This window comes from Solirhodobacter olei, assembly GCF_004010155.1.
Classification (GTDB): Bacteria; Pseudomonadota; Alphaproteobacteria; order Rhodobacterales; family Rhodobacteraceae; genus Solirhodobacter; species Solirhodobacter olei.
The window spans coordinates 112783-168428 of record NZ_RRYH01000007.1 but is presented as its reverse complement, the minus strand read 5'-3'; the positions used below and the strand labels follow the sequence as shown (position 1 = coordinate 168428).

General features: G+C 69.0%; 52 protein-coding genes and 1 tRNA gene (2 of these 53 only partly in view). 26 read left to right on the top strand and 27 right to left on the bottom strand.

Translation table 11 applies throughout. The annotated features are described in order from the left end of the window. A protein-coding gene (locus EIP85_RS06335) for a PAS-domain containing protein (RefSeq protein WP_241559909.1) crosses the window boundary here: on the bottom strand, positions 1 to 796 show its 5' portion. 677 nt of this gene lie to the left of the window's left edge; the window shows 796 of its 1473 coding nt (coding positions 1-796); the start codon lies at positions 794 to 796; its stop codon lies beyond the left edge, outside the window. Between the two features lie 326 nt (positions 797 to 1122). Next, positions 1123 to 2529: a sensor histidine kinase RegB gene (regB, locus tag EIP85_RS06330; protein WP_127901462.1), complete on the bottom strand. Its 1407-nt coding sequence runs from the start codon at positions 2527 to 2529 to the stop codon at positions 1123 to 1125. Positions 2530 to 2623: 94 nt separating this feature from the next. Here regB and EIP85_RS06325 point away from each other — a divergent pair, with 94 nt between their 5' ends. From EIP85_RS06325 to EIP85_RS06315, 3 genes are all read left to right on the top strand, one after another. After that, positions 2624 to 3253, top strand: a complete 630-nt coding sequence (locus EIP85_RS06325; RefSeq protein ID WP_127901319.1) for an SCO family protein — start codon at positions 2624 to 2626, stop codon at positions 3251 to 3253. 60 nt (positions 3254 to 3313) lie between these two features. Beyond that, complete coding sequence (locus tag EIP85_RS06320) at positions 3314 to 3880, top strand: ActR/PrrA/RegA family redox response regulator transcription factor (RefSeq protein ID WP_127901318.1); 567 nt, start codon at positions 3314 to 3316, stop codon at positions 3878 to 3880. Positions 3881 to 4018: 138 nt separating this feature from the next. Continuing rightward, positions 4019 to 4333: an H-NS histone family protein gene (locus tag EIP85_RS06315; protein ID WP_127901317.1), complete on the top strand. Its 315-nt coding sequence runs from the start codon at positions 4019 to 4021 to the stop codon at positions 4331 to 4333. 7 nt (positions 4334 to 4340) lie between these two features. Here EIP85_RS06315 and EIP85_RS06310 read toward each other — a convergent pair whose 3' ends face one another. Further along, positions 4341 to 4931: an HD domain-containing protein gene (locus EIP85_RS06310; RefSeq protein WP_127901316.1), complete on the bottom strand. Its 591-nt coding sequence runs from the start codon at positions 4929 to 4931 to the stop codon at positions 4341 to 4343. A gap of 168 nt (positions 4932 to 5099) precedes the next feature. On the opposite strand from EIP85_RS06310, the gene ahcY reads away from it, so the two are divergent. Next, positions 5100 to 6494 (top strand): adenosylhomocysteinase, encoded by a 1395-nt coding sequence (ahcY, locus tag EIP85_RS06305; RefSeq protein WP_127901315.1) that lies wholly within the window; start codon positions 5100 to 5102, stop codon positions 6492 to 6494. 156 nt (positions 6495 to 6650) lie between these two features. Further along, positions 6651 to 6992, top strand: a complete 342-nt coding sequence (locus EIP85_RS06300; RefSeq protein ID WP_127901314.1) for a DUF2853 family protein — start codon at positions 6651 to 6653, stop codon at positions 6990 to 6992. A 7-nt stretch (positions 6993 to 6999) separates the two neighbouring features. Here the strand turns inward: EIP85_RS06300 and EIP85_RS06295 are convergent, their stop codons facing one another. Genes EIP85_RS06295 through tsaD form a run of 4 tightly spaced genes read right to left on the bottom strand, consistent with a single transcriptional unit; the run spans position 7000 to position 9754 of the window. Next, positions 7000 to 7419, bottom strand: coding sequence for an EVE domain-containing protein (locus EIP85_RS06295; RefSeq protein ID WP_127901313.1), 420 nt, complete (start codon positions 7417 to 7419; stop codon positions 7000 to 7002). After that, complete coding sequence (locus tag EIP85_RS06290) at positions 7419 to 7691, bottom strand: YciI family protein (protein ID WP_127901312.1); 273 nt, start codon at positions 7689 to 7691, stop codon at positions 7419 to 7421. The genes EIP85_RS06295 and EIP85_RS06290 overlap by 1 nt, the downstream gene beginning before the upstream one ends. A gap of 3 nt (positions 7692 to 7694) precedes the next feature. Next, positions 7695 to 8660, bottom strand: a complete 966-nt coding sequence (locus EIP85_RS06285) for an NAD(P)H-dependent glycerol-3-phosphate dehydrogenase (protein WP_127901311.1) — start codon at positions 8658 to 8660, stop codon at positions 7695 to 7697. Then, positions 8657 to 9754, bottom strand: coding sequence for a tRNA (adenosine(37)-N6)-threonylcarbamoyltransferase complex transferase subunit TsaD (gene tsaD / locus EIP85_RS06280; protein ID WP_127901310.1), 1098 nt, complete (start codon positions 9752 to 9754; stop codon positions 8657 to 8659). The genes EIP85_RS06285 and tsaD overlap by 4 nt, the downstream gene beginning before the upstream one ends. 77 nt (positions 9755 to 9831) lie before the next feature. Here tsaD and EIP85_RS06275 point away from each other — a divergent pair, with 77 nt between their 5' ends. The 5 genes from EIP85_RS06275 (at position 9832) to EIP85_RS06255 (ending at position 15520) form a co-directional block, all read left to right on the top strand. Beyond that, positions 9832 to 10545, top strand: a complete 714-nt coding sequence (locus EIP85_RS06275; protein WP_127901309.1) for a uroporphyrinogen-III synthase — start codon at positions 9832 to 9834, stop codon at positions 10543 to 10545. A 74-nt stretch (positions 10546 to 10619) separates the two neighbouring features. Beyond that, entirely contained in the window at positions 10620 to 11984 is a 1365-nt protein-coding gene (locus tag EIP85_RS06270; protein ID WP_127901308.1) for a hypothetical protein, read from the top strand. A 9-nt stretch (positions 11985 to 11993) separates the two neighbouring features. Beyond that, on the top strand, positions 11994 to 13481 hold the full coding sequence (locus EIP85_RS06265) for a heme biosynthesis protein HemY (protein WP_127901307.1): 1488 nt from the start codon (positions 11994 to 11996) through the stop codon (positions 13479 to 13481). Positions 13482 to 13611: 130 nt separating this feature from the next. Next, positions 13612 to 13687 (top strand) — tRNA-Thr (locus tag EIP85_RS06260). A gap of 351 nt (positions 13688 to 14038) precedes the next feature. Beyond that, positions 14039 to 15520, top strand: coding sequence for a nucleobase:cation symporter-2 family protein (locus EIP85_RS06255; protein WP_127901306.1), 1482 nt, complete (start codon positions 14039 to 14041; stop codon positions 15518 to 15520). Positions 15521 to 15542: 22 nt separating this feature from the next. On the opposite strand, the gene bhcR is transcribed toward EIP85_RS06255, so the two are convergent. Continuing rightward, a complete protein-coding gene (gene bhcR, locus EIP85_RS06250; protein ID WP_127901305.1) occupies positions 15543 to 16355 on the bottom strand; it encodes an HTH-type transcriptional regulator BhcR in 813 nt (270 codons plus the stop codon). Positions 16356 to 16551: 196 nt separating this feature from the next. Here bhcR and bhcA point away from each other — a divergent pair, with 196 nt between their 5' ends. The 5 genes from bhcA to EIP85_RS06225 all read left to right on the top strand — a co-directional run bounded on the left by bhcA (position 16552) and on the right by EIP85_RS06225 (position 22839). Continuing rightward, on the top strand, positions 16552 to 17742 hold the full coding sequence (gene bhcA, locus EIP85_RS06245) for an L-aspartate--glyoxylate aminotransferase BhcA (protein ID WP_127901304.1): 1191 nt from the start codon (positions 16552 to 16554) through the stop codon (positions 17740 to 17742). A gap of 1 nt (position 17743) precedes the next feature. Beyond that, on the top strand, positions 17744 to 18733 hold the full coding sequence (gene bhcB / locus EIP85_RS06240; protein WP_422067204.1) for a beta-hydroxyaspartate dehydratase BhcB: 990 nt from the start codon (positions 17744 to 17746) through the stop codon (positions 18731 to 18733). Positions 18734 to 18742: 9 nt separating this feature from the next. Beyond that, entirely contained in the window at positions 18743 to 19897 is a 1155-nt protein-coding gene (gene bhcC, locus EIP85_RS06235) for a 3-hydroxy-D-aspartate aldolase BhcC (protein ID WP_127901303.1), read from the top strand. 107 nt (positions 19898 to 20004) lie between these two features. Next, complete coding sequence (bhcD, locus tag EIP85_RS06230) at positions 20005 to 20973, top strand: iminosuccinate reductase BhcD (protein WP_127901460.1); 969 nt, start codon at positions 20005 to 20007, stop codon at positions 20971 to 20973. An 81-nt stretch (positions 20974 to 21054) separates the two neighbouring features. Further along, complete coding sequence (locus EIP85_RS06225) at positions 21055 to 22839, top strand: ABC transporter ATP-binding protein (protein ID WP_127901302.1); 1785 nt, start codon at positions 21055 to 21057, stop codon at positions 22837 to 22839. A gap of 5 nt (positions 22840 to 22844) precedes the next feature. Here EIP85_RS06225 and EIP85_RS06220 read toward each other — a convergent pair whose 3' ends face one another. After that, positions 22845 to 24230, bottom strand: a complete 1386-nt coding sequence (locus EIP85_RS06220; RefSeq protein ID WP_127901301.1) for an O-antigen ligase family protein — start codon at positions 24228 to 24230, stop codon at positions 22845 to 22847. A gap of 125 nt (positions 24231 to 24355) precedes the next feature. Between EIP85_RS06220 and EIP85_RS06215 the strand changes: the two genes are divergently transcribed. Next, positions 24356 to 26461, top strand: a complete 2106-nt coding sequence (locus tag EIP85_RS06215) for a hypothetical protein (RefSeq protein ID WP_127901300.1) — start codon at positions 24356 to 24358, stop codon at positions 26459 to 26461. Between the two features lie 23 nt (positions 26462 to 26484). Here EIP85_RS06215 and EIP85_RS06210 read toward each other — a convergent pair whose 3' ends face one another. The 4 genes from EIP85_RS06210 to idi all read right to left on the bottom strand — a co-directional run bounded on the left by EIP85_RS06210 (position 26485) and on the right by idi (position 29023). Then, complete coding sequence (locus EIP85_RS06210; RefSeq protein ID WP_127901299.1) at positions 26485 to 26910, bottom strand: acyltransferase family protein; 426 nt, start codon at positions 26908 to 26910, stop codon at positions 26485 to 26487. A 29-nt stretch (positions 26911 to 26939) separates the two neighbouring features. Continuing rightward, a complete protein-coding gene (locus tag EIP85_RS06205) occupies positions 26940 to 27527 on the bottom strand; it encodes an acyltransferase family protein (protein ID WP_127901298.1) in 588 nt (195 codons plus the stop codon). Positions 27528 to 27595: 68 nt separating this feature from the next. Then, positions 27596 to 28480, bottom strand: a complete 885-nt coding sequence (locus tag EIP85_RS06200) for a glycosyltransferase family 2 protein (protein WP_127901297.1) — start codon at positions 28478 to 28480, stop codon at positions 27596 to 27598. A 15-nt stretch (positions 28481 to 28495) separates the two neighbouring features. Then, the gene (gene idi, locus EIP85_RS06195; protein WP_127901296.1) at positions 28496 to 29023 is read right to left on the bottom strand and encodes an isopentenyl-diphosphate Delta-isomerase; all 528 of its coding nucleotides are present in this window, start codon (positions 29021 to 29023) and stop codon (positions 28496 to 28498) included. Positions 29024 to 29134: 111 nt separating this feature from the next. On the opposite strand from idi, the gene hemE reads away from it, so the two are divergent. Beyond that, a complete protein-coding gene (gene hemE / locus EIP85_RS06190) occupies positions 29135 to 30181 on the top strand; it encodes a uroporphyrinogen decarboxylase (protein WP_127901295.1) in 1047 nt (348 codons plus the stop codon). 212 nt (positions 30182 to 30393) lie between these two features. Here hemE and recQ read toward each other — a convergent pair whose 3' ends face one another. Continuing rightward, positions 30394 to 32430 (bottom strand): DNA helicase RecQ, encoded by a 2037-nt coding sequence (gene recQ / locus EIP85_RS06185; protein WP_127901294.1) that lies wholly within the window; start codon positions 32428 to 32430, stop codon positions 30394 to 30396. Positions 32431 to 32439: 9 nt separating this feature from the next. After that, a complete protein-coding gene (locus EIP85_RS06180; RefSeq protein ID WP_127901293.1) occupies positions 32440 to 32724 on the bottom strand; it encodes a YggT family protein in 285 nt (94 codons plus the stop codon). 142 nt (positions 32725 to 32866) lie between these two features. On the opposite strand from EIP85_RS06180, the gene EIP85_RS06175 reads away from it, so the two are divergent. The 6 genes from EIP85_RS06175 (at position 32867) to EIP85_RS06150 (ending at position 38905) form a co-directional block, all read left to right on the top strand. Continuing rightward, positions 32867 to 33409: an acyl-CoA thioesterase gene (locus EIP85_RS06175; RefSeq protein ID WP_127901292.1), complete on the top strand. Its 543-nt coding sequence runs from the start codon at positions 32867 to 32869 to the stop codon at positions 33407 to 33409. Positions 33410 to 33535: 126 nt separating this feature from the next. Continuing rightward, a complete protein-coding gene (locus EIP85_RS06170; RefSeq protein WP_127901291.1) occupies positions 33536 to 34882 on the top strand; it encodes an MFS transporter in 1347 nt (448 codons plus the stop codon). Then, positions 34879 to 35772, top strand: a complete 894-nt coding sequence (gene mepA, locus EIP85_RS06165; protein WP_127901290.1) for a penicillin-insensitive murein endopeptidase — start codon at positions 34879 to 34881, stop codon at positions 35770 to 35772. The genes EIP85_RS06170 and mepA overlap by 4 nt, the downstream gene beginning before the upstream one ends. 513 nt (positions 35773 to 36285) lie before the next feature. Further along, entirely contained in the window at positions 36286 to 36708 is a 423-nt protein-coding gene (arfB, locus tag EIP85_RS06160; RefSeq protein ID WP_127901289.1) for an alternative ribosome rescue aminoacyl-tRNA hydrolase ArfB, read from the top strand. Next, a complete protein-coding gene (locus tag EIP85_RS06155) occupies positions 36705 to 37982 on the top strand; it encodes an aspartate aminotransferase family protein (protein ID WP_127901288.1) in 1278 nt (425 codons plus the stop codon). The genes arfB and EIP85_RS06155 overlap by 4 nt, the downstream gene beginning before the upstream one ends. Continuing rightward, positions 37979 to 38905, top strand: coding sequence for a phosphotransferase enzyme family protein (locus EIP85_RS06150; RefSeq protein ID WP_127901287.1), 927 nt, complete (start codon positions 37979 to 37981; stop codon positions 38903 to 38905). The genes EIP85_RS06155 and EIP85_RS06150 overlap by 4 nt, the downstream gene beginning before the upstream one ends. Positions 38906 to 39074: 169 nt before the next feature. Here the strand turns inward: EIP85_RS06150 and pncB are convergent, their stop codons facing one another. Continuing rightward, complete coding sequence (gene pncB / locus EIP85_RS06145) at positions 39075 to 40367, bottom strand: nicotinate phosphoribosyltransferase (RefSeq protein ID WP_127901286.1); 1293 nt, start codon at positions 40365 to 40367, stop codon at positions 39075 to 39077. Between the two features lies 1 nt (position 40368). Continuing rightward, positions 40369 to 40977 carry a bifunctional nicotinamidase/pyrazinamidase gene (gene pncA, locus EIP85_RS06140; protein WP_127901285.1) on the bottom strand — a complete coding sequence of 203 codons (609 nt, stop codon included), beginning with the start codon at positions 40975 to 40977 and terminating at the stop codon, positions 40369 to 40371. Between pncA and EIP85_RS06135 the strand changes: the two genes are divergently transcribed. Then, positions 40940 to 41920, top strand: coding sequence for a DedA family protein (locus EIP85_RS06135; protein ID WP_164871654.1), 981 nt, complete (start codon positions 40940 to 40942; stop codon positions 41918 to 41920). The two genes, pncA and EIP85_RS06135, sit on opposite strands and share 38 nt — an antisense overlap. Then, complete coding sequence (locus EIP85_RS06130) at positions 41917 to 43044, top strand: D-alanine--D-alanine ligase (RefSeq protein ID WP_127901283.1); 1128 nt, start codon at positions 41917 to 41919, stop codon at positions 43042 to 43044. The genes EIP85_RS06135 and EIP85_RS06130 overlap by 4 nt, the downstream gene beginning before the upstream one ends. A gap of 90 nt (positions 43045 to 43134) precedes the next feature. Here the strand turns inward: EIP85_RS06130 and EIP85_RS06125 are convergent, their stop codons facing one another. Beyond that, entirely contained in the window at positions 43135 to 44550 is a 1416-nt protein-coding gene (locus tag EIP85_RS06125) for a M20 family metallopeptidase (protein ID WP_127901282.1), read from the bottom strand. A gap of 97 nt (positions 44551 to 44647) precedes the next feature. After that, positions 44648 to 45340, bottom strand: a complete 693-nt coding sequence (locus EIP85_RS06120) for a winged helix-turn-helix transcriptional regulator (RefSeq protein WP_127901281.1) — start codon at positions 45338 to 45340, stop codon at positions 44648 to 44650. Between the two features lie 240 nt (positions 45341 to 45580). On the opposite strand from EIP85_RS06120, the gene EIP85_RS06115 reads away from it, so the two are divergent. After that, positions 45581 to 47020, top strand: coding sequence for an FAD-binding oxidoreductase (locus EIP85_RS06115; protein WP_127901280.1), 1440 nt, complete (start codon positions 45581 to 45583; stop codon positions 47018 to 47020). Positions 47021 to 47053: 33 nt separating this feature from the next. On the opposite strand, the gene feoB is transcribed toward EIP85_RS06115, so the two are convergent. The 8 genes from feoB to EIP85_RS06075 form a co-directional block, all read right to left on the bottom strand. Next, on the bottom strand, positions 47054 to 48928 hold the full coding sequence (gene feoB, locus EIP85_RS06110) for a ferrous iron transporter B (RefSeq protein ID WP_127901279.1): 1875 nt from the start codon (positions 48926 to 48928) through the stop codon (positions 47054 to 47056). A gap of 10 nt (positions 48929 to 48938) precedes the next feature. Next, complete coding sequence (locus tag EIP85_RS06105; RefSeq protein WP_127901278.1) at positions 48939 to 49223, bottom strand: FeoA family protein; 285 nt, start codon at positions 49221 to 49223, stop codon at positions 48939 to 48941. Between the two features lie 108 nt (positions 49224 to 49331). Further along, positions 49332 to 49979: a CDP-alcohol phosphatidyltransferase family protein gene (locus EIP85_RS06100; RefSeq protein ID WP_127901277.1), complete on the bottom strand. Its 648-nt coding sequence runs from the start codon at positions 49977 to 49979 to the stop codon at positions 49332 to 49334. Between the two features lie 4 nt (positions 49980 to 49983). Beyond that, positions 49984 to 51237, bottom strand: coding sequence for a lytic murein transglycosylase (locus EIP85_RS06095; RefSeq protein WP_127901276.1), 1254 nt, complete (start codon positions 51235 to 51237; stop codon positions 49984 to 49986). Positions 51238 to 51360: 123 nt separating this feature from the next. Next, complete coding sequence (gene rnr / locus EIP85_RS06090; protein ID WP_127901275.1) at positions 51361 to 53616, bottom strand: ribonuclease R; 2256 nt, start codon at positions 53614 to 53616, stop codon at positions 51361 to 51363. A gap of 42 nt (positions 53617 to 53658) precedes the next feature. Continuing rightward, positions 53659 to 54081, bottom strand: coding sequence for a GNAT family N-acetyltransferase (locus EIP85_RS06085; RefSeq protein WP_127901274.1), 423 nt, complete (start codon positions 54079 to 54081; stop codon positions 53659 to 53661). Beyond that, positions 54078 to 55220, bottom strand: coding sequence for a succinyl-diaminopimelate desuccinylase (gene dapE, locus EIP85_RS06080; protein ID WP_127901273.1), 1143 nt, complete (start codon positions 55218 to 55220; stop codon positions 54078 to 54080). The genes EIP85_RS06085 and dapE overlap by 4 nt, the downstream gene beginning before the upstream one ends. Before the next feature lie 96 nt (positions 55221 to 55316). Further along, positions 55317 to 55646, bottom strand: partial view of a dimethyl sulfoxide reductase anchor subunit family protein gene (locus EIP85_RS06075; RefSeq protein WP_127901272.1) — the 3' portion only. The gene runs 546 nt beyond the window's last position; the window shows 330 of its 876 coding nt (coding positions 547-876); its start codon lies beyond the right edge, outside the window; it ends in the stop codon at positions 55317 to 55319.

Below are 55646 nucleotides of genomic sequence, written 5' to 3'. Positions count from 1 at the left end.
CGGTCAGCTCGATCAGGGCCGGGTTGAAGAGCGCGAGCTGGCGCTTGCCGTCGAAGATGGCGAGGCCGATGGTGAGATGCGCGAAGGTCTTGGTGAGGGTCTGCACGAAGCTGCGCAAGGCCGCCTGGGCATGGGCGGCCTCGTCGGCGGGCAGGGCATAATGGATCCGGTCGCCGCCCTGCGGGAAGCTGAGGATATCGTACCAGCCGGGGTCCTCCTGCCCGGGCAGGGCCAGTTCGTGGCGGCGCCGGGCCGTGGCGCCGTCGCCCCCGGGGAAGACCGCGGGCAGCGGCCAGGCGGGCACATCGCCCCGGCCTTCGAGGCGGCCGGCGAGATCCATGTAGGGGCGGTTGGCCCAGGTGACGGTGCCGGTGGCATCCTCGCGCCAGACCGGCAGGGGCGCGCGGTCGAGCGTGCTGCGCAGCGTCTCCACCTCTTCCTCCATCGCCTGGCGGTCGAGGCCGTCGCTGGCCTCGGCGCCATCCGTGCAGGGCTGCTGGCTGATGACGATGCGGATCAGGCCGGCATGCCATTCGGCGCGGAGCGTCATCGGGGTTCGGCTGGCGGCGGGAAGGCAGAGGCGGCCAAGATCGGCGAGCCGGGCCAGCTTTTCCTCCACCCCCAGGAAGCGCGGCGCGGCGAAGGCGAGGAACCGGGTCCAGGCGTCGCCGTCCAACGGGCTGGCCGCCAGGAGGGCGCGCGCGCCGTCCGTGGCGTCGAGCAGCTCGGCGCGGTCGAAGAGGAAGACGCAGGGCGCCCCGGCCTCGGCCCCGTGTCGCCGGCGTGACCGGTTCATCGTGGGCTGCAAGTAGGCAAGAACAACCATAGCGGCAGTTACGGAGGCGGTAACAATCGTAAAAAAGTGGATAACTGGCATAGACCTTTTCCCATCCTGCCCATCTGCGTGGGTTCGAAGTTAAAACCAGAGGTTGAAAAGGTTAACAGTGTGTTAATGCGCTGCGCCGGAAGGGAATCGTGATCCGGATGGTGGTGCAACCGCCCGGCGGCGACCCCGGATTTGGGCCAATTCCCGGATCCGCCAGGGGGGTCACCGGGGCCGAACGCGCCCGCCGCCCGACCAGGGCACATGGGACACCCGGGGGGGGATTCGCCTACAGCGGCCTAGGCCGTGATCGGGCGGTTCCGGCCAAGGGCGGCCGGGGCCTCTGCCTCGATCCTGTCGCGGGGCCAGATCACCTCGACGATGGCGCCGCTGCGTTCGGGGCCGGAGGGGCTGCCCCCGGCCGGGGCGGCGGCGGGAGTGGGGGGCGCGGCGTTGGCGAAGCTCAGCTCGGCTCCCGAGCGCTCCAGCAGGGTCTTGGCGATGAAGAGACCGAGGCCCATGCCCTCGTATTCCGGCCGCTCCGGGTCGGGCTGCGCCTCGCCGCGGGCGCGGATGAACGGGTCGCCGATCCGGCCGAGCACGTTCGGCGGATAGCCCGGCCCATCGTCGATGACGCGGATGGACAGGCTGCGCGCGGTCCACTCCGCCTCTACCCAGACGGTGGAGCGGGCGAAATCCACTGCGTTCTGCACCAGGTTGCGCAGGCCGTGGACGATCTCCGGCCGGCGCTGGATCGTCGGCTGGCGGGCGGCGCCGTCGCGGATCGGGTGGGCGGAGAGCTCGATCGTCTTGCCGCGCGCCATGTGCGGTTCGGCGGCTTCGCGGATGACTTCGGCCACCGGGGCGAAGTGCATCTGCAGGTCGTCCTTCCCGGCCTGGCCCATGGAGCGGAGGATGTCGCGGCAGCGGTCGGCCTGCTGGCGGATCAGCTCTGCGTCGGAGGCGAGGTCGGGGTCGTCCTTCAGCTCCTCCATCAGCTCGGTGGAGACCAGCTTGATGGTGGCGAGCGGCGTGCCCAGCTCATGCGCGGCGGCGGCGACCACGCCACCGAGGTCGGTCAGCTTCTGCTCGCGGGCGAGCGCCATCTGCGCGGCCAGCAGCGCCTCGGACATGGAGCGGATCTCGGAGGCGACGCGGCGGGAATAGACCGCCATGAACAGGATGCCGGTGACGATGGCGACCCAGAAGCCGAAGCGCAGGGTCGGCGGCACGGCGAGCGGCGCGCCGGTGGGCAGGCGCAGCGGCAGGGCGTAAAGCTCCAGCACCGTGATCAGCGCGGCGGCGGCGGCGCCGAGCACCACGGTGGTGCGCAGCTGCAGCGCGGTGGCCGAGATCGTCACCGGCGCGAGGATCAGCAGCGCGAAGGGATTGTCCAGCCCGCCGGTCATGTAAAGAAGCGCCGCGAGCTGGGTGATGTCGAAGAGCAGCGTCAGAAGCGCCTCGCCTTCCGACAGGCGCTTGTTGGAGGGCAGGATGAAGCCCGCGGCGAGATTGGCCACCACCGAGGCGCCGATGACGAGCAGGCAGAGCCCGAACTCGATCTGCAGCCGGTAGACGAAGACCGCGACCGAAAGCGCGGCGAGCTGGCCGCAGATCGCCATCCAGCGCAGCAGCACCAGGGTGCGGATGCGGACCCAGTCGCTTCTTGTGTCGCGCAGGGCAAGGCCGGGAGGAGGGGAGGCGATCACGGGCGGGCCTTCGGGCGGGTCAGTCTGTCCTATTGTTAGACGCCGGCCCAGGTGGGATCAATGAGGCGCGCATGAGTAGGGAGAGGCGGGCATGACCCGGGTTTATGCGATTGTGGCGGCGGGGCTGACGGCGGCCCTGCTGCTGGGACTGGGTGTCATGGTCTGGACCGGCGCCGGGCGCGACCCGTTCGCGGCCTGCCGCAGCCGCCCCTTCAGCGACGCGGGGGCCACGATCGGCGGGCCCTTCACGCTGATCGACGGATCCGGCCGGACGGTAACCGACAAGGACGTGATCAGGGGGCCGGTGCTGGTTTATTTCGGCTATACCTCCTGCCCCGATGTCTGCCCTGTCGACAATGCGCGCAATGCCGAGGCAAGCGATCTGCTGGCAGAACGGGGCTATAATGTGACGCCGGTGTTCATTTCGGTGGACCCGAAACGCGACACGCCACAAGTCATGCGCGAATATACGCAGAGCTTTTCACCCAAGATGATCGGCCTTACGGGAACGCCGGATGAAGTGAAGGCGGCGGCACGGGCCTATCACGTCTATTTCAAGCTTGGCGATCAGAGCCAGCCGAATTACCCCGTCAGCCACTCGTCCAATACCTACCTGATGCTGCCGGGAACCGGTTTCGCGGAGTTCTACCGCAGTGACATTTCCGCCAAGGCAATGGCCGACAGCGTCGCCTGTTTCGTCGCCCATGCGCGCGGCGTTTGACCGCACCCCGCCTTCGCCATAGAACAACTGGCGGGACATCAAGAACGCCAGGAGTGGAACATGTCGGACGCGCAGGACGCCGAAGAGCGGGCCGAGCTAGGGGCGGATCGTTCGCTTCTTCTGGTCGATGACGACGAGCCGTTCGTCAAACGCCTTGCCCGGGCAATGGAAAAACGCGGCTTTGTTCCGGAGACGGCGGAAAGCGTTGCGGCCGGAAAGGCGATCGCCGGATCGCGCCCGCCGGCCTATGCCGTGGTCGACCTGCGGCTGGAGGATGGCAACGGGCTCGACGTTGTAGAGATGCTTCGCGACAAGCGGCCGGACTGCCGTATCGTGGTGCTGACCGGCTACGGCGCGATTGCCACCGCCGTCGCGGCGGTGAAGATCGGCGCAATCGATTACCTGTCGAAACCGGCCGATGCCAATGACATCACCAATGCCCTTCTGGCCAATGGCGAGGCGCTGCCGCCGCCGCCGGAAAACCCGATGTCGGCCGACCGGGTGCGCTGGGAGCATATCCAGCGGGTCTATGAGCTTTGCGACCGCAATGTCTCGGAAACGGCGCGGCGGCTGAACATGCACCGGCGCACGCTTCAGCGGATCCTGGCGAAGCGCTCGCCGAAATAACCGGCGGCGCAAAAAGTCCGAATCAAATAAAGTCGATTGCGGGTCTCCTCTTCCATTAACCAAAAATTAGGTTTAATGGAAATAAGTCGTAATTCGCGTTCCCATTGTGTGCGCATCTCAACGAACGGGGTAGACACCTTGCAAATCGATCTGAATTCCCTTTCTCTCAAAGAGTTGAAAGAACTGCAGGCCCAGGTTTCCCGCGCCATTGCCTCCTTCGAGGAACGGCGCAAGCGCGAGGCCGTGGCCGAACTGGAAGAGACGGCGAAACGTCTCGGCTTCAACCTGTCTGAATTGACCGTGGCCGCGGGCACCCGCAAACGCGGCAGCGCGCCGCCCAAATACGCCAATCCGGCGGATCCGACGCAGACCTGGACCGGCCGCGGCCGCAAGCCGAAATGGATGGAAGCCGCGCTGAAGGCCGGCAAGTCGCCCGACGATCTGCTGATCTGACCTGCGGCTATGCCGCGGCGAGAAGCGCCAGGTGGCGGGCGGTATAATCCGCCCGCACCTCCACCGGCGGGCGCAGCCGGATCTCCAGTGTCGAGACGAGGTTGTAATCCTGCCGGCCGAAGAAGCGGTCCGCTTCCGGCTTGGTGAAGCCGGCGATCTGGATCGCCTCCAGCCAGGCGGAAACCTTGTCCGCCGCCTTGATCTTCTTCTTGATTTGTACCGGAAGCTGCGCGGGAAGGCCGAAGCGCAGGTGGACGGCGGCGGTCAGCCGCGCGTCAAGCTCGCCGTAATCCTTGCCGACGGCGGCCTTCACCGGGCTGATCATGTCGCCCAGCACGTATTCCGGCGCGTCGTGCAGCAGCGCCGCCAGCCGCCACTTCGCCTCGATGCCCGGGTTCTGGCGGGCGAAGATCTCTTCCACCAGCAGCGAATGCTCGGCCACCGAATAGGGCCAGTCGCCCACCGTCTGCCCGTTCCAGCGGGCGACGAAGGCAAGGCCGTGGGCGATATCCTCGATCTCGATATCGACCGGGGTCGGGTCCAAGAGGTCAAGCCGGCGGCCCGACAGCATCCTTTGCCATGCGCGTGGTTGCTTCATCTCCGCCCCTGTCTGTTCTGCCCTGCCCCCTGTTCGCATCCCGGGGCGGGCGGGATCAAGCGAGCCGTGCCCTGGCCCGCCGGAATTGCGCCCAGGGGCCCGGCATTGTCGCCACCGGTCGCCAATGCTATCTCACCGCGAAACCGGATGTTGTGAAGGAGTACGGCGATGCCGAAGGATTACATCGTCAAGGACATGTCGCTGGCCGCTTTCGGGCGCAAGGAGCTCGACATTGCCGAGACGGAGATGCCCGGCCTGATGGCCCTGCGCGAGGAATTCGGCACGTCGAAACCGCTGAAGGGCGCGCGGATCGCGGGCTCGCTGCACATGACGATCCAGACCGCCGTGCTGATCGAGACGCTGAAGGCGCTGGGCGCGGATGTCCGCTGGGCGTCGTGCAACATCTTCTCGACCCAGGACCACGCGGCGGCGGCGATCGCCGAGGGCGGCACCCCGGTCTTCGCCGTCAAGGGCGAGAGCCTGGAGGAGTACTGGGCCTATACCGACCAGATCTTCCGCTTCGCGGGGGGGACGGCGAACATGATCCTCGACGACGGCGGGGACGCGACGCTCTACATCCTGCTCGGCGCGCGGGTCGAGGCGGGCGAAAAGGACCTGATCGCGGTTCCGACCAGCGACGAGGAGGTCTGCCTCTTCAACCAGATCAAGAAGCGGCTGGCCGAAAGCCCCGGCTGGTTCACCAAGCAGCGTGACGCGATCCAGGGCGTGTCGGAAGAGACGACGACCGGCGTTCACCGCCTTTACGATCTGCACAAGAAGGGCCTGCTGCCCTTCCCGGCGATCAACGTGAACGACTCGGTCACCAAGTCGAAGTTCGACAACAAGTACGGCTGCCGCGAGAGCCTGGTCGACGGCATCCGCCGCGCGACCGACGTGATGATGGCCGGCAAGGTCGCCGTGGTGTGCGGCTATGGCGATGTCGGCAAGGGTTCCGCCGCCTCGCTGCGCGGCGCCGGCGCCCGGGTGAAGGTGACCGAGGTCGACCCGATCTGCGCGCTGCAGGCGGCGATGGACGGGTTCGAGGTGGTGCTGCTGGAAGACGAGGTCGCCAAGGCCGACATCTTCATCACCACCACCGGCAACCGCGACGTGATCCGGCTCGAGCATATGCGCGAGATGAAGGACATGGCGATCGTCGGCAACATCGGCCATTTCGATAACGAGATCCAGGTGGCCGCACTGCGCAACCACAAATGGACCAACATCAAGGACCAGGTGGACATGATCGAGATGCCTTCGGGCAACCGGATCATCCTGCTGTCCGAAGGCCGCCTGCTGAACCTCGGCAATGCCACCGGGCACCCGAGCTTCGTGATGTCTGCAAGCTTCACCAACCAGGTGCTGGCGCAGATGGAGCTTTACACCAAGGGCGACGAATACAAGCCCGGCGTCTACATCCTGCCGAAACATCTCGACGAGAAGGTCGCGCGCCTGCACCTCGGCCGGATCGGGGTGAAGCTGACGCAGCTTTCCTCGGAACAGGCGAGCTATATCGGCGTGACCCCGGAAGGCCCGTTCAAGCCGGAGCATTACCGCTACTGAGCGCCCGTCGGGGCGAGGATTCGGGAGGGGCAGGCCGGGCGACGGGCCGGCCCTTTTCCATTCGCCCGGGCCGTCCCCTGCCGCCGACATTTCCCTTCCGGCGCGGCGGCTCCTCCCCTAGACTCGGGCCCGTGACGCGCCGGGACGAGGGACAGGATGGGAAAGCGAGACGACCTGATCGCGAAATACGCGGGTGAACTGCGCAGCAAATGCGGCATGGAGCCGGATATGGCGCTGCTCGAGAAGGTGACGATCGGCTGCGGCCCGGCGATCTTCGATCCCGAGGGCGAGATACTGGACGATGGCGACCCGGCGGCGCTGGCGCATCTGAAGTCGAACTTCCTGATCCGCAAGCTGAACCTGCCCGATCACCCGCGCCTGCAGGACGCGATTGAGGCCGCGCTGGACACCTACGGCCGGGGCGAGCCGCGCAAGTCCCGCGCCGTCCTCTGCTACCTGCTGGTCAAGCAGCTCGGCCGCGAGAAGATCTACGGCTGAGGGCCGCTTAGCCCTCTACGCCGCCGATCTCGCAGATCACCTTCCATTCCGCCTCGCTTACCGGCTGGACGGAAAGGCGGGAGTTGTTCACCAGCACCATATCGGCCAGCCGCGGATCCGCCTTGCACATGTCGAGGCTGACCGGGTTCGGCACCGGCCGGACCGCGCGGATGTCGACGCATTCCCAGCGCGGATCCTCCGTCGTGCTGTCGGGGTGGCAGAGGGCCGAGACCTCGACGATGCCGACGATCTCCTTGCCCTGGTTGGAGTGGTAGAAGAATCCCCTCTCGCCCAGCTGCATCGCCCGCATGTTGTTGCGCGCCTGGTAATTGCGCACGCCGTTCCATTCCTCGCCTTCCGCGCCCTTGGCCACCTGCTGGTCCCAGGACCAGGTGTCGGGTTCGGATTTGAACAACCAGTAGGCCATCAGCCGATCACCTTCTTCCATTCCTGCAGCGAGACATCGGCGAAAAGCCCGGCCTTCGCATAGGGATCGGCCGCCGCCCAGGCCTCTGCCGCCGCCATGTCCGGCACGTCGAGCATCACCAGGGACCCGCACATCCCGCCCTTGGCATCAAGGAAGGGGCCGGCGAATTCCACCACCCCGGTCCTTGCGATGTAGTCGAGATGGGCCTGGCGATTGTCGACCCGGGTCTGAAGGGCGCCGGGCTTGTCCCGGCAGATGAGCGCGACGCGCATGGATCACTCCTGTTTGAGAGGGCGGGACATCAGCGCCTCCACGGCCGCGCGGATGCCGATCCGCTGGTCGAGGAGGGCGGCGACCATGCCGGTGATCGGCATGTCGATGGAAAGGCTCTGCGCCAGTGCCGTGGCGGCGCGGGCGGTGGCGGCGCCTTCGACGGTGACGGAGGTGTCGAAGGCGGTGCCCTGACCCAGCGCGATGCCGAAGCGGAAGTTCCGCGACTGCTCGGACGTGCAGGTGAGGACCAGGTCGCCGAAACCGGACAGGCCGGCGAGCGTCTCTGTCCGCGCGCCGAGGCGGAGGGCAAGGCGCTGCATCTCGGCGAAGCCGCGGGTGATCAGCGCGGCGCGGGCGCTTTCGCCCAGCCGGGCGCCGATGACGACCCCTGCGGCGATGGCGATGACGTTCTTCAGCGCGCCACCCAGCTCTGCGCCGATCACGTCCGGGCTGCGATAGAGCCTGAGAATGGGGGTAGAGAGCTGCGCCTGCAGCCGGGCACCCGCGGCCTCGTCCGCGCAGGCCAGCGTCAGGGCGGTCGGCAGGCCCTTGGCGATGTCGGCGGCGAAGCTCGGCCCGGTCAGCACGGCGGGCACCGCCGCCGGGCAGGCGCGGGCGATCAGCGCGCTTGCCCCTTCGAGGCGGGTCAGGTCGATCCCCTTGCAGCAGGCGACGAGGGCGCGGCCATCGAGCGTGGAGCCGTGCGCGTCGAGGAACCCGGCGAGGGATTGCATCGGCATGGCAAGAAGAACGGTCTTGCTGGTGGCGAGGGCGCCCGCGTCGCCGGTGGGTGTGACCGTGTCAGGCAGATCCACGCCGGGCAGGCGGCGGTCGTTCCGCCCGGTCTCCACCATCACGCGCGCCTGATCGGGGTCGCGGGACCAGAGGGTGACCGCCGCGCCGGTGCGGCCCAGCGCCACCGCCAGCGCGGTGCCGAAGGCGCCGGAACCGGCGACGGCGAGGCTCACGCCTTCGCCCCCTTCTTGCCGGAGCCGAGCATGGCGGGGCTTGCCTTGTCGAGCGGCCAGCGCGGCCGGGCGCCGAGCGTCATGTCGTCGCGATGGCCAAGGCGGAAGCGCTCGATCCCGGCCCAGGCGATCATCGCGGCATTGTCGGTGCAGAGCCGCAGCGGCGGGGCGAGGAAGCGGAGGCTCGCGGCCCCCGCCACCCCTTCGAGGGCTGCACGGATCGTGGCATTGGCCGCAACGCCACCGGCGACGGCAAAGGCCGGTTCGGGCGGCATTAGAGCCATGTATTCGCCGATCGCGCGGCAGGATTTCTCTGCCAGCACATCGGCCACCGCCGATTGAAAGGCTGCGCAGAGATCGGCGCGGTCGGCGCGGGTCAGGCCGCCCTTTCCGGCCATGGCGAGGTCGCGGGCGCGCAGGAGGGCCGTCTTGAGACCCGAAAAAGACATGTCGCATCCCGGCCGGTCGAGCAGTGGACGGGGCAGGGGGATGCGGCGGGGATCGCCCGCGGCCGCCTCCGCTTCCACCGAAGGGCCGCCGGGCTGGGGCAGGCCGAGGAGCTTTGCCGCCTTGTCGAAGGCCTCGCCCGGCGCGTCGTCGATCGTGCCGCCGAGGCGGGTGAAGTCCTCCGGCCCGCGCACCAGCAGGAACTGGCAATGCCCGCCGGAGACGAGGAGCATCAGGTAGGGGAAGGCGAGCGCGTCCGTCAGCCGCGGCGTCAGCGCGTGCCCTGCGAGGTGGTTCACCCCGACCAGCGGCAGGCCCGCGCCCGCGGCAAGACCCTTGGCGCACATCACGCCGGACAGGACGCCGCCGATCAGCCCCGGGCCGGCGGTGACGGCCACGGCGTCGACCTGCGAAAGGGTCAGGCCCGCGGTCGCCAGCGCCTCTTCGACGCAGAGATCGAGTTTTTCGGCATGGGCACGGGCGGCCAGTTCCGGCACCACCCCGCCGAAGGGGGCGTGCAAATCGGTCTGGCCGGCGACGACGGAGGCGAGGATCTCTGCCGGTTCCCCCGGCACATGCCGGACCAGCGCCGCGGCGGTGTCGTCGCAGCTGCTTTCAAGGCCAAGCATGATGACGGGTTCAGGCATCCGGGTCGGGGCAATCTGTTGCGGCAGGCGTGCATCGCAGGTAACACCGCGATACCCCTCAGACAATCCCGGCGCCGATGCGAAAGCCTGCCCCGATCCTGCTTCTGACCCGGCCCGAAGCGGCCTCCCGCCGTTTCGCGGAAGCTGCGCGGGCGCGGTTCGGGGCGGCGGTCGTGCCGCTGATCGCGCCGCTGATCGAAATCACCTTCGCCGACACGCGCCCCGACCTGGCCGGGATCAGGGGGCTTGTCTTCACCTCCGAGAATGGCGTCGCGGCCTATCTTCGGCTGGAACAGGGTCGAATTCTGCCCGCCTGGTGCGTCGGCCCCCGCACGGCAGAGGCGGCGCGGGCCGGGGGCCTTCGGGCCCATGCGGCGGGCGGCGACGTGGCGGCGCTGGCCGAGATGCTGGCGCGCGAAGGCGTCACGGGCCCGCTTCTGCATAGCCACGGCGCGCATCGGGCCGGGGATCTGGAAGGGCGGCTGGCTGCGGCCGGAATCGCGCTGCGCAGCCATCCGGCCTATGCCCAGGAGGCGCGCGCGCCCTCGGCCGAAGCGCTGGCGGCGCTTGCCGGTCAAACCCCGGTGATCGCGCCGGTCTTCTCGCCCCGCTCGGCGCGGCTTTTCCGCGCGGCTTTCCCGGCGCCCGACGCGCCGCTTCGCCTTGTCGCGCTGAGCCCTGCCGTGGCGGAGGCGCTGGGGCCGGGCCCGGTCCGCGTCGCCGCGCGGCCGGATGCCGGGGCCATGCTCGACGCGTTGGCGGAAGAACTCGTCGCAGGCTCAACCGCTTGAAGCGGCGGGCGGCGACGGGGTAGTCTTGCCGGGTCACGCTGGGGCGCGAGCCCTCTGCCCGAGGAGATGAGTGCATGGCCGACCGCAAGACGTCCAAGGGCGCCAAGGAAGAGACGGCCGAGGAAATGGACAGCCCGGCGGCCGTGATCGCGCTTGGCGACAAGAGCGAATCGACCCCCGAGGCCAGCGCCGGGGAGGCCGCCGAAAAGCCCGGGGCCGAGACCGAGTCCAAGACCGGGGCCGCAGAGGCGGAGCCGGAACCCGAGGCCGCGCCCGAGGCGCCCGCGAAAGAAGGCGCGGCAGGGCCGGTGCCCCCGATCGCGCCGCCACCCGCGCCGGAAAGCCCGCGCCGCTCTGGCGGGGCGCTGGGGGCGATTCTAGGCGGGGTCGTCGCGGCGGCGATCGGTTTCGGGCTGGCGCAGCTGGTGCCGCAGGGCTGGCCGTTCGGGCCCTCGGTGCAGGTGACCGACAGCCTTTCCCAACGGCTCGACACGGCGGAAGCGGCGCTTTCGGCCCTCAAGACGCAGGTGGCCGCGCTCGACAAATCGGTGAAGGCGACGGAGGAGCAGGCGGCCTCTGCCGCGGGCCTCGGCGCCAGGATCAGCGCCGCGCAGGCGCAGGTCGCGGCGCTGAAAACAGAGCTGCAAAAGGGCCAGAACGGGCTGGATCAGAGCCTGAAGAGCCTTGAAGGACGGGTCGCGGCGCTGGAGAAGATGCCGCAGGCCTCCGGCACGGGTGCCCCTGCCTCTGCCGCTTCCTCCGCCCCGGCGGCCGGGGCGCCGGATGCGGCGGCGCTCGCCTCTCTCTCCGCCCAGATCGAGGCCCAGCGGAAGGCCAGCGCCGACCTCGCGGCACAGATCAAGTCCGTCGGCGACAAGGCGTCCGCCGGGATCGCAGAGGCCGAGAAGCAGGCCCAGCAGATGAAGGCCGACGCGGAGGCGACCGCCAAGGCCGCGCTCGCCCGCGCCGCGCTGACCCGGGTGCAGACGGCGCTGGACCTCGGCGGCAGTTTCGCCCCGGCGCTGGCCGAGCTGCGCGCCCAGGGCGCCAAGGTGCCCGCCGCGCTGACCAATACGGCCGAGGCCGGGGTGCCGACCCGGGCCGACCTGCTGCGCGCCTACCCGGCCGCCGCGCGCGCCGCGCTCGACGCCTCGATCAAGGCGACGATGGGCTCCGGCGTGATGGACCGGATCGGTGCGTTCCTGAAGACCCAGACCGGCCTGCGTTCGCTGAAGCCGCGCCAGGGCAGCGGCCCGGATGCGATTCTCTCCCGCGTGGAGGCGGATCTGCGCGACGGCAAGCTGGCCGAGGCGGTGAAAGAGACCGACGCGCTGCCCGTCGTCGGCCAGTCGGCGATGGCGGATTGGCTGACAATGGCCAATGCGAGGCTGCAGGCCTTGCAGGCGGTCGACGCGCTTGCCAAGAGCCTCGGTAAATAGGAGGCGGCGATGCTCTGGTCCCTTCTCAAGATCCTGATCTTCGTCGCGCTTGTCGCCGCGGTGACGCTCGGCGGCGGCTATCTGCTGCACACCAGCGGCAACATGGTGATCGCCATGGACGGCTGGGAGGTAACGCTTGGCCCGATCCAGGTGATCGTGGCGGCGCTGATCCTTGTCGCGCTCGTCTGGCTTCTGATCCGGCTGGTGGGGATCCTCGTCGCCACCGTCCGCTTCTTCAACGGCGACGACACGGCGCTGACCCGCGCCTTCACCCGCAACCGCGAGCGCAAGGGCTTTGACGCGCTGGCCGACGCGCTGATGGCGCTGGCCTCGGGCGAGGCGCGGCAGGCGCTGGGCAAGATCGGCCGGGCCGAGAAATTCCTGCAGCGGCCGCATCTGACCAACCTGATCGCCGCCCAGGCGGCCGAGATGGCGGGCGACACCAGGCGCGCCACCGAGGTCTACAAGCGTCTGCTGACCGATGAGCGCACACGCTTTGCCGGCGTGCGCGGGATCCTGAAGCAGAAGCTGGCCGAGGGGGATACCGAGACGGCGCTGAAGCTGGCCGAGAAGGCCTTTGCCCTGAAGCCGAAGCACGAGGAGGTACAGGACACACTGCTGAAACTCCAGGCGGGCGCGGGGGACTGGAAGGGCGCGCGGACCACGCTGCAGGCCAAGCGCCAGGCCGGGAACCTGCCGCGCGACGTCCACCGCCGCCGCGACGCGGTGCTTGCGCTCGAGCAGGCCCGCGCCTTCGCCGAGGCCGGCAATGCCCAGGCCGCGGGAGAGGCCGCGATCGCCGCCAACCGCGAGTCGCCCGACCTCGTGCCCGCCGCCGCCATGGCCGCGCGGGCGGAGATCGGCGCCGGGCACGCGCGCCAGGCGGCCAAGATCATCCGCAAGGCCTGGGAGGCGCTGCCGCACCCCGAGCTTGCCGCTGCCTTCGCCGAGATCGCGCCGGAGGAGAGCCCGCAGGAGCGCCTGAAGCGGTTCCGCCACCTGACCGACATCCGCCCGAAGGCGGAAGAGACGCGGCTGCTGCTGGCGGAGCTGAACATCGCGGCCGAAGATTTCGCGGCCGCCCGCAAGGCGCTGGGCGATCTGCCCGAAACCCACCCCACCGCCCGCGCGCTGACCATCATGGCCGCGATCGAGCGCGGCGAGGGGTCGGAGGACGCGGTGGTGCGCGGCTGGCTGACCCGGGCGCTCACCGCCTCGCGCGGGCCGCAATGGGTCTGCGACAAGTGCAACACGCCGCACGCCGAATGGGAGCCGGTCTGCACCGGCTGCGGCAGCGTCGACACCTTGAGCTGGCGCGAGATCAAGGGCGCGCCCGGGGTTTCGCCCACCGGCAGCGAGATGCTGCCGCTGATCGTCGGCACGCCCGCCGCAGCGGCGGCGAAGGACGAGACCGCCGCCGCCAGTGCCGCGCTTGTGGAGGATGCCGAGGTGATCGAGGAAGGCGCCGCGCCGGGCGGATCGGAGAGCACAAATTAGGGCTACACAGCCCGTTCCGATGATGCTATCAGCCGCGCCACGGCGCCGGAGGAGGTTTCCCCGGAGGCCTGTCCCCGAGGGACGTTTCAGTAGCAGGTAGGGCCTCGTTCAGGCCGTGACAGAGAAGAATGCCGGTGTAGCTCAGCTGGTAGAGCACGTCATTCGTAATGATGGGGTCGGGGGTTCGAGTCCCTTCACCGGCACCATTCTTCTCCGCCGATATCCCGCGAATTGCTGAAGATGCAGGCCCGGTACTAAGGGCGCGCGCCCGTCGCCGAGGGGGGGGTGGCGTCGCCCCGTTCGGTCGCCCGTCGCGACCGGCGGCAAGACTTTCAAGAAAAGACAGATATTCCGGTCCGTCCGATTGGCCTATCACGGAAAGTGTCGGCGGCGTGAAGGCGTCTGCCGGGGCCCCGTGACCTTCGAGGAGGACGGCCGGGCCCCGATCCGCGCGGCGCAACGGCCGCAGGGGCTGCCCGCCCATACCCGCGCGCCAGGGCCGGCGCGGCGGGACGGATTCAATAAGGCCCTGCTCCGGACAAACCTAGGGAAGAGACATGACCCAATCCACCCATCCAGTCGACGAGGTGCTGCCGGCCGGCAAGCTCCTTACGCTCGGGCTGCAGCACGTGCTCGTGATGTATGCCGGGGCCATCGCCGTGCCCTATATCATCGGCGGCGTCCTCAACCTTCCGCGCGCGGATGTGGCCTATCTGATCTCGGCCGACCTCTTCGCCTGCGGCATCGTCTCGATCATCCAGTCCTTCGGGATCGGCGGATGGGTCGGCGTGCGGCTGCCCGTGATGATGGGGGTGACCTTCGCCTCGGTCGGGCCGATGATCGCCATCGGCGTGCATCATTCCGGCACCGAGGGCGCGCGGATCATCTTCGGCTCGATCATGGCCGCCGGTGTCGTCGGCATCCTGATCGCCCCGGCGGTCAGCAAGCTGCTGCGGTTCTTCCCGGCGGTGGTGACCGGCACGGTGATCACCGTGATCGGGATCACGCTGATGGAGATCGGGATCTGGTGGATCTTCGGCAACCCGGCGGTGATGCCGCCGAAGCTGGTCGATCCGGCGCAGGCGCACTGGCTGAAGCAGATCGGCGATCTGGCCGCCGCGCAGGGTTCCGCCGTGCCCGCCGTGCCGCACGGCCTGAAGCTGGTGCCGACGCAGGCGAACCCGGCCTATGCCAATGGCACGAACCTTCTGATCTCGGCCCTCGTGCTGATCGTGGTGCTGGGCTTCGCCCGCTACGCCAAGGGGTTCCTGGCCAATATCGCCGTGCTGATGGGGATCGTCGCGGGGGGCGTGGTCGCCGCCATCGCCGGGCTGATGGGCTTCGGCGCCCTCTCCGGGGCGGCCTGGTTCGCGCCGATCGTGCCGTTCCATTTCGGCACCCCGATCTTCCAGGTCGTGCCGATCCTGACGATGGTCCTGGTGATCCTGATCACGATGGTCGAATCGACCGGCATGTTCCTTGCGCTCTGCGACATGACCGATTCCGAGATGACCCAGCCGCGGCTTGCCGCCGGTCTTCGGGGCGATGGCCTCGGTACGCTGGTGGGCGGGCTCTTCAACACCTTCCCCTATACCTCCTTCTCGCAGAACGTCGGGCTGGTGGGCGTGACCGGCATCCGCTCGCGCTTCGTGACGGTGACGGGCGGGGCGATCATGCTGGTCCTCGGGCTGGTGCCAAAGATCGGCGCGCTGGTCGCAGCGCTGCCGACGGCGGTGCTGGGCGGCGCGGGGCTGGTGATGTTCGGCATGGTGGCGGCGACCGGGATCCGCATCCTCGGCCGGGTCGATTTCCACAACAACCGGCACAACCTCTTCATCGTCGCGATCTCCATCGGCATGGGGATGATCCCGATGGTGGCGCCGAACTTCGACCAGTGGATGCCGCAGGCGCTGCACCCGATGCTGGAATCGGGGATCCTGCTCGCCACCGTCTCGGCCGTCGTGCTGAACGCCTTCCTGAACGGCGCCCATGGCACGCTGACGGACGCCCGCGACGCGGCGGAAGCCGCCGAGGCCTGAGCCCGCGCGGCGGCGCCGGGCCTCAGCGCCCGGTGCCGCCGATGGCTTCCGTCACCTCGTTGGCGGCGGCGCGCACCAGCGCGCCGATCTGCCCGGCCTCCGACAGCGGAATGCGGAAGGCGGGCCCGGAGACCGACAGCCCCGCGACCGGCTCTCCGAACGCGTTGAAGATCGGCGCGGCGATGCAGCGCATCCCCTCCGCCTTCTCCTGATCGTCGATCGCGACGCCGCGCAGGCGGGTTTGCGCAAGGTCGGCCGCCAGGGCCGCCCGGTCGGTCAGCGAGCGCGGCGTGAATCCCTGAAGGCCGCGCAGCGCGATGATCCGGCTCACGCGGTCCTCCGGGTACCAGGCCAGCAGCGCCTTGCCGATGCCGGAGACATGCATCGGGCTGAGCGTGCCGGGCGGGAAGAAGGCGCGGATTGCCTCATGCGTCTCGACCTGGGCGAGAAACAGCACCTCCTCCTGGCATTCGACGCCGAGGTTCGCCGTTTCCCCCGTCTGCCGCATCAGCGCCTGCATCGGCCCGCGCGCGCGCTCGGCCAGCTTGGTGCGCCGCAGGAAGGCAGAGCCGATGCGGAAGCTGCCCGCGCCCACGTGCCAGAGCTGGCCGGCCTCCTCCATCTCCACCATGCGGTGCTTCTGCAGGGTGGTGAGTACGCGGTAGACCGTCGCCGGGGCCTGACCGGTCTCTGCCGCAAGTTCTGACAGGGTCAGCCCCGGGCGTTCGCTCAACCGGCGCAGAAGCGCCATCGCCCGGTCGAGCGATTGCACCGTGTTCTGCTCGGTCTTGTCGTGGAAGGCCTTCGGCCGGCCGCGCGCGCGGGGAGGAGGCATGGGGGAATCTCCAGCAGCATGAAAAAATGTTGCGGCAGATGAAAAACCAGAAATGCCTGCAAAACAAGTGGTTTGATCGGCATGATGGCAGATATGAAAAAATATTTCGAAAAAATTGCACTGCGAGCCCCCTCCGCCTAGCTTGCCGGGGCGGTCCGATTGATCCGCGACACAAGCCTGCCGGAAGGAACCCGCCATGACTTCGCAGAACCCCGTCTTCATTCCCGGCCCGACCAATATGCCGGAGGCCCTCCGCAAGGCCTGCGACATGCCGACGATCGATCACCGCTCGCCGGTCTTCGCCGGGATCTTCCAGCCGGCCGTGGCGGGGGTGCGTGAGGTGCTGAGGATGCGCGAGGGCGAGGTCATCATCTTCCCCTCCAGCGGAACCGGCGGCTGGGAGGCGGCGGTGGCCAACACCCTTTCGCCCGGCGACACGGTTCTGGCGGCGCGCTTCGGCATGTTCAGCCACCGCTGGATCGACCTCTGCCGCCGCCACGGGCTGAACGTCCAGGTGATCGAGACGCCCTGGGGCCAGGGCGCGCCCATCGCGCAGATCGAGGCGGCGCTGAAGGCCGACCGGGGCCACCAGATCAAGGCCGTCCTCGCCACGCATAACGAGACGGCGACCGGCGTCCGCTCCGACATCGCGGGGATCCGCCGGGCAATGGACGCGGCCGGGCATCCGGCAATGCTGTTCGTCGATGGCGTCTCCTCCATCGCCTCCATGCCGTTCGAGATGGGGGCCTGGGGCGTCGATATCGCGGTGACGGGCAGCCAGAAGGGCTTCATGCTGCCCGCGGGCCTCGCCATCGTCGGGGTCAGCCCGAAGGCGCTGGCGGCGATGGAAACCGCACAGCTGCCACGGACATTCTTCGACTTCGCCGACATGCGCCGCAGCTATGCCACCGGCGGCTATCCCTACACGCCCGCCGTGGGTCTGCTGAACGGGCTTGCCACCTCCGTCCGGATGCTGCTGGACGAGGGGCTGGAGAATGTCTTCGCCCGCCACCACCGCATTGCCGAGGGCGTGCGCCGCGCCGTCGCGGCCTGGGGCCTGCGCCCCTTCGCCGCTTCGCCCGACCTCTATTCCGAGACGGTCACTGCCGTTACCGTGCCCGAGGGCTGCAACGGCACCGACCTCGTCCAGCTTGCCGCGAGCAAGTATGATGTCGCCTTCGGTGTCGGCCTTGGCGAGGTCGCGGGCAAGGTCTTCCGCATCGGCCACCTCGGCCAGATGACCGACGTGATGGCGCTCGCCGGGCTCGCCACGGTGGAGATGTGCATGGCGGATCTTGGCTGGCCGGTCCGGCTTGGCGCTGGCGTCGCGGCGGCGCAGGATTACTATCGCAACACGCATGGGGAGGCGGCGCGCGCCGCGGCCTGAGATGGATCACCCGAACACAGCGAACAGCCTGAACACCATGTATATCCCGACCTTCGATGACGTCCTGGCCGCGCACGACCGCATCGCGCCGTATGTCCACCGTACCCCGGTGCTGACCTCCAGCTACCTGAATGCGCTGACCGGGGCGGAGCTGTTCTTCAAATGCGAGAACTTCCAGAAAGCCGGTGCCTTCAAGGCACGCGGCGCCTCCAACGCCGTCTTCGGGCTGACCGAGGCGCAGGCGGCGCGCGGTGTGGCCACGCATTCCTCCGGCAACCACGGGCTGTCGCTGTCCTATGCGGCGGGCCGGCGGGGCATCCCCTGCACCGTGGTCATGCCGCGCACCGCGCCGCAGGCCAAGAAGGACGCGGTGAAGGGCTATGGCGGGCGCGTCGTGGAATGCGAACCCTCGACTTCTTCGCGAGAGGAGGTCTTCGCCCGCGTGGTGGCGGAAACGGGGGCGGAATTCGTCCATCCCTACAACGACCCGCGCGTGATCGCCGGGCAGGCCACCTGCTCGCGCGAGATGCTGGATCAGGTCGAGGGACTGGACGCGATCGTCGCCCCCATCGGCGGCGGCGGCATGATCTCCGGCACCTGCCTGACGCTTTCCACCCTCGCGCCGGGGGTGAAGATCTACGCCGCCGAGCCGAAACAGGCCGATGACGCCGCCCGCAGCTTCCGCGCCGGCCATATCATCGCCGATGATGCGCCCGAGACGGTGGCCGACGGGCTGAAGGTGCCGCTGAAGGAACTCACCTGGCATTTCGTCAGCCGCTTCGTCACCGACATCCTCACCGCCGAGGAAGACGAGATCGTGGAGGCGATGAAGCTGATCTGGAAGCGGATGAAGATCGTGATGGAGCCGTCCTCAGCCGTGCCGCTGGCCATGATCCTGAGGAACCGAGAGCTTTTCGCCGGCAAGCGCGTCGGCGTCGTGATCACCGGCGGGAACGTCGACCTGGACAAGCTGCCCTGGATGAAGGGCTGAGGAGGAACCATGAACGCACAGACTTTCAACGGCCTAGAAGTAGGCTATGACATCCCCGCCGCCCCGGGCATGGCCGAGGCGGAGATCCAGACCCCCTGCCTCGTCGTCGATCTCGACGCGCTCGACCGCAACATCGCCAAGATGCAGGGTTTCGCCAACCAGATGGGCGTGCGGCTGCGGGTCCACGGCAAGATGCACAAATCGGCCGACATCGCGCTGATGCAGATCGCCGCCGGCGCCTGCGGCATCTGCTGCCAGAAGGTGAGCGAGGCAGAGGCCTTCGCCCGCGCCGGGGTGAAGGACGTCCTGGTGTCGAACCAGGTCCGCGACCCGGCGAAGATCGACCGGCTGGCGCGGTTGCCGAAACTCTGCCGCACCATCGTCTGCGTAGATGACCCGACCAATGTGGCCGACCTCTCGGCCGCGGCGCAGCGCCACGGCAGCACGATAGAGTGCCTGGTGGAGATCGACTGCGGCGCCGGCCGCTGCGGCGTGAACTCGACCGAGGCCGTGGTGGAGATCGCGAAGGCCATCGCCGCGGCCCCCGGCCTCGCCTTCTCCGGCATCCAGGCCTACCAGGGTGCGATGCAGCACCTGCAGGACTGGGCCGACCGCAAGGCCAAGATCGACGTGGCCGTCGCCATGGTGACAGAGGCGGTCGCCGCGCTGAAGGCCGAGGGCCTGACCTGCGCCATCGTCGGCGGCGCCGGCACCGGCAGCTATGAATTCGAGGGCACCTCCGGCGTCTATAACGAGCTGCAATGCGGCTCCTACGCCTTCATGGATGCCGATTACGGCCGGATCCATGACAAGGACGGGCGCCGCATCGACGAGACGGAATTCGAGCACAGCCTGTTCCTGCTCACCTCGGTGATGAGCCACACCAAGGCGGACAAGGCCGTCTGCGACGCGGGCCTGAAGGCGCAGTCGGTCGATAGTGGCCTGCCGGTGGTCTTCGGGCGGACCGACGTGAAATACATCAAGTGTTCCGACGAGCACGGGGTGATCGAGGATCCGGCCGGCAAGCTGCAGATCAACGACAAGCTGCGCCTCGTCCCCGGCCACTGCGACCCGACCTGCAACGTGCATGACTGGTACGTCGGCGTTCGTGGCGGCAAGGTAGAGCGGCTGATCCCGGTGACGGCACGCGGCAAGGGGCTCTGACAGGGCTTTTTCTTGGAAGAAATACTCCCCCGCCGGAGGCGCCCGATGGCCAGCCAGGGCGCGCTCCGCGGGGGATGTTGATGGACAGAAGACAGGAGGAACCGGCGATGCTGATCGTGCCGGAGCGCGAGATCGCCGCGCTGATGACCGAGGCCGATGCCTATGAGGCGGTGGAGGCGGTCTTCGCCGCGATGGCCCGGGGCGAGGCGGTGAATTTCCCGGTGATCCGAGAGGCGATCGGCCATGCCGATGCCCTCTACGGCTTCAAATCCGGCTTCGACCGGGCCGGCGAGGTGCTGGGCGTGAAGGCCGGCGGCTACTGGCCCGGCAACGCCGCGAAGGGGCTGACCAACCACCAGTCGACCGTCTTCCTCTTCGACCCGGACAGCGGACGGCCCGCGGCGATGGTCGGCGGCAACCTTCTGACCGCACTGCGGACGGCGGCCGCGGCGGCGGTCTCGATCCGCCATCTCGCGCGGCCGGAGGCGAAGGTTCTCGGCATGATCGGTGCCGGTCACCAGTCCGCCTTTCAGATGCGCGCGGCGGCGCGGGTCGGGAATTTCGAGCGCGTGGTGGGCTGGAACCTGCATCCCGAGATGCTCGACCGCCTCGCCGCCACCGCCGCCGAGATCGGCCTGCCCTTCGAACCGGTCAGCCTCGATGCGCTGGGCGCCGAGGCCGACGTGATCGTCACGATCACCTCGAGCTTCGCACCGATCCTGATGGCCGCGCAGGTCCGCCCCGGCACCCACGTCGCCTGCATGGGCACCGACACGAAGGGCAAGCAGGAGGTGGAGGCAGCACTTCTCGCCCGCGCCCGGGTCTTCTGCGACGAGCGGGCACAGTCCGTCAGCCTTGGCGAGGCGCAGCATGCCGTGGCCGAGGGGCTTCTGGCGCCGGAGGCGATCACCGAGATCGGCGCCGTCATCGCGGGCCTCGCCCCCGGGCGGCAGTCGGCGGAGGAGATCACGCTCTTCGACGGCACCGGCGTCGCGCTGCAGGACCTCGCCGTCGCCGCCCGGGTGCTGGAGGCCGCCCGCGCCAGCGGCAAGGCGCTGGAGGTCGACATCGGCTGACCCCGCCCGACGGCAGGCGTTAACCGCGTTTTAACCATACCGGCGCCATCCGGGGGGACAGGACCTCTCGGAAGGCGGCGGATGATCCGAACCTACAGGACGCTTCTTGCGCTTCTGTCCCGCAGGGACCGGCGGCGGTTCGGGCTACTACTGGGCCTTTCGCTGCTCTCGGCGCTGCTCGACGTGGCCTCCGTCGGGCTGATGCTGCCCTTCCTGCGGGTCCTCGCCCGGCCCGGGGCGATCCGGCAGATCCCGCCCCTGCGCTGGGCCCAGGACGCGGCGGGGTTCGGGTCGCCCGGGGCGTTTTCCTTTGCGCTCGGCCTTGCCGTTCTCGCGCTCCTGCTGGTGGCGAGCGGGTTGCGGATTCTTACCCTCTACGCGCTGACCCGTTTCGGGGCGATGCAGGCCTTCGCCCTCGCCAGCCGCCTGCTGCGTGGGTCACTGCATCAGCCCTACGCCTGGTTTCTGACCCGTCACAGCGCGCGGCTGGGGGCGATGCTTCTGACCGAGGTGGATCAGCTGGTGACGGGCACGCTGCTGACCGCGCTGCAACTGCTGCCGCATCTGATGACGGCGGGGCTGCTCTCCGCGGCCGTTCTGGTGATAGAGCCCGCCATCGCGCTGGCCGCCCTCGCGCTGCTCGGCGGCGCCTATCTCGCGATCTACCTTGGCCTGCGCCCTGCGCTTTCGCGGCTCGGGCGCCAGCATCAGGCGGCAAACGCCCGCCGCTTCCATGTCGCGCAGGAGGCTGCGGGCGGGGTGAAGGAGGTGAAGCTGATGGGGCTGGAGGAGGCCTTCGCCGCCCGCTTCGACGCCGCCGCCCTGTGCACCGCCCGGCTGAAATCGCGGGTGCTGGTGCTGAACGAGGTGCCGCGCCACGCCGTGGAGGCGATCGCGCTGGGCGGGATCGTGGCGATGATCCTCGCCCTGATGCTCAGGGGGCAGGGCGGGCTGGCGGAGGTTCTGCCGATCCTGGGCTTCACCGTGCTCGCGCTTGGCCGGCTTCTGCCCGCGCTGCAGCAGGTCTATTCCAAGGTGACGCAGATCCGCTTCAACGACGCCGTGCTGGAGGGCATCCGGGACGAGCTCGTCGCCCTCCCGCCCGTGCTGCCGCCCCCGGCAAAGGCCCGAATCCGGCTGAAACAGAGCCTGACCCTTGACCGGGTCACGTACCGCTACCCTGGTGGCGAGGCGCCGGCGCTGGCAGAGCTGAGCCTGAGGATCCCGGCCTGTTCCTCCCTCGGCATCGTCGGCGGCACCGGGGCCGGGAAATCCACGCTGCTGGATCTGCTGCTGGGGATTTTGGCCCCGCAATCGGGCACGCTCAGCATCGACGGGCAGGTGGTAAAGGACCCGCGCGCATGGCAGGCCAGCATCGGCTACGTGCCTCAGACCCTGTTCCTGGCCGACGACACGCTGGCCGCCAATATCGCCTTCGGCCTGCCGGCGGAGGAGGTGGACATGCAGGCGGTCCGCCGCGCCGCCCGGCTCGCCTGCCTCGATGGGTTCGTCGAGCGCGAGCTTCCGCAGGGCTACGCCACGCCGCTTGGCGAGCGCGGGTTGCGCCTGTCCGGCGGGCAGCGCCAGCGCGTCGGCATCGCCCGCGCGCTTTACCGCGATCCCGACGTTCTGGTGCTGGACGAGGCGACCTCCGCCCTCGACAGCGTCACCGAGGCGGCGGTGATGGACGCGCTGCGGCAGGTCGCGGGCCAGAAGACCCTGATCATGGTCGCCCACCGCCTGAGCACGGTGCGCGGCTGCGACCGGATCATCCTGATGGAGGGTGGCCGGGTGCGGGCCGACGGCCGGTATGAAGAGATGCTCGCCACCAGCCCCGCGTTCCGCGCGCTCGCGCAGCTGGCCTGAGGGGATCAGCCCGCGGGCGGAAAGCGGGTGCGCCGCGCCGGCTGCCTTGGTCGCGCTGTGGTCAGCCCGGGGCGGCGGTAGAGCGGCGGCGCATGGCGGCGGTGCGGTGCGGGGTCCGGCGGGGCGGGCCTTTCGGACGGCTCCGCCTCCAACAGCCAGACCCCGGCACCGAAGAGGAAGACGGTGAAGGAATAGATCGTCCGCCAGATATCCACCGTCGCCAGCGTGAAGCTCAGCCCGACCATTGCGAAGACCCAGGCCCGCCGCAGCGCCTCCAGCCCCGGATCGCCCGCCAGGTCCCGCCGCGCGACCTGCACCAGGGCCAGGCCCCAGCCGGCGGCGAGGAAGGCAAACCCCGGCAGCCCGTAGCGCATCGCCGTCAGCAGCCAGAAGTTGTCGACCGAGGGCGAGGCCATGAACGAGGGCCGCACCCAGTCGTTCAGCCCGATGCCGAAGGCAGGATGGGCGAGGACGTTCACCATCCCCCAGTCGAATATCAGCTTGCGGTAATAGGCGGTCTGCGCGTCGAAGGTGGCATAGGCCATGAACAGCTGCATCGGCGTGCGGTGCGCGGCCAGATCGACCACAAGGTAGCCCGAGCCGAGCACCCCGATCAGCGCCCCCCAGCAATAGCGGCTGGCCCCGAAGATCCGGTGCCAGGCGAGCAGCCCGAGTTGCAGCGCCATGGCGAGCAGCGCGCCGCTCGACAGCGCCAGGCCCCCGCAGAGTACCACGGCAGCGGCGGCAAGACGGCGTGCGCCGTCTGGAAAGACCCGGTTCAGGCCCAAAAGGCAGAAGACGAAGGCGACGGAGCAGAACAGGCCATAATGGATCGGGTGGGCGAAATCCATCTGCACGCGGTGAAGGCCGAGGCGCAGCCCCGCCTCCACCGGCGCGACCGTCGCCACGCCCGGCAGCGCGGAGAGAAGCGCGATCAGGGGGGCCTGGCCGGTCGCCGCCTCCCACAGCGCCAGCGGCAGGGTGGCGAGGGTCAACAGCGTCAGCGCACGGCAGAGGGCGCGAAAATCTGCGGCGCTGCGGATATGCGCCCGGGCGAGCAGGTAGCCGCCAGAGAACTCCACCCCCTGCGCGCCGAAGTTCTCCACCACCCGGCCGGGGTTGTCGAGCGCCAGCGCCAGCCCGGCCCAGAGGAGATGCGCGGCGAAGAACCCGTCGACCGCGCGCGGCGGCCCGAAGCGCCCGTTGACGAGGCCGAACGCAAGCGGCAGCACCAGCACGATCAGCAGCGCGCGCAGCCCGGTGACGTAAAGCGGGCCGATCTGCACGCTGACGGTCAACAGCACCGTGACCAGGTAAAGCTGCACCGGCAGCGCAAGCGGCCCCGGCGCATCTTCCCCGGTCGCCGGTACGACCCGTTCGATCACTGCCATTGCGCGGCCCTCCCCCTGGTTGCGCGCGCTCCACCCCGTCCCGGCGCAACGGCCCGGGGCGCCGTGGCAGGGTCTGGCGCCTTGCCGCCGGCCCGCGCCGGCCGCGTCTTGCGAAGGATCCCGCGATGCAGATGACGATCGGACTTCATCTTTCCCGCCCCTCCGAACGGCGCAGCGCCGCCCCCGCCGCGCCCTCGCCCGTCACCGCGATCGGCGCCGAGGGCTTCACCGCCACCTATCCAGATCCCTCCATATTCGACCCTGTCACGGCCCCAGAGATGATCGCGGTCACCCGCCCCGGCTTCACCCCCGCCGGCCTCGCTACCACCCGGACGGACCCGGTGGTGATCATGACCCGACTGCGGCAGCCCTACCCGGACCAGGCCACGCTGACCGCCGACCAGGTGAGCCTGTCCGACTTCGTCTTTTCGGGCGACACCATCCCCGGCGTCGCCAACGCGTCCACCCGCGCCTACCCCAAGCCGATCGCCTGCTGGCTGACCCCGGATCTGCAGCGCACGACGGGGGCCAGCTTCACGGCTCGCCTCGCCGTCGCCCATGCCTATGCCCGCGCGGGCCAGCCCGTCGCCGCCGTGCGCTTCATCGCCTCCGACGGCACGACCGAGGTGGATCAGCTCGTCTCCACCATGAGCGCGCGGCAATGGGCCTCCGGCCTCAGCGCGCCGTATTTCGAGGCGGCGATCGACCTGTCCGCCCTGGCCCCCGCGACCCTCTGCACGCTCGACGCGATCATCTACCCCTGGGTGGGCGAGGCGTTCCGGATCTCGACCGACGCCGACGCCTGGCCCTCCGCCAATCTCTGCGTGCTGAAATTCCTGAACGACCGCACCGGCAGCTACGGCGCCGCCTTCGCCTATGTCGACGCGGCCGGGGGGAGCGACGGAACGGGCGCGGCCTCCACCACCCCCGCCACTGCCGGGGCGGCCCCGTTCCGGAGCATCGCGGCGGCGGCCAGTGCGCTGCGCGGCTTCAACCTTGCGAACTTCGGGCGGGACGAGGCCAGCGGCGGGACGATCCGGCTGATCGAAGGCACGCATCTGCACGCGAATTTCTCCGCCTGCGCGGCCAGCACGATCCCGGTCACGATCGAGGCGGCGGATCCGGCGAAGATGGCCACCACCGTTTATCAGGATCCGGGCAGCAGCATCTCCGGCGGGCTGCCCCCTATGGTGGCCTTCCGCAACCTGACCCTGCGCAAGGCCGGCGGCAGCACCGTCTTCCTCGACAGTGCGGCGACGCTCGCCTCGCTCGACCATCTCGTGGTGATGCAGAACGTCACCGTCGATCTCAACGGCACCTCGGCCTATGCCGCCTGGATCTACCGGGTCGGCCGGATCTTCCTGGAAGACTGCGACATGACCGGGGCCAACGCGGTTTTCGACGATTTCGGCGGCACGGCGAAGCATATCACCGCCGTCGGCTGCACCGGGGCGGGCAGCAAGAACACCACCTTCAACATCGTGGCAAGCCAGGTGACGGCGGCAAGCGGGCGCGTCCCCGGCTCCACCAACCTGATGCGGGGCGAGGGGCAGTTCTTCAGTCACAGCCACTTCACCCTGTCGCAGGACGGCACGCGGGTGTTCGACGCCACCGGCCGCGGAGCGATCGGTCCGCGCGGGCTTGCCGTCGTCGGCTGCGTGATCGAGCAGGCCGGGGGCGACACCAACTGCGCCTTCGGCGTAAGCGCGGATGGCGACGTGACCACGGCGGAGAACGTGCTGTCGATCGCCAATACGGTGGTCGGCTCGCGCACCAACTGGCTTTACCAGGACAGCGGCAGCAGCAGGGTGGCGAAAAGCGGCTGGATGCGCTTCACGGTAAACATGGAGCGGAACACCAAGACCGACATCTTCGGCCAGAACGGCAACCTGACCGGCAACTGGCCGGCGGCCTTCAACTGCGGCCACCGCGGCAATGCGGCGCTCTTGGGCGACAAGGCCGGAAACGCCGCCTGCGGCACGGGCGCCTGGTTGGGCGAGGTCGCGGGACCCGGCGATGCCTATGGCGCCATCGCCACGCCGCTTGCCGCCGATTGGGCCGATGACCAGTCCTTTGGCGCGGGGGGCGGTGGAATGGGGGATTACACGCCCGGCGCGGGCTCTGCCCTGCCCTGCGTTCCGGCCGGGCTCGCCCCCTTCCCGCTGGACATGAAGGGCCGCCCCGTCGCCGATGACGGCAGCGCCCGGGTCGGCGCGATCCAGCCTGCATAGGACCTGAAACGCCGCCATCGGCCCTACTCCGCCGGGGCCGGCAGGGCGCGCCGGCGCAGCGCCAGCGCCGGCCGCTCCACCGCGTGCCAAGAGAGGATGGCGCAGACCAGCGTCATGGGCACGGCGCAGGCGAGGTTCTGCGCCGGCCCCTGCGGGCCGAGAAGCCAGACCGCCAGCCCCTGCAGCGGAAAGGCATAGACGTAAAGCCCGTAGGAATAATCTCCCAGCCGGTTCCACGCCCGGATCCACCCGCCCGGCACATAGCCGAGCCAGAGGGTCCCGTAGGCCAGCGCCGCAGCCGCCAGCGGCTCGAACCCCTCCCCCCCGCGCGCCGCGAAGGCAAGGCCGCAAAGCCCCAGCGCCAGAAGGCCCGACAGCGGCACGCGGTGGCGCCAGACCCGCAGCGCCATGCCGAGCGCGAAGGGAAGGGAGAGATCGCGGAACGCCATCGCCTTCACCGGAAGGGCCGCGTCGCGCGTCAGGACCCAAAGCAGCGCGTAGCCGCGAGCGCCCCCGCCATAGCCCGCCGCCACCGGGTCAGGCCGGCCATCCCGGCGAGCAGGACCAGCGCGTAGCATGCCGCCTCGTGCCCCAGCGTCCAGATCGAGCCCTCGACCGCCGGATAGGGGTTGCCTGCGAAGACCCCCGGCAGCCCATATTCGGGCCGAAGCAGGGTCATGTTACGCGCCAGGAACCCCCAGACCGCGGGCGCGCGCAGGTATGTCGCCACCGGCAGCGCCGTGACCGCCGGCCCCAGTGCCAGAGCCACGAGGACAAGCGACACCGCCAGGCAGGGCAGCAGCCGCAGCCCCCGGGCCAGCAGATAATCGGCCGGCGAGGCGCTGGCTTCGAAACTCGCGGTGACGAAGAAGCCGGAGAGCGCGAAGAAGGCCCAGACGGCGAGCGTGCCGAGGCTTCGGCCCAGCGCCGCCTCGAGCGGCTCCACCGTGCCGGGGCCCAGCGCGATCGGCCAGGCGTGAGAGGCCATGACCGCGAGGGCCAGGCCAAACCGGATCAGGTTGAAGTTGTTATCGCGTCCGGTCGCGACATTGCCCAGATAGGTCATATGGCCGTCCTGAGCACCCCGCCTTCAGAATGCACAGTCCCGCCATTCGCGCAAGGGTTGTGCGCGGCTCAGGCGCGGAAGACCTGCCCCAGCATCCAGAACGCCCGCGCGAGCCTCAGCCGCACCAGCACTGCCGCCGCGCGCCGTCGTTCCGTCGCATCGCGCAGCCGCGGGTCGCGCGCGACCCGCGCCAGATGCGGCAGCGCGCTTGCCGCCACCAGTACCGCCCGGCCCAGCCAGTAGGGCCGCGCCAGCCAGCCGCGCCGCTGCCGCTCGAAGCGCCATGTCTCTGCCGTCAGCCGCCGCCACTTGGCGCGCAGGGCCGGCCAGTCGGCTCGGGTCGGATGGCCGACCCGCATCGCCTCGGCATAGACCAGGTGATAGCCCGCCGCGACCGCGCGCATGGACCAGTCGCGATCCTCCGACACGCCCGGGCGGAACCCGCCCACCGCATCAAAGATGCCGCGATGGATGACGAGGTTCCCGGCCCCGGCGAAGCCCTGCCGCTCGACATAGTCGCGGAAGCGGAAGGCGAAGACGGTCTCGAACGCCTCGGCCCCGCTTCTCGGCGGCGGGGTCTCATCGAACAGATCGACCCTGCCACAGCCCAGATCGGCGCTTACCGCCACGCGGCGCGCCATGACCACCCAGTCCGGCGCAGGGACGCAATCGGCGTCAAGGAACAGGACCACCGGGGCCGAGGTTTCCGCCAGGCCCCTGTTGCGCGCGGCGGCGGCGCCACGCTCCGGCTCCGTGACAAGGCGGACGCCGGAGAAGGCGCCGATCACCCCGTCGGGCGGCGTTGCGGAGTCGTTGTCGACCACGACCACCTCCACCCCGGTCAGGTCGTTGGCGGTCAGCGCCGACAGGCAGCGTTCAAGCCGCAGCGGATCGTTGAAATGCGGAATGATGACGGCGCCGCCGGGCCTGTCGGAAAGGGGTGCCGCGCCCACCTTGCTAGCCCGGGATCATTTCGCCAGATCGCCGAAGATCGCCGCGCCATGCCGGGCGAGGTAGATCCCCAGCCAGGGCGCGAAGCGGGCCGGTTCCCGCGCCACCTCTCGCGCCAGCTCGCCCAGCTCCGCCCAGTGCCAGTCCATCACCTCGGCCGGGTCGGGCGCTATCGTCAGCCCCTCGGTCGCCTCGGCCACGAAGACCTCGACGACCTCATGCTCCACCATCCCGCCGCCCACGTCGGCGCGGTATTCGACCTGCTCGCGCCACTCAGGCGCCAGCCCCTCGATCCCCAGTTCCTGCTTCAGGCGCCGCGTGGCGCAGTCGAGCGGCGTCTCGCCCCAGATCGGATGGGTGCAGCAGGTGTTCGCCCAGAGGCCCGGCGTGTGGTATTTCTGAAGCGCCCGGCGCTGCAGCAGCACCCGCCCGCCCGCCATCACGAAGACCGACACCGCCGGATGGCGCAGGCCCCGCCGGTGCACCTCCAGCTTCTCGACCGGCGCCAGCTGGCCGTCCACCCAGGCCGGGATTGCCTCACCCATCACACTCTTCCCATCGCAACACCTGCCCATCCTTCCTCATTTCAAGCCTCCCGCCAAGCCGGGACATCGCGCCCGCTTGACTTCGCCCGCCCGGCATCGGACCACGGGCCCATGACGGATTTGCCCTCTCCCAGCAAGACCATCCTGCGCGCGCTTTCGGGCGAGCGGCAGGCCATCCCTCCGGTCTGGATGATGCGGCAGGCGGGCCGCTACCTGCCGGAATACCGCGCAACCCGCGCCAAGGCGGGCGATTTCCTCTCGCTCTGCTACACGCCCGATCTGGCGGCCGAGGTCACGCTGCAGCCGATCCGCCGCTACGGGTTCGACGCCGCCATCCTTTTCGCCGACATCCTGCTGATCGCCCAGGCGCTGGGCGCGGAACTGTGGTTCGCCACCGGCGAGGGCCCGCGGCTTTCGACCGTCACCGGCCCCGGGGACCTCGCCCGCCTGAAGCCGGTGGAGGCGATCCACGAAACCCTCTCCCCGGTCTACGAGACGGTGCGGATCCTGCAGGGGGAACTGCCCGCGGAGACCACGCTGATCGGCTTCGCCGGCGCGCCCTGGACCGTCGCCACCTACATGATTGCCGGGCGCGGCACCCCGGACCAGGGCCCCGCCCATGCCCTGCGCATGGCCGACCCCGACACGTTCGACGCGCTGATCGAGCTGCTGATTTCGGCAACGATAGAGTATCTTTCGGCCCAGATCGCAGCCGGGGCCGAGGTGGTGAAGCTGTTTGACAGCTGGGCCGGATCGCTGAAGGGCGAGGCCTTCGCCCGCTACGCGGTCGACCCGACGCGGCGGATCATCGCGGCGCTCAAGGCCCGCCACCCGGGCATCCCCGTCATCGCCTTCCCGCGCGAGGCGGGCGAGGGCTACATCGGCTTCGCCCGGGCCACCGGCGCCGATTGCGTGGCGATCGACAATTCGGTTTCCGCCGACTGGGCGGCGGCGCATGTGCAGGTGGACGGCTGCGTGCAGGGCAACCTTGACCCGCGCCACATGGTCACCGGCGGCGCCGCGCTGACCGAGGAGACGCGGCGCATCGTGCGGGCCTTCTCGAACGGTCCGCATATCTTCAACCTCGGCCATGGCATCACGCCCGAGGCCGACCCCGACAACGTCCAGCGCATGATTGACGCGATCCGTGGCGGCTGACCGGCCTTAAGCCCTGTTCATCCCGATGCCCGATCCTTGGCCCATGCGGCACGAGGGCGGGCATGACCCCGGCGGAGAAACGCGCGAAGGAGCGGCGGCTGGAGCACGGCAGCTCTTCGCCGCCAATGAAAAGCGCGCCCTGCGCCTTCGGTGCGCTGCGGCCGGAACGAGAGTGTGGCCAGACTCGGAAACAGGGCCTATTCCGGCCCGGTTCACTCGTCTGCCAGCACCTCAAGGAACGCCTCGGCGAAGCGTTCCGCGCGGGCCTCGCCCAGAAGCCGGGTCAGCCCGGCGCCGTCGCGCGGCCGCAGCTCGGCCACCTTGGCGATCAGCGAGGCCGAGCAGGACAGCGGCTTTTCCGTCCCGTCGCCGCCCCGTGTCAGCCGCCCATGCGCCTCCAGCAGCCGGTCGTAGAGCGTGCCTGCGTCCCGCCCGGCAAGCTTCCGGCGCGCCGGATGGATCCGCGCCGCGGTCTCTCCGGTGATGACCTCCAGGAACATCGCGCCGTAGCTGTCGAGCTTCTTGGCCCCGACGCCGGTGATCCCGGCCATCTGGTCCAGCGTCTCCGGCCGCCGCTCCGCCATCTCGATCAGCGTCCGGTCGGTGAAGATCACATAGGCCGGAACCCGGGCCGCCTCCGCCAGCGCCCGCCGCTTGGCCTTCAGCGCGGACAGAAGCGGCGCGTCCTCCTCAGCCACCAGCGCCTTCACCACCGTCCGGCTCTTCGCCCGCACCGTGTCGCGCCGGAAGGCGACGGTCTCCTCCCCCCGCAGCACCGGCCGCGCGGCCTCGGTCATGCGCAGCGCGCCGTGGCGCTCCGGATCGGGGCGGACGAGATCCCGCCCCATCATCTGCCGGAAGATCGCCGCCCATTCGCCCTTGGAGATATCACGCCCCACGCCGAACGTCGGCAGCTCGTCATGCCGCCGCCCGCGCACCTTCTCGGTCGTGGTGCCGGTAAGCACATCGGTCAGATGCCCTGCGCCGAAGCTCTCCCCCGTCCGAAGGATCGCCGAAAGCGCCTTGCGCACAGCCTCGGTCGCGTCGACGATTTCCGGCGGGCTGTCGCAGAAATCGCAGGCGCCGCAGGGCTCCGCCGCCTCGCCGAAATAGCCCAGAAGCACCTGACGGCGGCACCGGACCGCCTCGGCCAGCCCCAGAAGCGCGTTCAGCCGGGCGTGGTCGGCGGCCTTGCGCTCCGCCGGGGCCAGCCCCTCGTCCACCTGCGCGCGGCGCAGCCGGATGTCCTCTGGCCCGTAAAGCGTCAGCGTCTCCGCCGGCGCGCCGTCGCGGCCGGCGCGGCCGATCTCCTGGTAATAGGCCTCTATCGACTTCGGCAGGTCGGCATGGGCCACCCAGCGGATATCCGGCTTGTCGATCCCCATGCCGAATGCGACCGTGGCCACCACGATCAGCCCGTCCTCGCGCTGGAACTGGCCCTCTACCAGCCGCCGGTCGTCCGCCTCCATCCCGCCGTGGTAATGCACCGCCGCCAGCCCCGCCTCGCGCAGCGCCGCCGCCAGCCCCTCGGTCTTCGCGCGCGTCGCGCAATAGACGATGCCGGACTGGCCCTTCCGCGCTGCGGCGAAACTCAGGATCTGCCGCCGCGGCTGGTCCTTCACCGCGAAGGCAAGGTGAATGTTCGGCCGGTCGAACCCCCTCAGGAAGGTCTCCGGCTGCGCCCCGTCGAACAGCCGGGTGACGATCTCGGCCCGCGTTTCCTCGTCCGCCGTGGCGGTGAAGGCGGCGAGCGGTACGCCCAGCGCGCGGCGCAGCTCGCCGATCCGCAGGTAGTCGGGGCGGAAATCATGGCCCCACTGGCTGACGCAATGCGCCTCGTCCACCGCCAGAAGACTGACCCCGATCCGCTTCAGAAGCACCTGCGTTCCGCTGGCCGAAAGCCGTTCCGGCGCCATGTAGAGCAGCCTCAAACGCCCGTCATCGAGCGCCTGGAACACCGCCTCGGTCTCTTCCTCGGTATTGCCGGAGGTCAGCGCCCCGGCCTCCACCCCCGCCTCGCGGAGCGCGCGGACCTGGTCGCGCATCAGCGCGATCAGGGGAGAGATGACGACCGTCACCCCCTCGCGGCACAGCGCCGGTAGCTGGAAGCAGAGCGACTTGCCCCCGCCCGTGGGCATGATGGCGAGCGTGTTCTTCCCGGCGGTGACGGCGGCGACGATCTCTGCCTGCCCGGGCCGGAATTCGGGAAAGCCGAAGACCGAATGCAGCAGTTCCTCGGGCGCGGGCATCGCCCGGCCTCAGAAGGAATAGGCGTTGTTGATCAGCACGATCCGGATCGCGTAGATCGCGATCAGCACGACAAGCGGCGCCAGGTCCAGCGCGCCGGTGTTCGGCAGCACCTGCCGCACCCGCGAATAGATCGGGTCGAGCAGCCGGTTCAGCCCGTCCCAGATCTGGTAGACGAGAGGCTGGCGCAGGTTCAGCACCTGGAAGTTGATCAGCCAGCTCATGATGATGTGAACGATCACCACGAAATAAACGAGGTTGAGGATCAGCAGGATGATTTCGATCAGCGAGGTCATCGGTCCCGTCTCTGGCCAGTGCCGATCCTAGATATGGTCCGGCGCGAAAAAGGGCAACCGCCTTCGCATGCCATGCCCGGCCGCGCCCTGACGCAGGGTCGCGCTTGACCGCGCCGCGCCCTCCCGGCAGGCGAGGGGGGCCATGTATCCGTTCCTCCGCCTTGCCACAGAGCTTGCCCTCAGCCGCCGCCTGCCACCCCTGGGGCTGACCGGCACCCATGTCTCGCACCACACCTGCATGCCCTGGGACATCGACCCCTGGATGGAGCTGAACAACGGCCGCACGCTGACGCTTTACGATCTTGGCCGCATTCCCTACGGACGGCGCATCGGGCTGGACCGCGCGCTGCGCGCCAACCGCTGGGGCATGGCCGTCGCCGGTGCCTCCGTCCGCTACCGCCGCCGCATAAAGGCCTTCGACAGGGTCGAGATGCGCAGCCGCGGCCTCGGCTGGGACGACCGCTTTCTTTACATCGAGCAGAGCCTCTGGCGGAACGGCGAGGCGGCGAACCAGATTCTGATCCGCTCCGCCGTGACGTCGAAGGCCGGCATCATCGCCCCCGCCCGGCTGGTCGAGGCGCTGGGCGAGGCCACCGAAAGCCCGCCGCTGCCCGCCTGGGTCGCGGCCTGGATCGAGGCGGAGGGCGAACGCCCCTGGCCCCCCGAGGGGGCAGGCCGGCCCTAGACGCGGTGCCGTCGATATCCGAAGCACGTTGAAGGGGCGGGCCCCGGTCGCAGCTCTTTCCATCCGCCCTTGCGCCGCGCCGCGCTTTCCCGTTCAATTCGATCACGACATGGCGAGGGGGCAGGCATGGCAGAACCGTCCAAGCGGCGCCGCATCTGGGGCTGGTTCTTCTATTTCTGGGCCGCCCAGCCCTATTTCACCCTGCTTCTGACCTTCATCTTCGCGCCCTATGTCGTTGATCTGGTCGGCAAGGGATCGACCGCGCAGACGATCTGGGGTTACGGCGTTTCGGCCTACGGCCTGATCGTCGCGATCTCGGCCCCCTTCCTTGGCGCGATCGCCGACAAGGCGGGCGGGCGCAAGCGCTTCATCGCCTTCTTCGCGATCTTCTACATGCTTGGCGCCTGGGGCCTGTGGTACGCCGTGCCCGGCCATTACAGCCTCGCCTTCCTGATGCTCTCCTTCGGCCTCGGCCTGATCGCGACGGAGCTTTCGGTGATCTTCGCCAATGCCATGCTGCCGGGTCTCGGCGCGCGGCACGAACTTGGCCGCATTTCCGGCTCCGCCTGGGGCTTCGGCTATGTCGGCGGCGTCGTCTCCTTGGTCCTGGTGCTCGCCTTCTTCGCCGAGCAGCACAACGGATACACGCTGATCGGGATCCACCCGCTCTTCGGACTCGACCCGGCGACGCGCGAGGGCACGCGCGCCGTTGGCCCCTTCACCGCGATCTGGTTCGCCGTTTTCATCATCCCGTTCTTCCTGTGGACGCGGGACCCGAGGCCGAAGGGCTCGCCCTCCGTCCTCGCCGCGGCAAGGACCGCCTGGCCGGACCTTAAGGCCACGCTGTCGACCCTGCCAGGGAACCGCAGCCTGTCGCTGTTCCTGGTCGCCTCCATGCTCTACCGCGACGCGCTGAACGGGATCTTCGTCTTCGGGGGGGTCTATGCGGCGGGCGTGCTGGGCTGGTCGGTGGTCAACGTCGGGGTCTTCGGCATCCTTGCGGCCGTCACCGGCGCGATCTTCGCCTGGCTCGGCGGCAAGGCCGACAGCGCCTTCGGCCCCAAGCCGGTGATCCTGATCTGCGTCGTCATCCTGACGCTGGTCGCCACGGCGACGCTCTACCTGTCGCGCAGCTCCGTCTTCGGCCTGCCGGTCGTCGCCGGCTCCAGCCTGCCGGATATCGTCTTCTACATCCTCGGCGCGCTGATCGGGGCCTGCGCCGGCGCGATGCAGGCCGCGAGCCGCACTATGATGGTCCAGCAGGCCAACCCCGAGCGGATGACCGAGGCCTTCGGCCTCTACGCGCTCGCCGGTCAGGCCACCTCCTTCATCGCGCCCTTCGCCATCGCCGTGACGACCGAGATCACCGGCTCGCAGCAGGCCGGGATCACGCCGCTGATCGTCCTGTTCCTCGCCGGCCTCGTCCTGCTGCTACCGGTCCGCACGCGCCCCGTCGTGGCGGCCCCGGCGTGAGGGCGCTCGCCGCCCTCCTGACCGCCCTCGCGCTTGCCGCGCCCGCCTGCGCCGACCCCCTTGCCGCCCAGCTCTTCAGCGCCCAGACCGCGCCCAGCCCCGGCCCCGCCGACCCGGTCGGCACCTATGCGCGGGGCTGCGCCGGCGGCAACGTCGCCCTGCCGGAAAGCGGCCCCACCTGGCAGGTCATGCGCCTCTCGCGCGACCGCTACTGGGGCAATCCGGTGACGATCTCCTTCCTTGAGGATCTGAGCCGGCACGCCGCCACGCAGAAGGGCTGGAAGGGTCTCTATATCGGCGACATCGGCGAACCCCGCGGCGGCCCGATGCCCTCCGGCCACGCCAGCCACCAGATCGGGCTCGACGCCGATGTCTGGTTCCTGCCGCCCAGGACGGTCCACCTCAGCCGCGCCGCGCGGGAGGAGGTCAGCTCCATCTCCGTCCGCACCGCCGACCAGCGGCACATCAACGCCAATTTCACCCAGTCGACCGCCGACATCCTCGCCCATGCCGCCGCCGACCCGCGGGTGGACCGCATCTTCGTCGCCGCCGCGATCAAGCTGGCGCTCTGCCGGAACGCCCGCCCGCAGGACACGTTCTGGCTGCAGAAGCTCCGCCCCTGGTACGGCCATAACGACCATTTCCACGTCCGCCTGAAATGCCCCCCCGGCGCGCGCGACTGCGAGACCCAGCACCCGACGGTGGCCGAGCTTTCCCACGGCGGATACGGCTGCGACAAGACGCTCGACTGGTGGGTGACGACCTACCTCTACGAGCTCAGGCACCCCCCGCCGCCGCCGACGCACCCGCGCCCGCACCGCCGCGGCCCGCGCGAATACCTGATGTCGGACCTGCCCGCCAAATGCAGCGCCGTTCTTGCCGCGCCGTGATCTGCCCCGATCGGGGCATCCCTGCGCGCCCGGTGAATTTGATCGCACCAATTGCGTAAAAATGTTTGACAGACACAAAATCTGTGGCACCCTTGCCTTAAGTTCAACCCAGCGAAAGGAGGTGGTCCAGTGTCGAGAGGGATATTGGAGAGAGGTGCCGGGACAGTCAGGAGGGACGCCGCCTGAGGGCAGCCCCAAGGGCAATTTCTTCTGATTGGGCCTACCTAACTGGTCCATCTCCAGGGAACTCGGAGGGCCGCGCGACTAGCGCGGCCCTTTCCGTTTTTTCGGCCCGAAACAGCGGTGCATTGCACCGCCGGGCCAGCGCCGTCCGCCCGGACGGATGGGCGCTTTTTGTGAGGCATCGCCCCGGCAAACCGAAGGGGTTCCTTACGCCATAAACGGACAGACCCGTGCCGCCCCTGGCGCCCACCCGCGGACGGGCGCTGGCCCAGCTCAACGCCCCCGCAAATCCGGTTCCGCTCCGCGCGGCGGCGCGCTAACCTCCGCCCCATGCTGCATGTCACCGACACCTTGGCCATCGCCGACTGGGAACTGACCGAGAGCTTCACGCGCTCCTCCGGTCCGGGCGGGCAGAACGTCAACAAGGTCTCCACCGCTGTCGAGCTTCGGTTCGAGGCCGCGCGCAGCCCCAACCTCACCCCCGCCGTCAAGGCCCGCCTCAAGCGCATCGCCGGGCGCCGCTGGACGGCGGAAGGCGCGATCCTGATCCGGGCCGAGGAAACCCGCAGCCAGGAACGCAACCGTGCCATCGCCCGCGAGCGGCTGGTGGAGATGATCAAACAGGCCCTGATCCAGCCTAAACGCCGCATCGCGACCCGCCCCACGCTCGGATCCCAGCGCCGCAGGCTGGCGGCGAAGACGGTTCGCGGCCAGGTCAAGGCGCTCCGCGGCAAGCCGGAGGCGGAGGAATGACGCGCACCGAAACCCTCCTCGCCCGACGCCGCCGCCTGCTGGGCCCCAACGTGCCGACCTTCTACGCCGACCCGGTAGAGATCGTCCGGGGCGAGGGCGTTTGGCTCTGGGACGCTGCGGGCCGCCGCTACCTCGACTGCTACAACAACGTCGCCAGCGTCGGCCATTGCCACCCGCGGGTGACGGAGGCGATCGCCAGACAGGCCGCGACGCTGAACACCCACACCCGTTACCTGCACGAGGGGATCCTCGACTACGCAGAGCGCCTGACAGCGCGCTTCGGGCATGACCTGTCGACGCTGATGATGGTCTGCACCGGGTCGGAGGCGAACGACGTTGCGCTGCGCATGGCGCAGGCGGTCACCGGCAAGACCGGCATGATCGCCACCAACGCCACCTATCACGGCAATACCGCGCTGGTCTCGCAGCTCTCGACCCGCCGCCCGCCGATCGGTGGCTACGCCCCCAACGTCCGCCTCGTCCCGACGCCGGACCACCTGCGCCCGCTCGACGGTTCGGCAGAGGGCCAGTCCCGGGCCTTCGCCGCCCATGTCGCCCGGGCGATCGAGGAGCTGGAGGCGGCGGGCCACGGTTTCTCCAGCCTCATCCTCTGCCCCTTCTTCGCGAATGAGGGCTTCCCGGCGCTCGAGCCCGGCTTCCTCGCCCCCACGGTCGAGATGGTGAAGGCCGCCGCCGGCGTCATCATCGCCGACGAGGTCCAGCCCGGCTTCGGCCGCCTCGGCACCCATTTCTGGGGCCACGAGCGCATGGGCTTCGCGCCCGACATCGTGACGCTCGGCAAGCCGATGGCGAACGGCCATCCCGTCGCGGCCGTCGTCACCCGGCCCGAGGTGATGGCCGCCTTCCGCGAGGCTTTCGGCTATTTCAACACCTTCGGCGGAAACCCGGTCTCCTGCGCGGCGGCCCTCGCCACGCTGGAGGTGATCGACAGCGAAGATCTGGTCTCCAACGCGGCCAAAACCGGCGCTTACGCGCTACAGCGGCTCCGCGCGCTGAAGGACCCGAGGATTGCCGACATCCGCGGCGCGGGCCTCTTCTTCGGGGTCGAATTCACCCTGCCCGGCACGCTGGAGCCCGCCGGTGATTTCACGGCAAGGCTGGTGGAGGAGATGCGCCGCCGCGGCGTGCTTCTGAACCGTATCGGGCGCGGCGCCAACACGCTGAAGATCCGGCCGCCGCTGCCCTTTGCCCACGAGCACGTCGACCTTCTCGTCGATACGTTGGCAGAGGCGCTGGCCGCGATGCCGGCATGACCGAGGCCGCCCTGGCCCTCGCCGCCTGGGGCCGCTGCCCCGCGCCGCGCCTGATCAAGGACCGCGAGAACGCCGTCTACGCCGCCACCCTTCCGGACGGCACCCGCGCTGCCCTCCGTCTCCACCGCCCCGGCTATCAAAGCGCCGAGGCGATCCGGTCCGAGCTGATCTGGACAGAGGCGCTGGCCGGGGCCGGTCTGCCCGTCCCGCGCCCGCTGCGCACCGCCGAGGGCGCACTGATCCACAGCCTGCCCGGGGGGCGCATCGCCTCGCTCGTTGCCTGGGTCCCGGGCGTGCCGCTCGGCACGGCCGGCACCCGGCTCTCGGCCCCGCCCGAAACCTTCCACCGCATCGGCCAGCTCCTTGCCCGGATCCATGACGCAACGGACGCGCTGACCCTTCCGGCGGGGTTCACCCGCCCCGCCTGGGATGCCGATGGCCTGCTGGGCGACGCCCCGCTCTGGGGCCGTTTCTGGAAAAATCCGGCTCTATCTCAGCCGGAATCGGCCCTGTTGCTGCAGGCCCGCGATGCTGCTCGCCGGCATCTCGATGCGCTTTCGCCCGGTGCCGACACGGGCCTGATCCATGCCGACCTGATGCGCGAGAACATCCTGCTGGACGGAGCCGCCCTGCACCTGATCGACTTCGACGATTCCGGTTTCGGCTTCCGCGCCTATGACCTCGCCACGCTGATGCTTCAGAACCTGGCCGAGCCCGGCTACCCCGATCTCCTCGCCGCCGCCGCCGAGGGCTACGCGTCCCGCCGGCCCCTCACCACGGCCGAGCTTCCCTTCTTCGTCGCGCTCCGCTGCTTCGCCTCCTGCGGCTGGGCGGTGCCCCGCCTGCCGCCCGCCAGCCCCGGCCTTCGCGCCTATGCCGAGCGTGCCCTGGCCCAGGCCCGCCGGCTGCTCGACGGGTTCTGATCTTTTCCTTGGCGGAAATACTCTCGGGGGTCCGGGGGCAGACAGCCCCCGGCGCCGGACGCCGGTGCCTTGCGGTGGCAAAACGGTGCAAAAGCGGTGCTTTTACGGTATCGGCTTTTCCGTGGTTTTCCGGGTCCTTACGTCAGATCCTCGCCGCGGTGTGGCAAAGTCAGACGACGACCTCCACCGGCGTCTGGGCGCCCACGCCGAAGACACGCTTGTAGCGTTCGATCTGGTCCTTCGGCCCCATCGCCTTGTTGGGATTGTCCGAAAGCTTGACCGTCGGCCGTCCCTCCGCCGCGACCGCCTTGCAGACAAGGCTGAACGGCGCAAGCCGGTTTTCGGGGACCAGCCCCCTGAAATCATTGGTTAAAAGCGTGCCCCAGCCGAAGCTCGCCTTGACCCGTCCGGCGAAGCGGGCGTGGAGCTCCTCGATCTTGTCGACGTCGAGCCCGTCCGAGAAGATCACCAGCTTGGTGCGCGGATCCTCGCCCCGCGCCGTCCACCAGCGGATCGCCTCCTCCGCACCGGCAACCGGGTCGCCGGAATCGATCCGGATCCCGGTCCAGCTGGTCAGCCAGTCCGGCGCCCGGGCCAGGAATCCGGCCGTCCCGTAGGTGTCCGGCAGGATGATCCGAAGGTTCCCCTCATGCTCCTCGTGCCAGTCGGCGAGGACCTTGTAGGGCGCCTCGGCGAGCGCCGCGTCGTTCTCAGCCAGCGCGGCGTAAACCATTGGCATCTCGTGCGCATTCGTGCCGATCGCCTCGACTTCGCGGCGCATGGCGATCAGGCAGTTGGAGGTGCCGATGAAGGCCTCTCCCAGCCCCTCCTGCAGCGCCTGAACGCACCAGTCCTGCCACAGGAAGGAATGCCGCCGCCGGGTGCCGAAATCGGCGATCTTCAGGCCCTCGATGCTGCGCAGCCGTTCCACCTTCTCCCAGAGCTTGGTCATCGCCCGTGCATAGAGCACCTGCAGCTCGAACCGCCCCATGTCGCGCAGAACGGCGCGCGAGCGCAGCTCCATCAGCACCGCCAGCGCCGGGATCTCCCACAGCATGACCTCGGGCCATTTGCCTTCGAAGGTCAGCTCGTATTGCCCGTCGCGCTTCTCCAGGTGGTAGGGCGGCAGCTGCAGCCCCTCGAACCACTCCAGGAAGTCGGGGCGGAACATCTGGCGCTTGCCGTAGAAGGTGTTGCCGCGCAGCCAGGTCGACTCTCCCCGTGACAGCCGCAGCGTGCGGATATGGTCCAGCTGTTCGCGCAGCTCGCCCTCGTCGATCAGCTCCGCCAGCCGGATCGAGGTGGTGCGGTTGATCAGGCTAAAGGTGACCGTGGTATCCGGGCTGTTCCGGAAAACCGACTGGCACATCAGGAGCTTGTAGAAATCGGTATCGATCAGCGACCGGACGATCGGATCGATCTTCCAGTGGTGATTGTAGACCCGGGCCGCGATATCCACCATGTCAGGGCTCCAGCGTCACGCCCGCGTCGCGCATTGCCGCCCGCGCGGCCGCAAGCGAGCCGTCGAGGTCGATCGCCCGGCAGGCCCCTTCCAGCACCGTCGCCGAAAAGCCCAGCCTTGCCGCGTCGATCGCCGACCAGGCGACGCAGTAATCGGTGGCGAGGCCGACCAGCGTCAGCCGCGCCACGCCACGGTTTCGCAGGTAGCCCTCGAGGCCGGTCGCGGTCTTGTGATCGTTTTCGAAAAAGGCCGAATAGCTGTCGATATCGGTCCGGAAGCCCTTGCGGAGGATCAGGTCCGCCGGATCGGTGCGCAGATCGGGGTGGAACTCCGCCCCGGCCCCGCCCTGCACGCAATGCGCGGGCCACAGGACCTGCGGACCGTAGGGCATCTCCACCGTCGTGAAGGGGGCCGCGCCGGGATGGTTGGCTGCGAAGGAGGAATGGTCCGCGGGATGCCAGTCCTGGGTCAGGACGACCACGGCAAACTCGTCCATCAGCGCGTTGACACGGGGGATGATGCTGTCGCCATCCGCCACGGCAAGGGCGCCGCCGGGGCAGAAATCATTCTGGATGTCGATGACGATCAGGGCATCGGTCGTGGGCCGCATGGCGTCCTCCGGGGTCACAGTTTCGTGGGTAAGTGCCGGGCCAGCCAAGGTCAATGGCCGAACGTGCGGGCCGGGGCGGGGGGCGCCAGCGCGGCGCGAGGCCCGCACGACGGGCCGGTTGGGGCCCGCCGGTCGTCTTTTGCTGCCTCGCGCCGGGCCTGTCGAGGACCGGATAACGCTGTGCTACAAGGGCATCGGCGCGCCCTTCGACCGGGCCGCGAGGCTTGCCGGTTGGCCAACCCTCGCCTATAAGCCGCGCATCTATGGTGATGTCAGGACGAACAATGGGCGCAGCGGCAGGCAAGGCGGGCAGGGCCGCGCCCCCGACCCGGGGCGAGGCCGCATGAGCGCCCTTGCGCAGGACTTCACGCTTTTCGTCGAAGGCACGTCCAATCCCTTCCTTGTCTTCTTCGGCATCATCCTGTCGAGCTTCGTGCTGGAGGATGCGGCCGCCGTGCTGGCCGCGCTTGTGGTGGCCGACGGCCATGTCTCGATGCCGCTGGCGCTGGGCAGCCTGTTCATCGGCATCACGCTGGGCGATCTGGGCCTCTTCGCCGCCGGGCGTTTCGCGGCCCGTCACCCCTGGGCGCGGCGCTGGGTGAAAACGGACCGCGCGAAGGGGATGCAAGACTGGCTCAACACCCGGCTGATCGCCGCGGTGATCTCCGTCCGCTTCCTGCCGGGGGCGCGTCTGCCGACCTACACCGCCTGCGGTTTTCTCGGAATGCCGTTTCTTCGCTTTGCCTTGGCGGTCGTTGTCGCTACGCTTATATGGACGTCGTTGCTGTTCACCTTCGCTCTCGGGGCGGGAAAAGTGATCATGACCTATTTCGGAGCCTGGCGTTGGCCCGCGGGCATTGCGCTCGCGGTGATCCTGCTGGGCATCAGCCAATATGTCGCGCGGCGTCAGGCCCGGCGCATCAGGGGCAAGGACGAGAAATGACGTTGACAACCCTCGATCCCCGACCGCGCCTCCGCCGCCTGTTCGCACAGGATGGGAAATCCGAGGCGACATTCTCGGCCTTCGAGCTTTGGCCGGCCCGGTTCTTCTATATCCCGATGATCCTGCAATGGATGGGGCTTGCGCTGCGCTACCGCTCTATCACGCTGCCCACGCTGGCGAACCCCGGCATGGAGGCCGGCGGCCTCGTCGGAGAGTCGAAGTTCGAGATCATGTCCCAGCTCGGGCGCGAGGGGAAGAAATGGGTCGCCCCCTATACCGGCTTTCAGGTCGGCACCGCCTCCGGCGCGCCCTCGGCCGATCTGCCGCAGGCTCTCGCGGCGCTGGAGACGGCGGGGCTGGAGTTCCCGCTGGTCGCCAAGCCCGATATCGGCTGCCGCGGCGCGGGGGTACGGATCATCCGCACCGTCGCTGACCTCGACCATTACCTGACGCATTTCCCGCGCCGGGAACGGATCATCTTCCAGAAGCTGATCACCGCGAAGAACGAGGCCGGGATTTTCTACATCCGCGCCCCGGGCGAGGATCGCGGCCGCATCGTTTCGGTCACGCTGAAGCTCTTCCCCGAGGTGGTGGGCGACGGCCTGTCAACGCTGGAGGAGCTGATCGAGGCCGATCCCCGCGCCGGCAAGATCAAGGACGTCTACCTTGCCCGCCACGGCGCCCAGAAGGACCGGGTGCTGGAGAAGGGCGAGATCTTTCCGCTGGTCTTCACCGGCAACCATTGCCGCGGCGCCGTGTTCCAGGACGGCCGAGCCCATATCACGCCGGAGATGGAGGATCGCTTCGACGCCATCGCCCGTGGCATGCCGGAGTTCTACTTCGGCCGGTTCGACATCCGCTATGACGATATCGCCGATCTGCGGGCGGGGCGGAACTTCCACCTGATCGAGGTGAACGGCGCGGGTTCGGAAGCCACCCATATCTGGGACAAGACCACGAAGCTGGGCGATGCCTACCGCTTCCTGTTCTTCCAGCAGCGCACGCTGTTCGAATTTGGCGCCGCCAACCGCGCGCGCGGCTTCTCCTCCGTCAACGCTTTCCGGCTGCTCGGTCTCGCACTAAAGCAGGCGCGGCTGGGGCGATCCTACCTCGAGTCGAGCTGAGGACGAAAAGACCCGCCGACGGTCTGAATGCCGTGGCGGGTCCGGGTCTTCCTGGCCCTGTTGCCGGACAGGAGGGCCTTCAGCGTCGCTTCACGCCGCGCGCGGGCGGATCGGGGGCTGTACCTCGTCCGGCATCGGGCAGACGTAGGGCGTTTCCTTCATCTTGGCGGCATGCTCGGCAATGGCCGCGGCGAGGACGTCGGGCTTGGCGAACAGCGCCTTGCCGGTCGCCGCCATCACCTTGGCGGCATGTTCCATCCCCTTGTGCGCCATGGGCGACTTGCCCTGCGCCGTCAGCTGCCAGGTGTGGAACGGCGTGCCCACCGCGCAGGTGGCGACCCGGGCCTGTACCGTCGGCACCGCCCAGCTGACATCGCCCACGTCGGTCGAGCCCTCGCCGCCCGTCGGCTGCCGTTCCAGCGGCACGACGAAATCGGCCAGGGGCATGTCGGCGCGGGGGGTGATTCCGAAGCGGCGGAAGCTCTGGGTAATATGCTCGGGCGTCAGGGTCTTGCGGATCTCCTCGGCGAAGGCTCGGTCGTCTGCGTCGAAGTCCGGCGCGCCGAGGCGGTCGAATTCGGCCTGCATCAGCTCTTCCAGCACCCGGTTGCCCATGATGTTGGACACGCCCGAGACGACCTTCCGCTCCACCCGCGTCTCGGTCATCAGCGCGGCCCCGTTGGCGATCTTGTCGACCCGCGCGATCAGCTCGCGCAGGCCCGGCAGGTCGCGCGCGCGCACCAGCTGGCGTACCGTGGCCTTCGCCTGCACGACATTCGGCGCCACCCCGCCCGCATCGAGATAGGCGTAGTGGACCCGGGCATCATCCGGCATGTGCTCGCGCATGTAGTTGACCGCGATGTTCATCAGCTCCACCGCGTCCAGCGCGGAGCGGCCCAGCTCCGGCGCAGCCGCGGCATGCGAGGCGCGGCCGTGGAAGGTGTAGTCGATCCGGGTGTTGGCAAGCGAATGCGGCTCGCTCACCCCGTTCAGCGTCGCCGGGTGCCAGGAGATCGCCGCGTCGACATCGTCGAAAAGACCCGCGCGGACCATGAAGGTCTTCGCCGCGCCGCCTTCCTCGGCCGGGCAGCCGTAGTAGCGCACTGTGCCGGGGGTGCCGGTTTCCTTCAGCCAGTCGGCCAGCGCCGTCGCCGCCATCATCGCGGCCGAGCCCAGAAGGTTGTGCCCGCAGCCGTGGCCCGGTCCGCCGGTCGGCCGCGGTTCGGCCACACCCGGCTCCTGCCCCAGTTCCGGCAGCGCGTCGTATTCGCCGAGGATGGCGATGACCGGCCCGCCGGAGCCCCATTCGCCCACCACCGCGGTCGGGATCCCGGCCACGCCACGGCTGACCTTCGCGCCCTCGGCCTTCAGCTGCTCTTCGTGCAGATCGGCGGACGCATATTCGGTGTAGGCAATCTCGGGGCTGTCGTAGACCCTGTCTGCAAGGCCGCGATAGGCCTCGCGTCGGTCTTCCACCAGATCCCAGATCCTGTCGGTATTTTGCATCGCGCCATCTCCCAAGCTTAGGTATGGCGCGACAGTGGCGCGGAAGTTCAGGAGATGCCAGCCCCCTCTCCGCGGCGTGACCTCGGGAAATTTCCTGTCAGGACACCAGCTTGGGTTGAACCGCGAAGTGGCTGAGGCCCAGCCATTGCTGGATGGATCCGGCGATCTTCGGGTCGCCGTCCAGATCGAACCGATCCCGAACGGCGGAAACGGTGCTGAGCCCCATCCAGACCGAGGTCATCGTCCGCAGGTCCGTGGTGACGTAGAGATCGACCTCGAACCCCGGATCGACCGAGCAGAGATCGACCTCGCCGGACGGATCGACGACCAGCCACCAGTCGCGCTGCCCGGCAGAAAGCTCGGGGTAGCGGAACTGGATCACCGCCCGCCGTTTCGGAAGCGGCGCGGGGTCAAGGCTGCGGCGCATGTCCCACATCAACAGGGACGGGTCGAGATTCTTCAGCGACAGGCTGGATTCGACCCATTTCTGACCCCAGAAGCCCATCGCGTCGACCACTGGCAAAAGGTCCCGTCCCGCAGGTGTCAGCCGATATTCATAGACGCCGCGTTCGCCTTGCGCGGGCACACGCTCGACAATGCCGGTCTCCACCAGCTCGTCCAGCCGTTTCGACAGCAATGTGGGCGACATCCGGGGAACGCCCCGGTGCAGGTCGTTGAACCGGGTCGATCCCGCGATCAGCTCGCGGATGACGACCATCGTCCAGCGTTTGCACAGGATCTCGGCCGCCATCGCAAGCGGGCAAAACTGGCGGTAGCTCGCATGGGTCATCGGGCAGCTCCGTCGATGCCGAGGCCCCATGAGGCTAACACGAAAGCGTGAGCATCGGAATGTCGGTGCGCAATGCGGCGAGCTACAGTTTCGATACTAGCGACGCCTGCCCCGCCGCGCGCAGACTTGGCCCATGGTGCGAGTCGCGCCCCCCGGGCCGTACTGTTTTCAAAGGCCGGCCCGTATTTTCCGCCGGGGCAGAGAACAATCTTTAAAAACATCGCATAGGGAGACACCGGAATGTCCATCACCTTGAAAACCGCCGCGGGCAAGCGCGCCACGATCACGGATGAGGCGCTCGCGACCCTCGCCGGCGAGCTGCGCGGCACGCTCGCCCTGCCGGGAAAGCCCGGCTATGACGAGGCCCGCACCCTGTGGAACGCGATGGTGGATCGCAGGCCCGGCCTGGTGATCCGGGCGCTGGGCACCACCGACATCCAGGCCGCCGTGCGCTTCGCGGCCAAGCAGGGCGTTCTGATTTCCATCCGCAGCGGCGGCCACCAGATCGCCGGCCATGCCGTGGCCGACGACGCGGTTCTGCTCGATCTCTCGCAGATGCGCTCTGTCCACGTCGATGCGAAGCACCGCACCGCCCGGGTCGGCGCCGGCTGCACACTGGGCGATGTCGACCGCGAGGCGCAGGCCCATGCGCTTGCCGTGCCCACGGGCATCAACTCCACCACCGGGATCGCCGGGCTGACGCTGGGTGGCGGCTTCGGCTGGATCACCCGGCGCTGGGGCATGACCATCGACAACCTGATTTCGGCAGAGATCGTGACGGCTGACGGCCAGATCCGCCGCGCCGCGGCCGACGAGAACGCGGATCTGTTCTGGGCGATCCGCGGGGGCGGCGGCAATTTCGGCGTTGTCGCCTCCTTCGAGTTCCGGCTGATCCCGATCGGACCGGAGGTGCTATCGGGCCTGATCGTCCATCCGCTGTCGGAGGCGAAGCACCTGTTGCAGGGCTACCGCAGGATCGCCGACGAGGCGCCGGATGACCTGACCGTCTGGACGGTGATGCGCAAGGCTCCGCCGCTGCCCTTCCTGCCCGAGGAATGGCATGGCCGCGAGGTGCTGGTCTTCGCCGCGTGCTATTCCGGCGACATGAAGGAGGGCGAGAAGGCGATGGCGCCGCTGCGCGCCCTCGGCAAGCCGATAGCCGATGTGATCGGCCCGCATCCCTTCGCCGGCTGGCAGGCGGCCTTCGATCCGCTTCTGACGCCGGGCGCGCGGAACTACTGGAAGAGTCATGACTTCAAGGAGCTGCCCGACGCCGCGATAGACACGCTTCTGGAGGCGGTTCACGCCCTGCCGGACCCGCAATGCGAGGTCTTCATCGCCCATGTGGGTGGCGCCATGGCGCGGGTGAAGCCGGATGCGACCGCCTATCCGATGCGCGATTCGCACTTCATCATGAACGTCCACACCCGCTGGGCGGAGCATGGCAAGGATGCCCCCTGCAAGGCTTGGGCGCGCGCGCTTTTCGACCGGATGGCGCGGTACTCCACCGGCTCGGCCTACGTCAACTTCATGCCCGAGGACGAGCCCGACCGTATCGCCTCAGTCTACGGCAAGAACTTCGACCGGCTGAAGCTGGTGAAGACGAAATACGATCCGAAGAACCTGTTCCGGCTCAATCATAACATCTGGCCGGAAATGGCGGTGCAGGCGGCGGAGTGATCGCGGCCCGGGCGGCGCTTCGCGGCGCCGCCCTCAGCCTGCGCCCAGAAGGACGGCGGCGTGATAGGTGATGAAGGAGCAGGCATAGGCCAGCACGAACATGTAGCCAAAGGTCAGCCACATCCATTTCGCGCCGCCCGTCTCCCGCTTGATCACGGCAAGGGTCGAGGCGCATTGCGGTGCGAAGATGTACCAGACCAGCAGCGACAGCGCGGTGGCGAGGCTCCATTGGCTGGCCAGCACATGGCCGATCTGCGCGTCACCGCCCTGGATCGCGTAGACCGTGCCGAGCGCCGCCACCGCCACCTCGCGCGCAGCCATGCCGGGCACCAGCGCGACCGAGATCTGCCAGTTGAAGCCGATCGGCGCCAGGATCGGCTCCAGGAACCGCCCGATCATCGCGGCGAAGCTGTAGGCGATGCCGGGCCCGGTGGCGTTCGCCGGTGGCATCGGGAAGCTCGCCAGCACCCAGATCACGACCATCATGGAGAAGATCGTCGTCCCCGCCCGCTTCAGGAAGATTCGCGCCCGGGTCATCAGCCCGATGGCGACGCTCTTCAGTCGGGGCATCTTGTAATCCGGCAGGTCCAGCATGAAGGGCGGGGTGGGGTCCTTGCGCCAGAACATGAACTTCGCCAGCGCCGAGACGCCGAGCGCAGAGGCGATCCCGGCGGCATAAAGCCCGAACATGACAAGGCCCTGCAGGTTGAACGCCCCCCAGACCGTCCGCGCCGGGATGAAGGCGGAAATGATCAGCGTGTAGACCGGGATCCGCGCCGAGCAGGTCATCAGCGGCGCGACGAGGATCGTCGTCAGACGGTCGCGTTTGCTGTCGATCACTCGCGCCGCCATGATCCCCGGAATGGCGCAGGCGAAGGAGGACAAGAGCGGGATGAACGCCCGCCCGTGCAGCCCGGCGCCGCCCATGATCTTGTCCATCAGGAAGGCCGCGCGGGCCATGTAGCCCAGGTCCTCCAGCAGCAGGATGAACAGGAACAGGATCAGGATCTGCGGCAGGAACACGATGACGCTGCCCACGCCCGCGATCACCCCGTCCACAAGGAAGCTCTGAACGAGCCCCGCCGGCAGGACCGCCGTAACACCATGCCCGAGCCAGTCGAACCCGTCCGAGATCAGGTTCATCAGCGGCTGCGCCCAGGTGAAGACCGCCTGGAACATCACGAACAGGATCAGGAGGAGGAAAACCAGCCCTGCCACAGGGTGCAGCAGAACCGAGTCGATCCGCGACGTCACCGTGTCCGGCTTCGGAGGTTGGCGGACGACGGCGGCGACCAGGCGGTCCGCCTCGCGTTGCATCTCGCGCAGTTCGCGGGCGCCGGGCTCTGCCCAGCTGTTCGCTACCGGCACCGGAAGCCCGGCCTCCAGCAGGGCATCGAGCCGCGCCCAGAGCGCCTCCATCCCAGCCTTGCGTACGGCGGTGGCGGCGACAACCGGCAGGCCGAGAGCCTTTTCAAGCACCGAGGTGTCGATCTCGATCCCGCGCCAGCGGGCAATGTCGATCATGTTGAGGGCGAGGACGACGGGCCGGCCCACGCGCTTCAGCTCCAGCACCAGCCGCAGGGCGGAGCGCATGTTGGTGGCATCGGCGACGGCGATGATCAGGTCCGGCGCGGGCTCGCCTTTGCGGCGGCCCATGGTCACGTCGCGGGTGACCTCCTCGTCCGGGCTGCGGGCACGCAGCGAATAGGTGCCGGGCAGGTCCACCACGTCGATCCGGCGTCCCGCGGGCGTCTCGGCCGGGCCGACCTTCCGCTCCACCGTCACGCCGGCATAGTTGCCCACCTTCTGCCGGCTTCCGGTCATGGCGTTGAAAAGTGCGGTCTTGCCGCAGTTCGGTACACCCACCAGGGCGACCCGCGCCGCGCTGGCCTGTATCATGTCGTTCATCGGAGGTCCTTCAGAAGGCGAGGATCGCCATCGCCTCGCGCCGCCTCAGCGCCACGGTCGCGCCATTTACCCGCACCGCGATCGGGTCGCGGCCGAAAAGGCCTTCATGCACCACCCGGACTTCCGCACCCTCGACAAACCCAAGCTCGATCAGCCGCCGCTCGATCTCGTCGGCCGGAAGGCTCGACGGGCCGTCGCCGACGGCGATACGTTCGATGCGGCCGGAAAACCCCTTGCGGGCAAGGCCAAGCGGCGTGAACTGCAGGTGGTCGAGGTCGACCGCGTAATCCTTCATTGGTGCCTCCAGGCCCCGTGTCGCCGCCGCGGCGCGAGAGTCGCGGCCGGCCTACGACCCCGGTTCTACATAAAGCTGACAATAATAGTCAAGCTTTCGGGTGGCGGCTTACCGGGGCGTGCGGCGGCGTGTCACCCCGGGCCGCGAGGCGGGGCCGAAGATCCGCCGAGCCGCGCCGAGCCGCAGCGCCGTGGTCAGAAAGCAGAGCGTGCCGAAGGCCCAGCACATCGGCGCGAAAACCGCGGGCCAGAGGCAGAGCGCACAGAGAAACAGGATCGTCTCCGTCCCCTCCAGCAGCCCATCGGAGAAATAGAGCGATTTCTTCCCCTGCTTCTCGGTCGTCAGCCCATGCCGCTCGGCGAGGATTGCGAAGCCCAGAAAGCTAGCCCCGTTCACGTAAAAGCTCAGAAGCAGGTAGCCCCCCGCGGCCCCGTTCGCGGCGGGGGCGGCGGCGATGAAGGCCAGCGGCACCGCGCCGTAGACAAGGAAGTCCGCCACGATATCGAGGTAGCCGCCGAAATCGCTTTTCCGCCCTGCCCGCGCCACCGCCCCGTCCAGCCCGTCGGCCAGCCGCGAAAGCAGAAGCGGCAGCAAGGCGAGGTCGGCATGCCCCTCGCGGATCAGCCCGGCGGCCAGAAGACCAAGGGCGAGGCCCGCCAGCGTCACCACATCGGCCTGCGCGCCACGGGCGGCAAGCCACCGCCCCGCGCGGTTCAGCGGCGGGTCGATGAGGCGGCGCACCGTGGCATCGAGCACCGGTCTAGCGCAGCCGCTTGAGGATCGCGTAGGAGGCGTAGCCGTCCGGCACCGCGCCGATCGAGCGCTGATAGGCGCGCACAGCGGCGATCGTATTCGGCCCGATCAGGCCGTCCGCGCCCTGGGTGTCGAACCCGGCGGCGGTCAGCCGGTCCTGCAGCTCCACCCGCTCGTGATGGTTCAACGTCCGGTCGCCGCGCGGCCAGGACGCGGCCAGCACCGGCCCTCCGCCGATCCGGTTGGCGAGATAGCCCACCGCCAGCGCATAGGCATCGGCGGCGTTGTAGCGCCGGATCACCGCGAAATTGTGGAAGACGAGGAAGGCCGCCCCCTGTGCACCGGCGGGGAGCAGAATTTCGCCCGGGCCGCCCTCCGGCAGGCGCGTGCCATGGGCTGGACGCACGCCGAGCTTCGCCCAGTCGGCCACGCTGCGGGTCACGCGATGCCCGGTTTCGGCATAGTTGAAACCGGCCGGAAGCCGCACCTCGACGCCCCAGGGCTGCCCCGAGGTCCAGCCCATCCGCTCGAGATAGGCCGCCGTCGAGGCCAGCGCATCGGCCGGGTTGTTCGACCAGATGTCACGCTTGCCGTCGCCGGTGAAATCCACCGCGTATTCGAGATAGGACGAGGGCATGAACTGGGTATGCCCGCTCGCCCCCGCCCAGGATCCGGTCATCTCGCTGGGCGTGACATCGCCGTGTTGCAGGATCTTCAGCGCGTCGATCAGCTGCGTCTCGAAGAAGCGCTGGCGCTTGCCCGCGTAGGAGAGGGTGGCCAGCGCCTCGATCAGCGGGATCTTTCCGCGATGGGTGCCATAGGCGCTCTCCAGCCCCCAGATCGCCACGACGATGTGCTTGTCGACCCCGTATTTCGCCTGGATCCGGTTCAGGAGGCCGTCGTAGTGCCGCAGCGCCCGGCGCCCGTCTTCCACCCGCGTGTCAGAGACCGCGCTGTCGAGGTAGCTCCAGATCGGCTTGACGAATTCGCTCTGGTTCGCCTCGCGCTGCAGCACTTCGGTGTTCAGGTGAACGTCGCGGAAGGCCGCGTCATAGACCCGGGTGCTTATGCCGTGGCGGCGGGCCGTGGCACGGAACTGGTCGATCCAGGTCTGGAAGCCGTGGTCGGCTGTGGCGGATGTCGTCATCGGGGGTCTTGCCATCGGGCTGGGGGAACGGGTGACGGCCTGCGCGGTGGCGGGCGTATGCGAAACCGCCACCATCAGCGCTGTCACGCCGAGCGTCCTGAGAAGCTGATGCATTCGGCCTGCCCCTCTACAATCTTGTCATTCGCCGGTGAACCGGCTGTTCTGCTCACCTGCAGTGTAGCGCGAAACGGCTCGCCCCGAAAGCGGCGTGCGCAGGGATCTGGCGCCGGGCCACCTCTAGCGCCGGCTGCGCTTCACCTTGCGGCGGATGCCATCGGCCCGGGCCTTTCCGGCGCCCGGGCGGCGCGCCACTCGGCGCCGGCCCTTGGCCGAGGGGCCGCGGGGCAGCTCCTTGTCCTCGACCGCCAGCAGTTCCAGCATCAGCCCGCCGGTCACCGGCACGGCTTCGGCCAGCCGTACGGTGACGCGCTGGCCGATCCCCAGTGTCAGCCCGGTCTCCGAGCCCATCAGAGTCTGGCTGTCGGCATCGAAATGGAAGAACTCCCGCCCCAGCGTCCGGATCGGAATCAGCCCGTCGGCCCCGGTCTCCTCCAGCTTCACGAACAGCCCGAAGCGGGTGACGCCCGAGATCCGGCCGGCGAATTCGCTGCCCACCCGGTCGGAAAGATAGGCGGCAAGGTAACGGTCCGACGTGTCCCGCTCCGCCATCATCGAACGCCGCTCGGTGTCGGAGATGTGCTGCGCCGTCTCCTCCAGCGTTTCGATGTCCTGCGGGGAAAGGCCGTCCTTGCCCCAGCCGTGCCCGGTGATCAGCGCCCGATGCACGACAAGGTCGGCATAGCGCCGGATCGGTGAGGTGAAATGCGCGTAGCTGCGCAGGGCAAGGCCGAAATGCCCGAAATTCTCGTGGTGGTAATAGGCCTGCTGCATCGACCGCAGGGTGGTGATGTTCAGGAGCTCGTCGAAATCCGTGCCCTCGGCCTGCGCCAGCAGGCGGTTGAGATGCGCCGTCTTCAGCACCTGCCCCTTGGCCAGCGTGAAGCCCGAGGCCTCCGCCACCTCGCGCAGCGCGTCAAGCTTCTCCGGGCTCGGCTCTTCATGCACGCGGAAGAGGAGGGGCCGGCGCAGACGCACCAGCTCCTCTGCCGCGGCGACGTTGGCCAGCACCATGAATTCCTCGATCAGCCGGTGCGCGTCGAAGCGGTCGCGGAAGGCGACGGAGACGACCTTGCCCTCGTCCGACAGCACGATCCGCCGCTCCGGCAGGTCCAGCTCCAGCGGCTGGCGCGCGGTCCGCGCGGTCTTCAGCGCCTCATAGGCGGCGTAGAGGGGGGTGATGACCTCGTCCAGCAGCTCCGCGCAGCGGGCGTTCGGCTGACCGTCGCGGGCGGCCTGCGCCTCCTCGTAGGTCAGCGAGGCGGCTGAGCGCATCAGCCCCCGGGTGAAGCGGTGCGACAGCTTGTTGCCCGCCGCGTCGATCTTCATGCAGACGGCGAGGCAGGCCCGCGCCACGCCCTCGTGCAGGGAGCAGAGGTCGCCCGAAAGCCGGTCGGGCAGCATCGGCACCACCCGGTCGGGAAAATAGGTGGAATTGCCGCGCCGCCGCGCCTCCCGGTCCAGCGCAGAGCCGGGGGTGACGTAATGCGCCACGTCGGCGATGGCGACCCAGAGGACATGGCCGCCGGGGTTCTTCGGATCCTCGTCGGCATGGGCGAAGACGGCATCGTCATGGTCGCGCGCATCAGCCGGGTCGATCGTGACCAGCGGCAGGTGGCGCAGATCCTCGCGGTTTCCAAGGCCCGCCGGCGTCATCGCGTCTGCTTCCTCGATCACGGCATCGGGGAAATCGTCGGGGATGCCGTGCTGGTGGATCGCGATCAGGCTGACCGCTTTCGGGGCGGAGGGATCGCCCAGGACCTCGACCACCCGCGCCTGCGGCAGACCCAGACGGCCGCGTGCGCCGATATGCTCGGCCTCGACCAGCTCGCCGTCCAGCGCGCCATGCGTGGCCTCGGCCGCCACGCGCCATTCCTTGTCCGCGCCCTTGTCGATGGGGACGATCCGGCCGCCCTCGGCTTCCTTGCGGAAGATGCCGATCACCTTGTGGCTGACCACGCCGATCTTGCGGATCAGCCGGGCTTCATAGGCGTGATCCTCGCCCACAACAGGGTTCAGCCGGGCGAGGATGCGGTCGCCCTCGGCCACTGGCGCGTCTGAGCTGCGCGGCCGGAACAGAATTTTCGGCGCCGGGCCGCGGCCTTCCCATTCCAGGGGCTTCGCCCATTGGTCGCCCGCGCTGTCGGAAGCCAGCACCTGCAGCACGCTGACCGGCGGCAGGCTGTCGGGGTCACGGTAGACGCGGCGGTGGCGCTGCAGCAGGCCCTCGGCCTCCAGATCCTTCAGCAGGCGCTTCAGCTCTATCCGCGCCGGCCCGCCCTTGATACCGAAGGCCCGCGCGATGTCGCGCTTCGCGGCATCGGGGTGATCGGCGATCCAGCTGAGGAGTTCGGGCTTGGAGGGCAGCTTTTCCATGGCCCAGCCCCTATCATGGGCGGGCGAGGTCGTCATCGCAAATCAGAGCGTCAGAACCATGTCCCGATGCGGGATCCCGGCGTCGTCATAGATCGGGCCCTTGGCCTGAAACCCGAGCCTTTCATAGAAGCCGAGCGCATGGACCTGCGCGCCAAGCTTGACCGTCTCGATGCCTGCGCGGGTTCGAAACGTCTCTATCCCGGCCTGGATCAGTGCCGCGCCGAGGCCGGTGCCGCGGCTCTCCTTCAGCACACAGACCCGGCCGATCTTGCCCGTCGGGCCATCGACCAGCAGCCGCGCGGTGCCGACAGGCTTGCCGCCGTCGGTCGCCAGCAGATGGATCGCCACCTCGTCCAGATCGTCGATCTCGTCGGCTTCGGAGACGCCCTGTTCCTCGATGAAGACCACCCGCCGCAGCGCGCGGCAGGTGGCGATGTCGCGAGTCTCGGTGATCTCGACGCTCATGCGAAATAGTCCCGAAGAATCCGGGAATAGATCGCCTTCAGCTGCACGATCTGCTCCACCGGCACACGTTCGTCCACCTGGTGCATGGTCTTGCCGACAAGGCCGAATTCCACCACCGGGCAGTGGTCCTTCACGAAGCGCGCGTCCGACGTGCCGCCAGTGGTCGACAGCTCCGGCTTCCGCCCGGTCTCGGCCTCGACCGAGCCCGCGACCAGCGTGGAAAGCTCGCCCGGCGGGGTCAGGAAGCTCTCGCCCGAGACCTGGAGCGCAGTGGCGATGCTCACTCCGGTCTCCGCCTCGACCTTCGCGGCCTCCGTCTTCAGCCAGCCCGCGAGGCTTTCCGAGCTATGCGCGTCGTTGAACCGGATGTTCACGGTGCCGCGGCACTCTGCCGGGATCACGTTGGAGGCCTTGTTGCCGGTGTCGATCGTGGTGATCGCCAGCGTCGAGCGGTCGAAATGATCCGTCCCGGCGTCAAGCTCGTGGCTCGCCAGCCGGTCCATCAGCCGCACCATCGCCGTCAGCGGGTTCTTGGCGCGATGCGGATAGGCCGAATGACCCTGCACGCCCCGTGCGGTGAAATGCGCGGTCATCGAGCCGCGGCGGCCGATCTTCATCATATCGCCCATCTCGTTCGGGCAGGTCGGCTCGCCCACAAGGCAGGCCGTCATCCGCTCGCCGTGCCGTGCCATCCAGTCCAGAAGCGCCACCGTGCCGTCGAGGGCCACGCCCTCCTCGTCGCCGGTGATGGCGAGGATGACGGCACCATTCGGCGGCGTCTCCTGCACGAAATCAATGGCGGCCGCGGCGAAGGCGGCGACGCCGGATTTCATGTCGGTCGCGCCGCGGCCCCAGAGGATGCCGTCCTCGATCGCGCCGCCGAAGGGATCATGGGTCCAGGCCGACGCATCGCCGACCGGCACAACGTCGACATGGCCGTTGAAGCCGAAGCTGCGGTTGGCGCCGCGCTGGCCCCAGCGGGCGAACAGGTTGCAGATCCCACCACGGTCGACGCGATGCGTCTCGAATCCGGCTGAGGAGAGCAGCTTGTCCAGAAGCTGGATCGCGCCGCCCTCCTCGGGGGTGACCGAGGGACAGCGGATCAGCTCGGCAGACAGGGCGACAGGATCGATCGGCATGGGCAGCTCCTTGAAGGCTTGCCCGAGGGTTATTCCCGTCCGCGGGGGGATGCAATTCCGCCCATGCCCACCCCCACTCCTGCGGCGTGGCCCGCCTCAGCGTGCGCCGTAGTAGAGGCCGACGACATGCTCGGCCTCGGCGAAGAACAGCCAGCGGGCCGCGAAGGCGCCGATCAGGTGGAAGGCCAGCGCCAGCGCGACGGTGGCGACGCTCAGCGGCAGGATCAGCAGCGTGACCGCCGGCAGCACCGCGGCGAAGAGGACCGATATCACCCGAAGCCGCGCGGAATGCTTGCGCGCGACAAGGTGGATCATCTCCCGCATCAGGTAGTTGGTGCCGGTGTGCGGTGGCTCGTAAAGTCTGACCTTGCCGATCCGGCCGAGTCCTGTCGCGGTTTCCATGGTCGAACCGCGTTCGGCGAAGCG

Bases quoted from the DNA above. Each gene is read 5' to 3' on its own strand.
- EIP85_RS06180 (WP_127901293.1), bottom strand. From the start codon at position 32,724: ATGACCTCGCTGATCGAAATCATCCTGCTGATCCTCAACCTCGTTTAT.
- EIP85_RS06125 (WP_127901282.1), bottom strand. From the start codon at position 44,550: ATGCAAAATACCGACAGGATCTGGGATCTGGTGGAAGACCGACGCGAG.
- EIP85_RS06115 (WP_127901280.1), top strand. From the start codon at position 45,581: ATGTCCATCACCTTGAAAACCGCCGCGGGCAAGCGCGCCACGATCACG.
- EIP85_RS06215 (WP_127901300.1), top strand. From the start codon at position 24,356: ATGCAGATGACGATCGGACTTCATCTTTCCCGCCCCTCCGAACGGCGC.
- EIP85_RS06255 (WP_127901306.1), top strand. From the start codon at position 14,039: ATGACCCAATCCACCCATCCAGTCGACGAGGTGCTGCCGGCCGGCAAG.
- idi (WP_127901296.1), bottom strand. From the start codon at position 29,023: ATGGGTGAGGCAATCCCGGCCTGGGTGGACGGCCAGCTGGCGCCGGTC.
- EIP85_RS06095 (WP_127901276.1), bottom strand. From the start codon at position 51,237: ATGCATCAGCTTCTCAGGACGCTCGGCGTGACAGCGCTGATGGTGGCG.
- recQ (WP_127901294.1), bottom strand. From the start codon at position 32,430: ATGCCCGCGCCCGAGGAACTGCTGCATTCGGTCTTCGGCTTTCCCGAA.
- EIP85_RS06320 (WP_127901318.1), top strand. From the start codon at position 3,314: ATGTCGGACGCGCAGGACGCCGAAGAGCGGGCCGAGCTAGGGGCGGAT.
- bhcD (WP_127901460.1), top strand. From the start codon at position 20,005: ATGCTGATCGTGCCGGAGCGCGAGATCGCCGCGCTGATGACCGAGGCC.
- EIP85_RS06130 (WP_127901283.1), top strand. From the start codon at position 41,917: ATGACGTTGACAACCCTCGATCCCCGACCGCGCCTCCGCCGCCTGTTC.
- EIP85_RS06275 (WP_127901309.1), top strand. From the start codon at position 9,832: ATGCGAAAGCCTGCCCCGATCCTGCTTCTGACCCGGCCCGAAGCGGCC.
- EIP85_RS06205 (WP_127901298.1), bottom strand. From the start codon at position 27,527: ATGACCTATCTGGGCAATGTCGCGACCGGACGCGATAACAACTTCAAC.
- rnr (WP_127901275.1), bottom strand. From the start codon at position 53,616: ATGGAAAAGCTGCCCTCCAAGCCCGAACTCCTCAGCTGGATCGCCGAT.
- EIP85_RS06325 (WP_127901319.1), top strand. From the start codon at position 2,624: ATGACCCGGGTTTATGCGATTGTGGCGGCGGGGCTGACGGCGGCCCTG.
- EIP85_RS06300 (WP_127901314.1), top strand. From the start codon at position 6,651: ATGGGAAAGCGAGACGACCTGATCGCGAAATACGCGGGTGAACTGCGC.
- EIP85_RS06105 (WP_127901278.1), bottom strand. From the start codon at position 49,223: ATGAAGGATTACGCGGTCGACCTCGACCACCTGCAGTTCACGCCGCTT.
- tsaD (WP_127901310.1), bottom strand. From the start codon at position 9,754: ATGCCTGAACCCGTCATCATGCTTGGCCTTGAAAGCAGCTGCGACGAC.
- feoB (WP_127901279.1), bottom strand. From the start codon at position 48,928: ATGAACGACATGATACAGGCCAGCGCGGCGCGGGTCGCCCTGGTGGGT.
- EIP85_RS06175 (WP_127901292.1), top strand. From the start codon at position 32,867: ATGTATCCGTTCCTCCGCCTTGCCACAGAGCTTGCCCTCAGCCGCCGC.
- EIP85_RS06135 (WP_164871654.1), top strand. From the start codon at position 40,940: ATGTCGATGACGATCAGGGCATCGGTCGTGGGCCGCATGGCGTCCTCC.
- bhcB (WP_422067204.1), top strand. From the start codon at position 17,744: ATGGATCACCCGAACACAGCGAACAGCCTGAACACCATGTATATCCCG.
- EIP85_RS06225 (WP_127901302.1), top strand. From the start codon at position 21,055: ATGATCCGAACCTACAGGACGCTTCTTGCGCTTCTGTCCCGCAGGGAC.
- EIP85_RS06210 (WP_127901299.1), bottom strand. From the start codon at position 26,910: ATGGCGTTCCGCGATCTCTCCCTTCCCTTCGCGCTCGGCATGGCGCTG.
- EIP85_RS06265 (WP_127901307.1), top strand. From the start codon at position 11,994: ATGCTCTGGTCCCTTCTCAAGATCCTGATCTTCGTCGCGCTTGTCGCC.
- EIP85_RS06290 (WP_127901312.1), bottom strand. From the start codon at position 7,691: ATGCGCGTCGCGCTCATCTGCCGGGACAAGCCCGGCGCCCTTCAGACC.
- EIP85_RS06295 (WP_127901313.1), bottom strand. From the start codon at position 7,419: ATGGCCTACTGGTTGTTCAAATCCGAACCCGACACCTGGTCCTGGGAC.
- EIP85_RS06220 (WP_127901301.1), bottom strand. From the start codon at position 24,230: ATGGCAGTGATCGAACGGGTCGTACCGGCGACCGGGGAAGATGCGCCG.
- EIP85_RS06150 (WP_127901287.1), top strand. From the start codon at position 37,979: ATGACCGAGGCCGCCCTGGCCCTCGCCGCCTGGGGCCGCTGCCCCGCG.
- EIP85_RS06270 (WP_127901308.1), top strand. From the start codon at position 10,620: ATGGCCGACCGCAAGACGTCCAAGGGCGCCAAGGAAGAGACGGCCGAG.
- EIP85_RS06155 (WP_127901288.1), top strand. From the start codon at position 36,705: ATGACGCGCACCGAAACCCTCCTCGCCCGACGCCGCCGCCTGCTGGGC.
- EIP85_RS06085 (WP_127901274.1), bottom strand. From the start codon at position 54,081: ATGAGCGTCGAGATCACCGAGACTCGCGACATCGCCACCTGCCGCGCG.
- EIP85_RS06170 (WP_127901291.1), top strand. From the start codon at position 33,536: ATGGCAGAACCGTCCAAGCGGCGCCGCATCTGGGGCTGGTTCTTCTAT.
- EIP85_RS06120 (WP_127901281.1), bottom strand. From the start codon at position 45,340: ATGACCCATGCGAGCTACCGCCAGTTTTGCCCGCTTGCGATGGCGGCC.
- bhcA (WP_127901304.1), top strand. From the start codon at position 16,552: ATGACTTCGCAGAACCCCGTCTTCATTCCCGGCCCGACCAATATGCCG.
- EIP85_RS06310 (WP_127901316.1), bottom strand. From the start codon at position 4,931: ATGAAGCAACCACGCGCATGGCAAAGGATGCTGTCGGGCCGCCGGCTT.
- bhcC (WP_127901303.1), top strand. From the start codon at position 18,743: ATGAACGCACAGACTTTCAACGGCCTAGAAGTAGGCTATGACATCCCC.
- hemE (WP_127901295.1), top strand. From the start codon at position 29,135: ATGACGGATTTGCCCTCTCCCAGCAAGACCATCCTGCGCGCGCTTTCG.
- arfB (WP_127901289.1), top strand. From the start codon at position 36,286: ATGCTGCATGTCACCGACACCTTGGCCATCGCCGACTGGGAACTGACC.
- pncB (WP_127901286.1), bottom strand. From the start codon at position 40,367: ATGGTGGATATCGCGGCCCGGGTCTACAATCACCACTGGAAGATCGAT.
- dapE (WP_127901273.1), bottom strand. From the start codon at position 55,220: ATGCCGATCGATCCTGTCGCCCTGTCTGCCGAGCTGATCCGCTGTCCC.
- pncA (WP_127901285.1), bottom strand. From the start codon at position 40,977: ATGCGGCCCACGACCGATGCCCTGATCGTCATCGACATCCAGAATGAT.
- bhcR (WP_127901305.1), bottom strand. From the start codon at position 16,355: ATGCCTCCTCCCCGCGCGCGCGGCCGGCCGAAGGCCTTCCACGACAAG.
- ahcY (WP_127901315.1), top strand. From the start codon at position 5,100: ATGCCGAAGGATTACATCGTCAAGGACATGTCGCTGGCCGCTTTCGGG.